The following is a 57,671-nucleotide window of genomic DNA, read 5'->3' as shown; positions in this document are numbered from 1 at the left end:
ACATTCGTTTCTTGCAACAATTCCATCGTGTATAAAAGGGAGGTTTGATCGATGTTTGTTTCCTATAAATGGCTGCAAGAATATGTTGATTTAACAGGCATCACCGCAAAAGAACTAGCCGACCGCATTACAAAAAGCGGCATTGAAGTCGAAAGCGTGGAAGTATTAAATAAAGGGGCAAAAGGCGTTGTCGTCGGGCATGTGCTTGAGCGCGAGCAGCATCCAAACGCGGATAAATTAAGCAAATGCCTCGTCGATATTGGCGAAGAGGAGCCGGTACAAATTATTTGCGGCGCCCCGAACGTCGCCAAAGGGCAAAAAGTAGCAGTTGCGAAAGTCGGTGCCGTCTTACCAGGAAATTTGAAAATTAAACGGGCAAAACTGCGCGGCGAAGAATCGAACGGCATGATTTGCTCCTTGCAAGAGCTCGGTATTGAATCGAAATTAGTACCGAAAGAATACGCTGATGGCATTTTCGTTTTTCCGAGCGACGCTCCGGTTGGCGCCGATGCATTGAAATTACTAAATCTAGATGATGAAGTATTAGAGCTCGGACTTACGCCAAACCGCGCCGATTGCTTAAGCATGATTGGCGTCGCGTATGAAGTGGCGGCGATTTTAGGCCGGGACGTGAAGCTGCCAACCATTGAGCTTCAAGAAAATGACGAAAATGTTCATGATTATATTTCTGTGCGCGTCGATGCGCCGGAAGACAATCCGTTATACGCAGGGCGCATTGTGAAAAACGTGAAAATCGGTCCGTCGCCGCTTTGGATGCAAACGCGATTAATGGCGGCAGGAATCCGTCCACATAACAACGTGGTCGATATTACGAACTACATTTTGCTTGAGTACGGCCAGCCGCTTCATGCGTTTGACTATGACCGCCTCGGTTCGAAAGAAATTGTTGTGCGTCGCGCAAAAGCAGGCGAAACAATTGTCACGTTGGATGATACGAAGCGCACGTTAACGGAAGATCATCTTGTCATTACCAACGGTACGGAGCCAGTGGCGCTTGCCGGTGTCATGGGCGGCGCGAATTCCGAAGTGCGAAACGACACGACAACGGTGTTTATTGAATCGGCCTATTTCACGAGCCCTGTCATTCGCAAAGCGTCGAAAGACCACGGTTTGCGCAGTGAAGCAAGCACGCGCTTTGAAAAAGGCATTGACCCGGCGCGGACGAAAGAAGCGCTTGACCGCGCGGCCGCGTTAATGGCCGAGTACGCTGGCGGCGAAGTGGTTGGCGGCATTGTCGAGGTCAATACGCTAAAAGAGCAAGAAGTGACGGTCACCATTACGCTAGACCGCATTAACCGTGTGCTTGGCACGACGATTACGAAAGACGAAGTTGCCACGATTTTAACGAACTTGCAATTTGCGTTTATGGAAGATAACGGAACGTTTACGATTACCGTTCCATCACGACGCCGGGATATTTCGATTGAAGAAGATATTATCGAAGAAGTGGCGAGATTGTACGGCTATGACCGCTTGCCGGCGACATTGCCAGTCGCGGAAGCGAAGCCGGGCAAACTGACAGCATATCAAGCAAAACGCCGGCAAGTACGCCGTTATTTAGAAGATGTCGGCCTGTTCCAAGCGATTACGTATTCTCTTACAAGCGAGGAAAAAGCGACAATGTTCGCGTTAGAAACGGCGGAACCGATCCGCTTGGCGCTTCCGATGAGCGAAGAGCGCAGCGTCCTTCGCCAAAGCTTGCTGCCGCACCTTTTGGAAGTAGCGAGCTACAACCGCGCGCGCCAAGTCGAAAATGTCGCTGTCTATGAAACAGGTGCGGTGTATCTGGCGAATGGCGACAACGAACTGCCAAGCGAAAAAGAACGCCTCGCCGGAGTCGTAACAGGCGTATGGCACGCCCACTTATGGCAAGGCGAGAAAAAAGCGGTCGATTTCTATGTGGTCAAAGGTATTTTAGACGGATTGTTCGAGTTGCTAGGCTTAACGAATCGCATTGAATATAAGCAGGCAAAACGCAAACATATGCATCCGGGGCGCACCGCTGATATTTTGCTAGATGGAAAGACGATCGGCTTTGTCGGCCAGCTCCATCCGGCTGTGCAAAAAGAGTACGATTTAAAAGAAACATATGTCTTTGAACTTGCCTTGACCGATTTGTTAAACGCCAAAGTGGAAGATATCCGCTATTCGCCGATTCCGCGCTTCCCGTCGATTACGCGCGACATCGCCCTTGTTGTCGATGAAAACGTCATCGCTGGCGAACTGCAAAAAACGATTATCGAAGCGGGCGGCAAATTGTTGAAAGAAGTATCGATTTTCGACGTATATAAAGGAGACCGCCTTCCAGACGGCAAAAAATCGATTGCCTTTTCGCTTCGTTACTACGATCCGGAACGTACATTAACAGATGAAGAAGTGACCGCCGTTCACGAAAAAGTCATTCAGGCGGTGGAACAGCAATTCGGCGCAACATTGCGCGGATAAAACAAATCCCCCATTTTATGCGAAAGCATAAGGTGGGGGATTTGTTGATTTTAGGAAAATTTAAATAAAACGATTGAAAAAATTTTTTTAAGAAAAATTATGTCGAAAAACAAACGTTTATGTCAGAAAAACACTAAACATTCGTACTTAACATCTGACATTTCTTTCTTTTACAATAGTAAATGGCTAAATAAATGCTGAATTCATTAAGATTTTGTCATGTAAAGGAAGGTGTGAATATGTTCCTCGACATTGTAAAAAACGTCCTATTAAATTTATTTTTTATTTTGATCCCAGTTTTCATTCTTGCATTATGGCTTGAGGAAAGAAACGCACCTGAAAAAATAAGGAAGTACATTTTAACACTCGCTTCCGCCATTATCATCATTCTTTGCATGACATTTCCTATCAATTCCAACATCGATACAGAATACATTTACGATTTACATCAAGTGCCTCTTTGGTTGGGCAGTTTGTATAAAGGGCCGATCGCCAGCCTTTTTCTTTGTATGGTGACGATTGGCTACCGTTCTTTTTTTTGGCGGAAAAGAATTCATGCTGACCGCTGTTACATCGATCACCATTATGATCGCCAGCATTGCTTTATCGAAAAAATTTTTGGCCTTGTCTTCCAAACAGCGCATTTTACTTGCTTTTCTATTATCGGCTGTTTCCGAGATGCTCATGGTCGTTTGGATCCAATCCTTTCATCACACATTGCCGGCTTCTTCAGCGCTTTGGCTCTACCTGCCTGTTCAGCCAATCAGTATGATTTTCACCTGCTATCTTAAGGAGGTTTTATATAAAAACAGCGCGTTAAGAAAACGAATTATCCGCGCGGAAAAAATGGAGGTGGTCAGCCACTTGGCTGCTTCCATTTCCCATGAAGTGCGCAACCCCCTAACGACCGCGCGAGGGTTTATACAATTGCTGGAGCAAAGCCATTTATCGCAAGAAAAGCGGAAACAATACATTCGCATTGCCATCGAAGAATTAGATCGCGCTGAAGCGATTATCACGGATTATCTTACATTCGCCAAACCTGCTCCGGAAAGCGTAGAAAATCTAAATGTGAAAACAGAAATGGAACGCGTCATCGATATTGTGCGTCCGCTGGCAAACATGAATAGTGTTGAAGTCCAAACGTCGCTCATTCCTTGTAACGTCAAAGGGGAACGCCAAAAACTTCAACAATGCTTGCTCAATATTATCAAGAACGCTATTGAAGCAATGCCGAATGGCGGCACACTCGAAGTTTACATTTCTATCGAAAAAGATCAAGTGCTTATCCGCATCTCGGATACAGGGGTCGGAATGACAAAAGAACAAATCGAACGCCTTGGAGAACCATATTTTACAACAAAAGGAAGAAGAGGTACCGGACTTGGAATGATGGTCGTCTATCGAATTATCGAATCGATGGGTGGAACGATCCAAATTGCAAGCGAAGTCAACAAGGGGACGCAAGTATCCTTATATCTTCCACTCACGCAGTCTCTGCATACCCCTTCTGTGGAGCAAAAACGTGACGCCTTTGTCGCTTTATGAGACAAATCACGAATCGGAAAATTGTCTTTCCAGCAGTGATTCCAAGCATAAAAATCACGGAAAAGCTGGTTTTAATGCAAAGATGCTGAACATAAATTGTACGGGTTTAACCAAAGTAAATAAAAATTAGATAATTGTTCATTTTTGTTGTGTCTCAAGAAGATTAAGTCAATTGTAAAATTAGACTTTATCTCATTTTCAATGGAGTGCTAAAAACTCTTTTTCAGTGATTTTAACATGATTAAACTCATTTTCATTAAGGTTAATCAATATCTAGGATCTAAGAAATTTTGTCAATATTTAGAACGTGGTAAAAAACGCATAATCGATTCATGAAAATCCACCACCTTGGAAATTATATACAGAGGTCCAACTACCATCCCAAGGGGTGGATATTAACATGATTTCTAATTGAGTTGCGGAACATGCAATGGATGATGAAATCGCTCCTCTTTTTGCAATCTTTGTTGCGATGCATCGGCCGACGTTTTTTTACTGAAACGCCATACGCGGCAGGACGACCGCGAATTTCCAGAAAATCTTTGCTGAGATATTTCAAAATGTAAATAGTGTGGAACAAAGGATGTCGATCAAGCAATTTTACGACATCTTTTTTATTTGCCTCGTTTCCTTTGTTTAAGCATACGACGATTTTCGGTCGTTTATGTGTATGAAGAAAAGAAGAGTGACAAATTGACATTATTTTGAATATTAGTGTACTATATTACTAGTACACTAATCCACTATTGCTGGAGGGGAAAAAATGAGTTCGTGGATTGGCTTATTAAAAAAAGAATGGCGCATCTCTAAGATGTGGATAATAACTACGGTTGGAATCGTGATCGCCGTTAATATCGTGGCATATTTATTGGCTCTAAAATACGATGAACCGATAACGATGTTCGTTCCATCATTGATTGTCACATGCCTGCATGCTTTTTATATGTTGATCTTTATGGCTCTCGGCTTGCAAACGGAAGCGAAGCGGCTTCATTTATGGCTTCACACCCCACAGCCGGCATTTCGATTGGTAAGCGCCAAACTGCTTATCGCGTTTGGCAGCCTGCTTGTTTCCCTGTTTGTTTCAGCGCTATTTACCTACATTGCGTCGCTTGAAATAAAAGAGAGGTATTTCCATGAGGAAATGTGGAATCATGAGCTTTTTATCCAAAGCGGTGTGCTGGCGGTTTTGTCTATTATGCTGCTATCTATCCATATGGCGGTCTGGTGTTTATTTTATTGGGTGATTTACCGCATCTGTAAACAAATGTTTGCGAAACTATCGGGGCTGATTGTTGCGCTTATTTATTTTCTGTTAGGCTGGCTATTTTCGTTGTTTATGAAAACAAACGTATACGAATGGCTAACGGGATGGGGAAAAATAGCGATGCCGGGGGTTATGTTCAAGTACAATACAACTGAAGAATGGATAATGATTGAAAAGATTGAAACGATGTCAATAGGAGCAGTCGTTTTTTACGGTATTATGGCTGTCCTCGTATTTTGCGCTTCTATTTGGTTAATTGACAGAAAAGTTGAGGTGTAAAGACGTGGCCGGTGAGTTTGATACAACGAAGCCGATCTATATGCAAATAATGGAGAAAATTAATAAGAAAATTGTGCGCAACGAATGGAAAGCGGGAGATAAATTGCCGTCTGTGCGGGAGATGGCCGTACAAACAGGAGTAAACCCGAATACGATCCAGCGCACATATAGCGAGCTCGAAAGGATGGGGATTGTGGAAACACGGCGCGGTCAAGGAACGTTTGTCACGGAAAATGTGGAAGCCATCGAACGGTTGCGTGAACAGCTGAAACGAGATATTGTGGCTGATTTTATACGGAACATGACAGAGCTTGGATTTACGATGAATGACATGATAGCTTCGCTAAAAGATTTCAGTAAGGGAGAGGATGGAAAGAAACAATGATTGAGTTCGAGCGCGTCACAAAAAAGTACGGTAATGTCATCGCATTAGATGATGTATCGCTAAGTTTAGAAAAAGGAAAAATCATCGGCGTCCTTGGCGCAAACGGCAGCGGCAAATCAACTTTTTTGAAATTGATTGCCGGACTCGTTTTTCCTACGAAAGGAAAAGTGCTAGTCGATGGAATGGAAGTAACGAAAAAAATCAGCGGCAAAGTCGCGTATTTATCGGAGCTGGACGCCTATTATGACAGCTTTACGGTTCAGGATATGCTGGAGTTTTACGCTTCGCAATTTAGCGATTTCCACAAAGAAAAAGCGCATGACATTTTAGAGTTTATGGAAATCCAGCCTGATAAAAAAATAAGACAGCTGTCCAAAGGCGGAAGGGGCCGTGCGAAAATCGCTTTTACGTTAGCGCGGGAAGCGCCGATTTTATTGATGGATGAACCGCTGTCCGGCCTTGACCCGATGGTGCGCGAATCTATCGTCAAGGGACTGATTTCATTTGTCGATCTAGAACGGCAGACGATTGTGATGACGACACATGAAATCGATGAAGTGGAACCATTGCTGGATGAGGCGATTTTCCTCCGTGATGGAAAAGTGGCGGAGCGCGTCCACGTCGATGAATTAAGAGAAACAAGCCGCGATAGTGTAGTAAACCGGCTGAAAAAAATTTATAAGGGAGAGGAATAACCATGAATCCGCTTTTGCAGTTGAAAAATGTCAGGAAAGATATTGGCAAGAAAACGATTATCCATGATTTGTCGCTCGAGGTATTTCCAGGGGAGGTGTTTGGGTTTCTGGGGCCGAACGGCGCCGGGAAAACGACAACGATTCGCATGATTGTAGGGCTGATGGGAATTACTAGTGGCGATGTGCTGATTAATGGAATCAGTATTCAAAAAGACTTTGAAAAAGCGATACAGCATGTCGGCGCCATTGTCGAAAACCCGGAGATGTATAAATTTTTAACGGGTTATCAAAATTTATTGCACTATGCGCGAATGACAAAAGGAGTAACAAAGGAGCGAATCGATGAGGTTGTCAAACTAGTGGGGTTGGAAAAACGAATTCATGACAAAGTGAAAACATATTCGCTCGGCATGCGGCAGAGGCTAGGACTGGCGCAGGCATTGCTTCATCGCCCTTCTTTGCTTATTTTGGATGAACCGACAAACGGGCTCGATCCCGCCGGCATCCGCGAAATCCGCGACTATTTGCGCAAGCTGGCGAAAGAAGAAGGGCTGGGGATCATCGTTTCAAGCCATCTTCTGTCGGAAATGGAAATGATGTGCGACCGCTTTGCGATTATTCAACATGGAAGATTAGTAGGAATTGAATCGGTTCAAGAGCTGTCAAAACAAGCTCAAAAGGTGCTGCTTACAGTAAAGCCGGTGGAACAGGCACTAACCGTGATCAAAAACATCTATCCTCATATGAACATCACATCGGCAAAGCAAGGAATTGAAGTTTCCATCGATTATGAGGAAATACCAAGCTTGAATGCCGCCTTAGTGTCAGAAAATATCAAAGTATATGGCATTCAAGTTCTTACGAAATCGTTGGAAGAAAGATTTTTAGAAATGACGGGAGGTAATGAAATTGCCTAGCATTCTTTCATTAATTCAAAACGAAAATATGAAAATTTACCGCCGTATTGGCACATGGTTTATGATCGCTCTTCTTGCCTTGTCGACATTAGCGGGAGCGCTGATTACAAAAGCAACGCATAAAGAGCCGAAAAATTGGAAGGCGGAGGTTGCTTCGGAGATAAAGGAAATGGAAGCACAGCTTTCTGAGGAAAAGGTGCCGAAAATGTATAAAAATCATCTCGAACAGCAGCTGAAAATCAATGAGTATCGTCTAGAGCATAATATAAAACCTGTGGCGTCCAATACGTTCTGGGGATATTTGGTGAGTTCTGCAGACATTATTGCGCTGATCACGCTGTTTACGATTATTGTGGCGGCAGGAAGCGTAGCCAATGAATTTTCGTGGGGAACTATCAAGCTGCTTCTCATTCGTTCCGCCAGCCGCACGAAAATTTTGCTTTCGAAATACATTGCCGCTCTGTTGTTTGCGCTTTGCATGCTGCTATTGCTATTTGTTTTCTCGTCCGTCGTCGGCGCGATTGTTTTTGGAATCGAAAACATCCGCGAACCATATTTAGCGTACCAAAACGGAACGGTTGTTGAGAAAAGCATGCTTCTCCATGTCATGCAAGTATACGCACTCAATTGCGTTGATCTTGTCATGATGACGACCTTTGCGTTTATGATATCCGCGGTGTTTCGCAATCACTCGCTTGCGGTTGGACTGGCGACTTTTGCCCTGTTTGCAGGGCCGCAGATTACGACGCTTCTTGCCATGAAATTTGACTGGGCAAAATATTTATTATTTGCCAATACAGACTTAACGCAATATATTGATGGAACGCCGCTTGTCGAAGGAATGACAATGCCGTTTTCCATGATGATGCTGCTTATTTACTTTGTTATATTTAACGCACTTACATGGTTTATTTTCCGGAAGCGCGATATTGCGGCGTAATCGGTCCTATTCGCTTATGGAAACGATCCATCCCTTGGCCCTTGTTTTTTATCACGGTATGTGACTGCCAAGGAGATGGATTTTTTTATTAAATGTCCAAGCATTGTTTAGTGCAACGGAGAATGAGGTATATAACCAATTATTGTCCATTCTCATTATGTATTTGTTATGCTCAAACGAGCAAACGCCGCTCGTTTACGAATCTATCGTTTCTTGTAATTTTATCTTGTAAAATGAAAAAGAATGTACGGAGGTGTTTTCAAATGGGAAATCTTATTGTAGAATGTCCAGGATGCAAACTGAAACTTCCTAGTAAAAATTTAGAGCCTTGCGACCGTTATCACGCATCCGGCGAGTGCTGGCAGTTTTACGGAGAATTAGCCGCATATAACATGTCAAAAAATGATCCCGCCTTCATCCACCAACTAGCCGTCGACGCCTACGGCGCGCAACATTCAGGAGGAGTGACGCGCAACATTACAACGGCATTTGCGCTCATCGGCTTATATTTATCCATTGAATGCGGATACACGGGAAGGCAAGTACAGAAAGCACACATGGAATTAGCCAAGCGGCGGCACGATTGGCCTCGCTTCGAACCACCTCATCAAACATATTCGCTGACGGTATTCGATGTGTTGCGTGTGGAACCAGGCAAGAAAAGAGACGAGATGCTTAAATCCTGGGCAGAAGATGTCTGGAAGAGCTGGGAACACTACCATGATTGGGTCAGAACAATCTGCCATCAATGGCTCAATAGGTGAAGCCTGTTTGCGTTTTCGGCATTATCGAAAAAGTCACATGGCTGCGGTTTGTTAAGTTTTTTGCATAAAAATAACGGTTGTCCTTTCTCAATACTTCTCTTTTGACTTTTTTTCTAGGAGATTGTTACATTGTTTAATAGTTAAATAATTAAACTATTTTTTACAAAAAGGGGCGATAGCTTGCAGAAGAGAAACATTGATGATCTCATTGAACGGTATTTGTCTGTTTCGTTTATGGTAATGAAAAAAGCAGCGGCGCTCGTCAAGTGCGAGCTTGATGAGGATATGACAAACGACCAGTATTACCTGCTTCGCTGCATCAAAAAGAAAGCGAAATGCACATCCACCGAGCTTGCGTCCTTGTTTGGCGTAAACAAAAGCGCGATTACGGCGATGACGAACCGCCTTGTCGAAAAAGGCCTGCTTCAGCGCACGCGAGATCAAAACGACCGCAGGGTTGTTTATTTGACGCTGACGGAACGAGGAGACAAATGGATTACGGAAACGGAAGAAAAAATTCATAAATTGGTCGAATCGTTCATAACCAAATTTTCGGAAGAGGAAATTGAAGCATTTATTCAAACATATGAAAAACTTGTCCGCATTTTTCAGGAGATGGAGGGAACATCGTGAGAGGAATCATTAAAGGAAAATGGTTCGTGCTCTTGGTATGGGTCATCGCCGCTGCCGTGCTGATGGTGACGGCGCCGAACATGGCCGATCTTGTCCGCGAGAAAGGGCAGCTTAGCGTGCCGAAAGGATATTCGTCATCGTTAGCGATGGAGATTTTAAAGGAAGTGCAGCAGCGGGAAAACAAGGGGAGCGAACTGTCAACGGCGCTTGTGTTTTATCGTAAAGGCGGCCTGACGAATCACGATTGGAAGGAAGCGGAGCACGCCGTCAGCGAGCTGGAGAAAAACAAAAAAAGGTTGGGAATCACCGAGACTGTTTCTCCGTTTAAAGAAAAAGAATTGAAAGACCAGCTCGTCTCTAAAGATGGAACGACGATGCTGATATTGGTCAAAGTCGAACGAAACGGCCGAAGCGCGCAAGAAATGACAAAAGCGCTATACAAAGCGATCGATGACGTTTCTGTCGAGCATTATTATACAGGAAGCTGGATGATTGACGAAGATGTCGTTATCAGCTCCCAACGCGGGTTGAAAAAGACAGAAGGCATTACGGTTGTGTTTATTTTAGTGGTGCTGCTTGTCGTGTTCCGTTCGTTTGTCGCGCCGCTCATTCCGCTTGTGACGGTCGGGATAACCTATTTAGTGTCGCAGTCAATCGTTGCTTTTCTTGTGGATCAAGTGAATTTTCCGCTGTCGACGTTTACGCAAATCTTTTTAGTTGCTGTGTTGTTTGGAATTGGGACGGACTATTGTATTTTGCTGTTAAGCCGGTTTAAGGAAGAACTTTCACAGCATGAAAACCGCACGGATGCCATTGTCGCCACATACCGTACCGCCGGAAAAACGGTATTGTTCAGTGGAATCGCGGTGATGATCGGGTTTGCCGCAATTGGGCTGTCGACGTTTAAGTTGTATCAATCGGCTGCCGCGGTCGCGGTTGGTGTCGCGGTGCTGCTCGTTGCGCTGATGACGTTGGTGCCGTTTTTTATGGCGGCGCTTGGCCCAAAGCTGTTTTGGCCGGTGAAAGGAAATTTGGAACATAAACAAAGCCGATTGTGGGATGCCGCAGGCCGGTTTGCGTTTGCCAGACCGTTAATTGCGTTAGGCATCGTTGCGGTCATTACCGTTCCCGTGTTGGTGACATATGAAGGGAATTTGTCGTTTGATTCCCTTGAAGAAATTGGTGACGACTATGCGTCCGTCAAAGCGTTTAACGTTATTGCCAAAAGCTTTAATCCTGGCGAAGCGATGCCGACGCAAATCGTCATGAAAAACGATGAAGCGATGAACTCGCAGGAGTATTTCGCATTAATCGAAAAAATTAGCCGTGAAGTCGAAAAAATCGATGGGGTGGACAAAGTACGTTCTGTCACGCGTCCGACAGGAAAACCGATTGAACAATTGTTTGTCACCGAGCAAGCGAAAAACTTAAAAAACGGTCTTGGACAAGGAAAAGAAGGGATTGAGAAAATCAGCTCCGGACTAAGTCAAGCGAGCAAACAGCTCTCTGTGTCCGCGCCAAAATTAAAACAAGCGACAAACGTTATGGAAAAGATTGTATCAGGGACGGAGCGGCTCAAAATGGGGGTCGGCGATCTGCAAAAAGGGCTGGCGCAAATTGAGCAAGGCATTCGCAGCGGTTCGATGGGAGCTGGCGAAATCAAAAAAGGATTGACAACAATCCAGGACAATGCGAAAAAGTTAAAGCGAGGCGCTGAACAGTTGCTCCAAGGCTATGAAAAGGCGGGCGCCGGTCTCTCTTCGCTTGTCAGCCAGTATGAACAGCTGCAAGAAGGCATGAACGTCTTATCGGGGCAATTATCCTCGGTAAGCGCATCGTTGAACCGTATTGAGCAAATACATCCAGAGTTGCAGCAAGACCGCGAATACCAGCAGGCAAAAATGGTTGCTGCAGAATTGGCAAAACAATCACAGCAAATGACTGCTGGTTTTGTACAATTAAATACTGCGCTCAAACAGGCAAGCGATGGGGTACGCCAAGCGAATGGCTCGTTTACGCAGCTTATCAGCGGCCAAAAAGCATGGATCGATGGCATGACCAAGCTGATTGCCGGGCTTGACGAGCTGCAAAAAGGGATGGATAAAGCAGCAAACGGACAGCGCCAAGTCATCGAGCGCCTGCCACAATTGGCGAATGGATTAAGCCAGGTAAATAACGGGCAAGAACAGCTGCTGCAAGGATTTTCGCAGTTAGACGGGCAAATGAATCAATTAATTACAGGACTGGATCAAAGCGCGAACGGTCTTCGGCAAGTATCGAAAGGCCTCGGTTCCGCAGAAAGCTATTTATCCGAGCTTTCGTCTTCGCCAAACGAAGAAATGACGGGATGGTATTTGCCGAAACAAGTGCTTGAGAGCAAAGAGTTTGCCCAAGCACAAGATGCATATATGTCCAAAGATAGAAAAGTAGTGACGTTTGATGTGATTTTTGATGAAAATCCGTATTCGACGTCAGCGTTAAATAAAATCGATGATATTAAGCATGCGGTCGCGCGCGCGGTCAAAGATACGAAACTCGAAAACGCAAAAGTTGCCGTTGGCGGAGTGACAAGCATTTATTCTGATTTGCGCACCATCTCGTCGAATGACTATTCCCGCACTGTCGTGTTGATGCTTGCCGGCATTGCGCTTATTTTAATCATTTTGCTTCGTTCGCTGATCATGCCAATGTATTTAATTTTATCGCTTATTTTGACATACTACACATCGATGGCGGTAACAGAGCTTATTTTCGTCCATGGACTTGGATATGCCGGCCTAAACTGGGCGGTATCGTTTTTCGCGTTTGTCATCTTGATCGCGCTTGGCATCGACTACAGCATTTTCTTGATGGACCGCTTCAACGAATACCGCGACAAGACGGTGCAGGAAGCGATGCTTCTGGCGATGCGCAACATGGGAACGGTCATTATTTCCGCTGCTGTCATTTTAGGCGGGACGTTTGCGGCGATGTATCCGTCCGGCGTCTTGTCGCTTTTGCAAATCGCGACGATCGTCCTTACGGGATTAATTTTATACGCGCTTGTTGTGCTGCCGCTCTTTGTCCCTGTGATGGTGAAAACATTCGGCAAAGCAAACTGGTGGCCGTTTATGAAGTAAAGGTAGGGCTCTGGCAAGGAGCCCGTTTTTTTTTTTTTGAGCATATTTATTGTTGCTTTTGTAAAAGGTAATCTATGATAAAAGTACAAATTCGATAAAAGGGGGAATAGCCAATGACCAAGCGCGTGCTGATGGTGGTTACCAACCATACGACCATTACCGACGACCATAAAACAGGGCTTTGGCTCGAAGAATTCGCTGTTCCGTATCTGGTGTTTAAGGAAAAAGGATATGACGTAAAAGTAGCAAGCATTCAAGGCGGGGAAGTACCGCTTGATCCGCGCAGCATTGAAGAAAAAGATCCAGCTTGGGCAGAAGCTGAAAAAGAGTTGAAAAACACTGCCCGTTTGAGCAAAGACGATGCAACTGGGTTTGATGCGATTTTCCTTCCTGGCGGCCACGGGACGATGTTTGATTTTCCAGATAATGAAACATTGCAATACGTTTTGCAGCAATTCGCTGAAGATGGAAGAATCATTGGCGCCGTTTGCCATGGCCCATCTGGTCTTGTCAATGTAACATATAAGGACGGGACGCCGCTTGTCAAAGGAAAGACGGTAACGTCGTTTACGGATGAAGAAGAGAGAGAGGTGCAGTTAGACCAATATATGCCGTTTTTACTTGAATCGACGTTGCGCTTAAGAGGCGCCAATTTCGTCCACGGTGAAAAATGGAAGGACTTCTCCGTGCGTGACGGCAATTTGATTACCGGGCAAAATCCGCAATCCAGTAGAAGCACGGCGGAAAAAGTTGTTGAGGCGCTGGAGGAGAAAGAAAAGTAAAGATGATAAACGGCAGCGGGAGCCCAACTTACTCGCCTATGTATGAACGAAGAGAGGCTGACTCAAAAGGCCGCTAACAACGGTCTTTTCGAGCCATCCTCTTTTTATGTTTACTGTTTAGCAATCCGCACTGCTTTTTCTGTATTAGCGAAATGAAGCTTTGCGCACGTTTCGAGAATTGCAGGCCCGTGCATTTGGATAAGCTTTGCAGCAGCTTGATCGACTTGTGCTCCCGCCCCTTTTGGCAATGTCATGCCGACTTGCTTGCTTAGCCGCTCTATTTCCTGCAAAAATACGTAGCGGGCGATCGTCGAAGCAGCGGCCACTGCAATATGAATCGTTTCCGCCTTCGGGTAGCAATACACACGATCGCGGACGACATTTGTTTCGCTTTCGAGGTAGCGAAAATATAAGTCCCGCTCAATAAATTGGTCAATAATGATCGCTTCTGGCTCAAGCGGCGAAAGTTGTTCCACGAGCTTTCTAATTGCTTCATTATGTAATAACGCCTTTATTTTCGTTTGCGGCATTCCGCTTCGTTGCCAGTCATTATACATTGGATTGGACAGTATCACCGTTTGGTGCGGGATCATGCTCATAAGCGATGGGGCGAGCCGGCGGATGGCTTCATCGGTTAATAGTTTCGAATCTTTTACTCCCGTTGCTGTGATCACATCCATTTGGTCTTTGGCGACATATGCGGCGGCAACGACAACTGGCCCAAAATAATCTCCGGTTCCGACTTCATCGGAGCCGACTGCCGATGCAGCAGCCAAACGAGGTTGGAAAGCCGCCGTTTCTTTTTGACCCGATTGTTTCATCCATTTCGCTGCTTCCTGTTCTGCCTCTTTTCCTTGAAACAGCACCTTTCCCGAACGGTAAGCGGTAATTGTGCAGCCTGATCGTTTGGCAACGAACAAAGCACCTGCAGGAAGATGCCCCGTTATATCGGAAGCGTAATGATTCCGCATCTTTTCCAGCATCGCTGCTGTTGCCGTGATGACGTGATTTGCCATGGCCATTCACTCCTAATTGCAATTGTTTTTTCTTTTGCATATCATAGTCGTATCTTTTCATTATATCAGCATTCATGTTATGATAAACAATAGGATTTTGCAGAATGGGGGAAATCATTTGGCGGAGCAACAAAAAACGCGGGTGACAGTCGATATATACGGGCAGCAATATACGATCGTCGGCACAGAAAGCTCAAGCCATATCCGATTAGTCGCATCGATTGTCGACGACAAAATGCGGGAGATTAGCGAGAAAAATCCGACATTGGATATTAATAAACTAGCGGTACTAACAGCAATTAATATCGTTCATGATTATATAAAATTAAAAGAAGAATATGATCGGCTTTTACAAAAACTACATAAGGAAAAGGATGAGTAACGGAATGGTCGATCTTCTTTTACTTTTTATCCTTTTAATGGGGTTTATGATCGGGCTAAAGCGAGGCTTTATTCTCCAATTTATTCATATGACCGGCTTTATCATCGCTTTTGTTGTCGCTTATCTTTATTATGAAAAATTAGTGCCGCCGCTGCGTCTGTGGATTCCGTATCCGACGTTTGGCGATCCGGAAACGGTCAAACTGCTGTTTGAAAGCACGCATTTGGATGACGCATATTATCGGGCGATCGCGTTTGCGATTTTATTCTTCGCTACGAAAATTGTGATGCAAATTATTGGTTCAATGCTGGATTTCGTGGCGCAATTGCCGCTCCTTCGCAGCATCAACCGCTGGGCTGGCGGAGCGTTAGGATTTGTCGAAGTATATTTAATTGTGTTTCTTATCCTATACATTGGTGCACTAGTTCCCATTCAAAGCTGGCAGGCAAAGCTTCAAGGTTCTTTTCTTGCTACTGCCATTGTCAAGCATACCCCATTTTTATCGGAAATGTTGAAACAAATGTGGATGCGTTACATGGTGTAATCACTTCTCTATGACTCATAGGGAAGTTTTTTTGTACTTTTTCGTAAAAACTTGTATTATGTTTCGTAGCGGATGGTACAGATAGGTGGGGGATAAAATGAAAGGAAACAAAAAAGATGTCATTCGTCTGTTGGAGACGATTGCGTTATATATGGAAATAAAAGGGGAAAATCCGTTTAAAATTGCAGCGTTTCGCAAGGCGGCAAGCGCATTGGAAACCGATGAACGAAGCATTGCGGAAATAGACGATTTCACCGCCATCCCGGGAATTGGAAAGGGGACATCAAGCGTCATCAACGAATTTTTGGAAACGGGTACATCGAGGGTTCTTGAACAATTAAAGGAGGAAATTCCTGAAACCCTGCTTACGCTGCTTCGGCTTCCCGGGCTTGGCGGAAAGAAAATTGCCAAATTATACCAGGAGCTAGGGGTTGTCGATATGGCCACCTTAAAAGAAGCTTGCCTCGCTCAGAAAGTGCAGAAACTGCCGGGCTTTGGAAAAAAAACAGAAGAAAAACTATTAGCGGCGATCGAAGAAAGCGGAGCCCGTCCGGAGCGGCTGCCGCTGGCAGCGGTGCTGCCGATTGCCACGGAAATTGAAGAGCAGTTGAAGACGATGAAAGGAATCATCCGTTTTTCGCGTGCCGGCAGTTTGCGGCGCATGAAAGAGACAGTAAAAGATCTGGATTTCATTATTGCCACGAATGACCCGCAGCTGGTGCGGGAACAGCTGCTGCAGCTAAATCACATTTCCAATGTGATCGCCAGCGGGGATACGAAAGTATCGTTGCAGCTTTCTTATGAGTACGACATTGCCGTTGATTTTCGGTTAGTGACAGAAGAACAGTTTTCCACAACGCTTCATCATTTTACAGGGTCGAAAGAGCATAATGTCCGCATGCGGCAGCTGGCGAAAGAACGAGGGGAAAAAATTAGCGAATATGGCGTAGAAAATGGAAAAACGGGAGAAATAAAAACGTTTCCGAGTGAACAAGCGTTTTTTGCTTATTTTCAATTGCCGTTTATTCCGCCGGAGTTAAGAGAAGACGGCACAGAAGTCGACCGTTACCGCGACGATTATCCGCTTCTTCATCTTTCCCATATCCAGGGGGATTTGCATATGCATTCGGCTTGGAGCGACGGGGCGTGTTCGATTGAAGAGATGGCGGAGGCATGTCGGAAGCGAGGCTACCGCTATATGGCGATTACTGACCATTCTCAATATTTAAAGGTTGCCAACGGGCTGACAGTCGAACGATTAAAGCGGCAGCGCGAAGAAATTGAACGATTAAACGCGAAATACGATGATTTTACGATTTTGGCTGGCGTGGAAATGGATATTTTGCCGGACGGGACGCTCGATTACGATGATGAGGTGTTGGCGGAATTGGACTTTGTCATTGCTGCGATTCACTCGAGCTTCTCGCAGCCGCGCGATGTCATTATGAAGCGGCTTACGGCTGCGCTTCGCAATCGCTATGTTGATGTCATCGCCCATCCGACAGGACGGCTGATCGGCAGACGGGACGGATATGACGTCGATATCGATATGCTCATAGAGCTGGCACGGGAGACGGATACCGTGTTGGAATTAAACGCGAATCCGAACCGCCTTGATTTATCGTATGTTTATTTGAAAAAAGCGCAAGACGCCGGTGTGAAAATTGCTATTAATACCGACGCCCATCATTTGGACATGCTTGAGGATATGGAAATTGGAGTGGCGGCGGCGCGCAAAGGCTGGATTCGCAAAGATACGGTCATCAACACATGGACGCTGGAGGAATTACGGCATTTTTTACGGCGAAAACGTTCCACTAAATAAAATGGGCATGGAGGTTTTGCATCAGTGCAGACAAAAGTTCTTCACGTATTGGAATTTGATAAAGTAAAAGAACAATTGTTAAAGCATGCGGCATCGTCGTTAGGAAAAGAAAAAATTGAAACATTGCTTCCGTCTTCTGACTTTGCCGAAGTAGTGGATTGGCTTGAGGAAACGGATGAAGCGGCGGCGGTGCTTCGTTTGCGCGGACATGTGCCGCTTGGCGGCATTTTCGATATTCGCGCAAGTCTGAAGAGGGCGAAAATCGGCGGCACGCTTAGCCCGCAAGAACTGCTGGACATTGCCAGCACTGTTTCCGCCAGCCGGCAGTTAAAGCAGTTTATCGAATCGCTGCACGAGGAACATGGAAACTTCCCGCGTTTGGCTGGCTATGCACAAAGCCTTGCTTTGCTTCCAGAAGTGGAGCAGGAGATTGAACGATGCATCGATGATCATGGAGAAGTGCTTGATCACGCGAGCGAACGATTGCGCTCGCTCCGTCAGCAGCTGCGCACGACAGAGGCACGCATTAGGGAAAAGCTAGAAAGCATCATCCGCTCGCCATCGGCGCAAAAAATGCTGTCTGATGCGATTATTACGATCCGCAACGAACGCTACGTCATTCCGGTGAAACAGGAATACCGCGGTGCTTACGGCGGCATCGTCCACGATCAATCGGCTTCCGGAGCGACGTTGTTTATCGAGCCGCAAGCGGTAGTGGAACTAAACAACCAGCTGCGAGAAGCGCGGGTGAAAGAAAAACAGGAAATCGAGCGGATTTTAATCGAACTGACAAAGGTAGTCGCTAACCACGCAGAAGCATTGCTAGAAACGGTTCATATATTGGCACAGCTCGATTTTATTTTTGCTAAAGCCAAATACGCCAACCAGCTGAAAGCGACAAAGCCGGCGATGAACGACCGTGGCTATATTCGCATGCTGCAGGCGCGCCACCCGCTCATTGATCAGGGCGTTGTCGTTCCTAATGATATTGAACTCGGCAAAGAATATAAAACCATCGTCATCACCGGTCCGAACACCGGTGGGAAGACCGTTACCTTAAAAACGATTGGACTATTGACATTAATGGCGCAGGCCGGCTTATTTGTCCCGGCCCTCGATGGCTCGGAGCTGGCTGTATTTCGCGCGGTTTATGCCGATATCGGCGATGAACAGTCGATTGAACAAAGCTTAAGCACGTTTTCCTCGCATATGGTCAATATTGTCGATATTTTGCGCCGCGTTGACGAAAAAAGCCTTGTTTTATTTGACGAGCTAGGAGCAGGAACTGATCCGCAAGAAGGAGCTGCGCTTGCAATCGCTATTTTAGATGAGGTGCATGGACGCGGAGCGCGGACAGTAGCCACCACCCACTATCCGGAATTAAAAGCGTACGGATACAATCGGGATGGCGTCATTAATGCCAGTGTTGAATTTGACACCGAAACGCTTCGTCCGACGTATAAATTATTGATTGGTGTCCCAGGTCGGAGCAATGCTTTTGAAATTTCGAGGCGGCTTGGCCTTGACGAGCGCATTATTGAGCGGGCAAAATCGCATATTAGCACCGAAAGTAATAAAGTGGAAAACATGATCGCCTCGCTAGAACAAAGCAAAAAGCAAGCAGAAGAGGAAGAAAAGCGGGCAAAAGAAGCACGGATGGAAGCGGAAAAACTGCGCGACGAATGGAGACAAAAATGGGAAGCGCTTGAAGAAAAGCAGGATGAGATCATCGATGAGGCAAAACGGAAAGCAGCCGATATCATCCGCGCCTCGCAGCAAGAAGCGGAGCGGATTATTCAGGAGCTTCGCCGCATGCAAAAAGAAAAACAAGCGGAAATAAAAGAACATGAGCTGATTGAGGCGAAAAAGCGCCTTGCCGAAGCGATGCCGACTTTGGCGAAGAAGAAAAAGGAACGCAAAAAAGAGAAGCGTCATGTCTTTCAGCCGGGCGACGAGGTGAAAGTGACAAGCTTAAATCAAAAAGGCTATCTTGTCGAAAAAGTATCGGATGAGGAATGGCAAGTCCAGCTCGGCATTTTGAAAATGAAAATCCATGAACGAGACTTGGAATATATCGGCAGCGCTCCGAAAACAGAGACAAAGCCGATCGCGACCGTCAAAGGAAAAGACTATCACGTCGGCTTGGAATTGGACTTGCGCGGCGAACGGTACGAAGATGCGCTTGCCCGTTTGGAAAAATATATCGATGATGCGCTATTGGCTGGGTACCCGCGCGTTTCCATTATTCACGGAAAAGGGACGGGTGCGCTTCGCAAAGGAGTGCAGGAGTTTTTGAAAAAGCACCGCGCCGTGAAAAGCTTCCATTTTGGCGAAGCCAGTGAAGGAGGAACAGGGGTAACGGTTGTCGAATTGAAATGACGGGGAGAGAGCGGGATGAAGACGTTTTGGGAAAATGAAATTGTAAAAATTGCCGCCAATTTCAGCGTAGCCGTTTTATGCATGGTCATCTTTTTGGCGGTGTTTGAATTAGTGACGAAATATAAAAATTGGGAAGAGATTCGAAAAGGAAATGTTGCAGTAGCGATGGCGACCGGCGGGAAAATTTTGGGTATTACCAATATTTTCCGTTATGCCCTTCGCCATCATGATTCATTGCTGGCGATGATCGGCTGGGGCGTATATGGCTTTTTGTTGCTGCTGATCGCGTATTTCATTTACGAATTTCTTACCCCGAAGTTTAACATCGACGAAGAAATTGCCAAAGACAATCGGGCTGTCGGCTTGATTTCCATGGTTATTTCCGTTGGTTTGTCTTTTGTCATTGGCGAAGGAATTCACTAAAGGGAGATAAAGAAGCATGGAGACATTGGCGAGAACATTGCTTATTTTTGCCGGAATTTTCCTCATTGGCGGCATCGTATATTTAGCGTGGAAAAATAAAACGATGGAAACATTGTCTAAAATATTGTTTATTTTATGCGCCTTTTTTGTATTTATCGGTCTTCTTTATTTATTTTTATAGAAAAGGGGTCCCAAAAGGTAACTTTTGGGATTCCTTTTTTTGGATGTAAAATTCAAAAAAGTATAATAAAATAAAAATAAACCATCTGAAATTTTTGAATATGGGGGGGTACGATGGAAAAGCCATGGCTTACTCATTATCCACGGGAAATTCCGCATCACCTTAACTATCCTGATAAAACGTTGCCCGATTACTTACGGGAAACGGCGGCACATTTTGGCGGCCATGAAGCGATTTATTTTCTCGGGAAAACGCTTACGTTCCGTGAAGTATATGAACAGGCGCTCATATTAGCCAATTATTTACAACAAATCGGCCTGCAAAAAGGTGACCGGGTATCGATCATGCTGCCAAATTGTCCACAGGCGGTCATCAGCTATTATGGTGTGCTGTTCGCAGGCGGCATTGTAGTGCAGACAAATCCGCTTTATACGGAGCATGAATTGGAATATCAGCTGAACGACAGCGGCGCGACGATGCTGATTACGCTTGACATGCTTTATCCGAAAGCGGCCAAAGCGAAAGCGAAGACAAACGTGAAACATCTCATTATTACAAGTATGAAAGATTATTTGCCAACAGTGAAAAAATGGCTGTATCCTCTCATGCAGCGGAAGCAGCAACCTGTGATGGTCAAAGTGGAAGAGCGGAGCGACCAGCATTTGTTTTCGAAAATTATGGCCCAACCGAACGCAACAGAGCCCAGCGTGGAAATAAACTCAGCGGAAGATATCGCCCTGCTGCAATATACCGGCGGAACGACAGGCGTGCCGAAAGCGGCGATGCTGACGCACCGAAATTTAATCGCTAATACGTTAATGTGCGCCCATTGGATGTACCGCTGTGATAAAGGAACAGAATCGATTTTAGGCATTTTGCCGTTTTTCCATGTATACGGCATGACAACCGTGATGAATTTGGCGATTGTGCAAGCGTATAAAATGATTCTTTTGCCCAAGTTTGACGTGGAAGCGACATTAAAAACGATTGAGAAATTAAGGCCGACAATGTTTCCGGGAGCGCCGACCATGTATATTGCGCTGCTCAATCATCCGGATTTGGCGCGTTATGACTTGTCGTCCATTAAAGTATGTATTAGTGGATCAGCGCCGCTGCCAGTCGAAGTGCAAGAGAAGTTCGAAAAAGTGACGAGCGGCAAACTGATTGAAGGATACGGATTGACGGAAGCTTCCCCTGTCACTCACAGCAATTTCGTCTGGGACGGAGAGCGGGTAAAAGGAAGCATCGGCGTGCCATGGCCGGATACGGAAGCAAAAATTATTTCTTTAGAAACAGGGGAAGAAGCGAAAGCCAATGAAATTGGCGAGCTTGTTGTCCGCGGTCCGCAAGTGATGAAAGGCTACTGGAATCAGCCGCATGAAACGGAAAACGTGTTGCGCGATGGCTGGCTGTATACGGGCGATGTCGGTTATATGGACGAACGCGGCTATTTTTACATCGTTGATCGGAAAAAAGATATGATTATTGCGAGCGGATACAATATTTATCCGCGGGAGGTAGAAGAGGTATTATATCAGCACCCGAAAGTGCAGGAAGTGGTAGTCGTTGGCGTTCCAGATGAATACCGGGGGGAAACGGTAAAAGCATTCGTTGTTTTAAAACAAGGGCAGCAGTGTACGGCAGAAGAATTGGATCAATTTATGCGAAGCCGTTTGGCGGCATACAAAGTACCGAGAATTTACGAATTCCGCACAGAGATTCCCAAAACAGCGGTAGGGAAAATTTTGCGCCGCGCCTTGCTCGGAGAAGAAAGAAAAAAAGAATGACTTCTTTTTGTCCAACTTAGGCTTGACAAAATAAATAAACAGTTCGTAAAATGAAAACATGAATGAATAATCATTCATATTTTCGTAAAGGAGAATGAGTATTGCGGAGGGATAAACCGAAATTTAAACAAATTATCGATGCTGCGGTAGTCGTCATTGCCGAACATGGCTACCATCAGGCGCAAGTATCAAAAATCGCGAAACAAGCAGGGGTCGCGGACGGCACGATCTATCTCTATTTTAAAAATAAAGAAGATATTCTCATATCGCTGTTTCAAGAAAAGATGGGCTCTTTTATTGAGAAAATCGAACAAGAAATAGCAGGAATTTCGAGCCCTTTAGAGAAATTATACGTATTAGTGGAAAAACATTTTGAATCACTGGCCGCGGATCATCATTTAGCCGTCGTTACTCAATTAGAATTGCGTCAATCGAATAAAGAACTGCGGCACCGAATTAATGAGGTGTTGAAAGGATATTTACGAATTATTGATGGGATTGTAAAAGAAGGGATTGAAAAGGGAGAATTTCGTCCCGATTTAGATATCCGACTAACGAGACAAATGATTTTTGGAACGATTGACGAGACGATAACGACATGGGTAATGAACGAGCAAAAATATGATCTCGTCGCTTTGGCCAAACCTGTCTATGAATTGTTAACGAAAGGATGCGCAGTTTCTCGCTAAAACGCAATCTGTTGGAAGGGGGAGAGGATAGATGGAATATTTTCACATCCATAAAGAGGAGTTTGTCGCGGACGTCACCTTTTCTCGTCCTCCGGCAAACGCTCTTTCATCCGCTGTATTGAAAGAGCTTTCATCCGTGCTTGATGAGCTGGAAGCGGATGATCAAGTCCGTGTTGTGCTTCTTCACGGCGAGGGAAGATTTTTCTCGGCAGGTGCCGATATTAAAGAGTTTACTTCTGTAAAATCCAGCGATGAAGCGACAGCGCTGTCGCAAAATGGCCAGCAAGTGCTGGAACGTATCGAACGTTTTCCAAAACCAGTGATTGCTGCCATCCATGGCGCAGCGCTAGGCGGCGGATTGGAGCTGGCGATGAGCTGCCATATCCGCATTGTTTCTGAAAACGCCAAACTCGGCCTGCCAGAGCTGCAGCTTGGCATTATACCTGGCTTTGCCGGAACGCAGCGGCTTCCTCGCTACGTCGGCTTTGGCAAAGCGGCCGAGATGATGTGGACGAGCGAGCCGATTACCGGAACAGAAGCGGTGCAGTGGGGCTTGGCAAACAAGGCGGTTCCGGAAGAGCAATTGCTGGAGGAAGCAAAGAAACTGGCGCAAAAAATTGCGCAAAAAAGCCCAATTTCGATTCGCGCTACCTTGCAGCTTTTAAATTCTTTTAAAGAAAAACCGTTCCGGGAAGCGGTGCATGAGGAAGCAATGCTGTTTGGAAGCGTGTTTACAACAGAAGATGCGAAAGAAGGCGTGCAAGCGTTCATTGAAAAGCGCCCGCCAGTCTTTCGTGGCAAATAATGTTTCTAATTGACAGAATCTTTGAAACTGAAGTAATGTTTGATCAAAATGAGGAGGGGCTCACATGAATATTTTCGTCTTAATGAAACGCACATTTGACACAGAAGAGAAAATTACGATTGTGGATGGCAAAGTAAGCGAAGAAGGAGCAGAATTTATTATTAACCCGTACGATGAATATGCTATCGAAGAAGCGATCCAAGTACGCGACAAACATGGCGGCGAAGTAACGGTTGTGACGGTAGGTAATGAGGATGCGGAAAAAGAATTGCGCACGGCGTTAGCGATGGGCTGCGATAAGGCGGTGCTCATTAATATTGAAGACGATGTTGAAGAGCAAGACCAATACACGACGGCGAAAGTGCTTGCCGAATATTTAAAAGATAAAAACCCGGATTTGATCTTGGCTGGAAATGTGGCCATTGACGGCGGTTCGGGGCAAGTTGGTCCGCGTGTTGCCGAGTTGCTTGGCATTCCGTATGTCACAACGATTACGAAATTAGATATTGACGGCAATAAAGTAACCGTCATTCGCGATGTGGAAGGCGACGAAGAAATTATCGAAACGTCGCTGCCATTGCTGGTTACTGCACAGCAAGGATTAAACGAGCCACGCTATCCGTCGCTTCCAGGCATTATGAAAGCGAAAAAGAAACCGCTTGAAGAATTGGAATTGGATGACTTAGATCTGGAGGAAGAAGATGTCGAAGCAAAAACAAAAACGATCGAAGTATTCTTGCCGCCGAAACGGGAAGCTGGAAAAATTCTCGAAGGCGAAATTGCAGATCAAGTGAAAGAACTTGTCCGGCTGTTACGTTCTGAAGCAAAAGTAGTTTGATTTTATCAATAAAGTAGGGGGACTGAAAAATGGCACGCAAAGTACTTACATTAGCAGAAGTTCGTGACGGATCATTAAGAAACGTATCGTTTGAGGCAATTGCGGCGGCAAAAACGATCGCCCAGGGCGGGGAGGTCGTTTCCGTCCTTGTTGGTGAAAGCGTCCAATCGTATGCCAATGAGTTATTCTTCTACGGCGCCGACCGTGTGGTTGTTGTAGAGCATCCGAACTTAAAAAATTATACATCTGACGGCTATTCTCAAGCGCTGAAAGCAGTGATTGACGAAGAAAAACCAGAAGGAATCGTATTCGGCCACACCGCTTTAGGAAAAGATTTGTCGCCGAAATTGGCGATTAAACTTAACTCCGGACTTGTTTCCGATGTGGTTGCGGTTGAAGAAGCAGGCGGAAACCTTATCTTTACGCGTCCGATTTATTCCGGAAAGGCGTTTGAAAAGAAAATCGTTACAGACGGCATTATTTTTGTGACGGTACGTCCAAATAACATTCAGCCGCTAGAGCGCGATGAATCCCGTTCTGGAGAAGTAAAAGCGGTTTCCGTTGACATTAAGGATTTGCGTGCAATCGTGAAAGAAATCGTCCGTAAAACAGCCGAAGGCGTCGATTTAACCGAAGCAAAAGTTATCGTTGCCGGCGGCCGCGGCGTGAAAAGCGCGGAAGGATTTAAACCGCTGCAAGAGCTTGCTGAAGTGCTAGGCGGCGCCGTCGGTGCGTCCCGCGGCGCGTGCGATGCCGGGTATTGCGATTATTCGTTGCAAATCGGGCAAACAGGAAAAGTCGTCACGCCAGATCTTTATATCGCCTGCGGTATTTCGGGCGCCATCCAGCATTTAGCAGGGATGTCCAACTCAAAAGTCATCGTAGCGATTAACAAAGATCCGGAAGCAAACATTTTCAAAGTAGCTGACTACGGCATTGTCGGAGACTTGTTCGAAGTCGTTCCGTTGCTGACAGAGGAATTTAAAAAATTAAAAGTGCATTCATAATTATGACAGAAACGGGCAAGGCAAGCCGGCTTTGCTCGTTTTCTGCTGTCTGCCAGACGGCATAATTCCTGCCAGAAAGCGAATATTAGAAACGAAGCAAAACATTCGCGCCAAACTTCATTACATGGTATACTTTGCTTACAGCATTACTAGCGAAATAGGAGGAATGCAAAATGGCAATTGTGAATGCGACAGATCAAACGTTTGCGGCAGAAACGAAAGACGGCGTAACTTTAGTCGATTTCTGGGCGCCTTGGTGCGGACCTTGCCGCATGATCGCACCGGTTCTTGAAGAATTGGATCAAGAAATGGGCGATAAAGTAAAAATCGTTAAAGTGAATGTCGACGAAAACCAAGAAACGGCTTCGAAATTCGGGGTAATGAGCATTCCAACATTGCTCGTTTTCAAAAATGGAGAGCTTGTTGACAAAACGGTAGGCTATCAACCGAAAGAAGCGCTTGTTCAACTGCTGGAAAAACACGTATAATTCCTTTTTCTTCAAGGGGATTCAGGCGATATATTGCCTGAATCTCTTTTTTATTTTTTATTTATGATAACGAAAAATGTAAAAAAACAATTGACCGAATTTACAAAATTGTTTATATTTATAATCAATAAATCTTATAGGTTAACTATGAATTAAAAACTGCTATTGGTACAACGCTTTGTTTTTTTGCGTTCATAAACATAGTTAACCTATAGGAATTATATATTTTATAAAGAACAACTAAGATCATTTTTCTTCATTCAGATCGATTCAAAGAGGAGGCGGTTTTATGAGAATAGTGATTACAGCATTTTTCTTCTAACATTCGCAGAAAGGAGGAGGACGAAGTGAGTATACAGATTGATGTGAAAAGTAAAAGTTTTTTCCAAGGAAAACAAGGAGTTCATGTGCTTCAAGATGTTCACCTAGAAATAAAAAATGGTGAATTCATTACGATCATTGGCCCAAGTGGATGTGGGAAAAGTACATTGCTAAAAATTGTAGCAGGGTTGGATACCGATTATAAAGGTACGGTAGAAATAGATGGTGTTCAAATTGATGGTCCAGGGTTAGAGCAAGGCTTTATTTTTCAGGAACATCGTTTATTCCCATGGTTAACCGTGGAAGAAAATATTGCAGCCAATCAATCGCTGAAAGACGTAAATGTCCGGAAAAAAGTGGATGAGTTAATAGAGCTTGTCCGGCTAAAAGGCTTTGAAAAAGCCTACCCGAAAGAATTATCAGGGGGAATGGCACAACGCGTGGCAATTGCGAGAGCATTGCTGCGGGAACCAAAAATATTATTGCTCGATGAACCGTTTAGTGCACTTGATGCCTTTACAAGAAAGCATTTGCAAGATGTTTTACTGGATATATGGCAAAATAAACAAATTACGATGATTCTTGTCACTCATGACTTAGATGAAGCGGTTTATTTAGGAACGAAAGTAATGGTGATGAAAGCAAAGCCAGGACAAATTCGTAAAATTGTTTCCGTTTCATTGCCATTTCCACGACAGCGCGCTCATCCATCTTTCCAAGAAATGAGGCAACGCATATTGCGTGAATTTGAAACAGCGGAAAACTCTCCTTTACTGGAGGGACTAGGAATTTAAGAGAGGAGGAACCTCTTATGAGGAAACATATATTCATTCTGTTTATAAGCCTGTTTATCGTGTTGATGTCTGGCTGCGGACAGGAATCAATGACAAGTACAACAGCGAAAGGAAAAGAAAAAAACGTAACGATTCGCATCGGCATTCAGCAAAGTCTTGGACCGCTTTTACTGGCAAAAGAAAAAGGATGGTTTGAAAAAGAATTGGAAAAAGAAGGAGTCCGCGTCAAATGGATTGAGTTCCAAAGCGGACCTCCACATTTTGAAGCGATGGCATCCAATAATCTTGATTTCGGCGTCGTTGGAAACTCTCCGGTAATTGCTGCCCAAGCCGCCAACATTGAATTTAAGGAGATCAGTAAAGCAGCAGAAGGATTAAAAGGAGATGCCATCATTGTACCGCAAGGAAGTAAAATTAACAGTCTGAAGGATTTAAAAGGGAAAAAAATCGCCGTTGCCAAAGGAAGCAGTGGATTTAACTTCTTATATGAAGCCCTCCAGCACGCTGGCTTGAAAGCGTCAGAGGTTGAAATGATTCAATTGCAACCGGATGAAGCGCAAGCAGCGTTTGATACACATAAAGTGGATGCTTGGGCGATTTGGGAGCCGTTTATTTCCTACGAGGTGATCAAAAATAAAGCACGTATCGTAGCGGATGGAGAAGATCTTCAAGCATATTCACCATCATTTATCGTGGCACGAACGGGGTTTATCAAAGAACATCCTGATTTAACGGTCCAATTTTTAAAAATTTATGAGAAAGCTCGGCGTTGGCAAAATGATCATTTTAACGAAGCGGCAGAGATTTATGCGAAAGTGAAAAAGTTAGACAAAGATGTCGTACTGCGAGCATTACGCAACAACCCATCATTAAACGAGCCAATTACGGATGATATTATTCAAGCACAGCAAAAAACCGCTGATTTCCAATATGCCCAACATATCATTAAAACAAAAATTAATACAAGCAAAGTAGTCGATAACCAATATATTAAACAGGTGTTTCAAGAATTAGAGAAGGAAGGTGAGAACAAACATGAATAAAACAACCATCACTGCCAGGCAGCCGCTTCTGCGAAAAGAGTGGGAAAGAAAGATTCCAGCTTTCGGCCGTAAGAAAATAAAAAAGTGGATGACACAAGCGGCATTGCCACTATCCGTTATATTCATATGGCAGCTTGTTGGGATGACAGGGACCGTTTCCAAAACCGTCTTGCCAACGCCGGCAGATATTATGAATGCTGCTTATCAATTAACTATTTCTGGGGAATTATTTACCCATTTGAAAGTTAGTATTTTTCGAGCGGCGACAGGATTTTTGCTTGGAGCCGGCATCGGGCTCCTTGCAGGCATTGCTGTAGGTTTTTCTACCAAAACGGAGGATGTCATCGACCCTACGGTACAAATGCTGCGAACGATTCCTCATTTGGCAGTGGCGCCACTTTTTATCTTATGGTTTGGGTTTGGAGAGACATCGAAAATTTTATTGATCGCTAAAGGCGCGTTCTTTCCTGTGTATGTGAATACATTTCTTGGCATACGAGGAGTCGATGCGAAGCTGTTTGATGTGGCACGTATTCTCCATTTTAGTAGATGGGAGAAAATTACGTTGCTCATCATCCCGTCTGCTCTTCCTACTATTTTATCTGGAATTCGTCTTTCTCTTGGAGCGGCCTGGCTCGGTCTTGTTGTTGCGGAGTTGATGGGTTCTACAGAAGGAATTGGATATATGATGATGGATGCAAGACAGTTTAGCAATACGGATATTGTTTTTGTCGGCATTATTCTTTTTGCGGTGGTAGGAAAACTTACAGATTCATTAGTCCGTGTATTGGAGAAACGGCTGCTTCGTTGGCAGGATACGTATAAAGGAACGATGTAAAAAAAGGGGGAGACATTAATGACGACAATCACTTTAATCTCGGGAAGTCCATCTAAACAATCCAAAACAGCGGAGATCGCTAACCGATTGCAAAAAGAATTGCTCAAAAGGGGGCATCATGTTCATTTAATCCATGTTCGGGATTTGCCGGCAGAAGATTTGCTGCATGCAAAATTCGATAGTGAAGCGATTGCTCAAACCCACGAATGGATTCGTGAGGCAGATGCGGTCATGGTGTTAAGTCCTGTCTACAAAGGCAGCTATACGGGTATTTTAAAAGCATTTCTCGACTTGTTACCGGAAAAGGCATTTTTAGGTAAGATTATTGCTCCGATCGTCACAGGCGGTACTATTGCCCATCTGTTATCGATTGAATATGCGCTAAAACCTATTTTCTCCATTATGGGAGCAAAAGAGATTTTACATGGAGTATTTATTTTAGACAAAACGATTCAACGTGATGAAACGGGAGAAATATTTTTTCCATCCGACATTGAAGAAAGGATAAAGGAAGTGTTGCAATCTATTTCAAACACTCAAACCCTCATTTAATGAATGATAGAAAGGAGAAAATGAAAATGGAATTATTATGGTTTATCCCTTCCCATGGCGATGGACGTTATCTTGGAACAACAAAAGGAGGCCGTACTGCGGAGTATAGTTATTTTCGGCAAATTGCCCAAGCTGCTGACCGGCTGGGCTATAAAGGGGTATTAATTCCAACGGGGAAATCATGCGAAGATCCATGGCTGCTTGCGTCGGCATTGGCAGCGGAAACCGAACAATTGCGTTTTCTTGTTGCCGTACGACCGGGATTAATGTCTCCTACACTCGCGGCGAGAATGGCTTCCACATTAGACCGAATTTCGGAAGGCCGGCTGCTTATTAATGTCGTAGCTGGCGGAGATCCCGTTGAACTCGCGGGTGATGGGCTATTTTTAAGCCATGACGAGCGCTATGAAGCAACGGATGAATTTTTAACAGTTTGGAGACGATTGTTAAGCGGCGAAGAAGTCACTTTAAAAGGAAAACATATCAACGTAACTGGGGCTAAGCTTCTGTTTCCGCCAATACAAAGACCGTATCCTCCGGTTTATTTTGGAGGGTCGTCGCTAGCAGGCCAACAGGTGGCAGCGAAACATGCAGATGTTTACTTAACATGGGGAGAACCGCCAGCACAGGTGGAAGAAAAAATTTCCCAAGTGAGAAAATTGGCTGAACAGCAAGGACGTACAATTGAATTTGGCATTCGGCTTCATATTATTGTGCGCGAAACAGAAAAGGAAGCGTGGAATGCTGCACAACAGCTCATTCGTTATGTGGACGACAAAACCATTCAGGAAGCACAACGAGTTTTTGCCCGGTATGATTCGGTCGGGCAGCAGCGTATGAAACAGTTGCACAATGGAAGCAGAGAATCGTTAGAAATTAGTCCAAATTTATGGGCGGGAGTTGGTCTTGTCAGAGGAGGAGCAGGAACCGCTTTAGTCGGGGATCCGGAAACAGTGGCAGAGCGGCTATTAGAGTACCATCAATTAGGTATCCGGTATTTTATTTTATCCGGTTACCCGCATTTAGAAGAAGCATATCGGGTAGCTGAACTGCTATTCCCGCTTCTGCCATTAAACCACAAAAAACGGACAAAACAGTCTATACAAGGAGAGATTATCGGACATGAATTTTTTCCTTCATTTATCAAAGTGTGATGATAGGGAAGAGCTTGCCCAAACGTTGGCAGGCTCTTTTCTTTGATAAAAATTCCATTGACGTTGATAATCATTATCTATTATAATCAACTTGTGTCAATGAAAATCATTATCAAATAAAAAGGTGTGAGGGGGATACATAATGTCAGTTAAATGGAAGCTGCTTGCTGTTTTTACAGCGTTTGCGATAATGATGGGAGCTTGCTCGAACAGCGAAGAAACAGCAACAACCAAAACGGAGAAAAAAGAGCAAACAGCCGCTGAACAAAGGGAAGAAAAAACAGTGGAAACAGAGAAGAAAGAAATCCATTATGCTGATGTATTTAAACAGGCGCTTGTCGAGATGGAAAAAGCAAAGCAAGGGCAAAAAGTTGACTTTGATAAAGTGACAAAACTATATGAAGAAAACTTACAGACGCTTGTGCAAAAGCGGGACGCCGAATTTCAAGATACGCTTGACCAACATATTACTACTGCGCTGGCGGCAGGGAAAGATGGTTCACTCGATCCAGTGGTCGTAAAACAAATCTTTGATAAGCTCATGCAAAAAGTATTTTATACCACAATCAAGCATGAATTTACCGAAGTAGAGGAAAATTGGGCTAATAAGGAAGAAGTGAAGAAGGAAATCGAAGAAGCAAAACAGTTTTACGCGATTTTACAGCCGACGGTCGAGAAGCGTGATGCCGCTTACGGAACGAAGTTGGTCGATGCGATAGACGGGGCGTTCGCACAAATCGAAGATGCGGCTGCAAAAGATGATTTGCTTGCCTTCTCCTTAGGAAAACAAGTCGTAGACAAAACGCTGATGAAAACCTTTTATTTAGCGACAGGTGCACTTCCGCACGGCTACGCTTCAAAGGCGGCAAATGCGGCAAAACAAGATGAAAAAGAAGCGAAAGTCGAACAAGCAGAAGGATGGGCGTTTTATCAATCCGTATATCCATATATGAAAAAGCATGCACCAGAAGAAGCGGACTACATTTTAAAACAATTTGATTTGCAAACAGATGTAAAAACGCTTGATCCGGCAGCGATCAATAAAGCGTTCGTCCGCGGCTGGGCAAAGGTGGCGCTTCATGAATATGAAGAAAGTAAAGAAAGCTGGGGACAAGATAAATCGGTAATTACTGCATTGGAAGGCGCTTTATTTATTAATATGATGGAAAGCGACTTAAAAGCGTTGTTAGGTGATCAAGCTTATGCGTCATTGAATGATCAGGCGCAGCGCTATCTTGAGGCGGCAAAAGCGAAAAATAAAGCGGAGGGGGAAAAACTTCTTTCCCAACTAGAAGCAACATTAAACACTGCTATGGAAAAGGCAAAATAACGATAAGGCAAAAAACCTTGTTCTTTAGCAAGGTTTTTTGCCTTCTTATGAAGGAAATCAAATTTTGGCGCTGCTGCTTTTCGATTTTCTTATGATAATATGCTAATAGGAATAAATCATTAATTTTGAGGTGAATCCATTGAAAATTCTCATTACAGGGGGAGCCGGGTTTATTGGAAGCCATCTTGTTGCCAAATTGCTCTCGCTTGGGCATGATGTGATGGTTATTGATAATTTTCATCCTTACTACCCGGCGGAACGAAAGCATCGGCAATTTCGTGCGTTGACGGGAGGAAATCTTCCTGTTTATCGCATTGACTTGCTAGATAGAGAAAAAACGGAAGAATTGTTTCGCCGCTATCAGCCGGATTGTGTGTATCATTTAGCGGCGCTGCCCGGTGTTCCAAATTCACTTCTTAAGCCGCTTGATTATGTCGATTATGATATCAAAGCGACGATTAATGTGCTAAAGGCAGCGGGGGAAGCCGGAGCCGGGCATGTGTTATTCGCATCTTCCTCGTCTGTCTACGGCAACCAGGGGAATGTGCCGCTGAAAGAAGAGATGGCGACGGGAGAAGTCGTTTCGCCATATGCCGCCGCAAAATACGGAGCGGAGTCGTTTTGCTATGCGTATGCCCATCTATTCGGCTATCAGGTGACGATTTTTCGCTATTTTACTGTATACGGTCCGTGGGGCCGACCGGATATGGCGATCAGCAAGTTTATCCGCCATCTGTTACGTGGTGAAGAGATTGTCGTGTACGGCACGAACACAGCAAGAGACTATACGTTTGTGGATGATGTCGTCAGCGGAATGGTAGCGGCGCTCGGCCGCCGCGGCGGAAATGATGTGTTTAATTTAGGATCAGGGCGGCCGATCGCGATGGAGCGATTGCTGCAAGAACTGAAAACGCATTTTCCAACGATGAAGGTGAGATATGCACCGGAGCGAAAGGGAGATGTAAAAGCGACATGGGCGGACATTACGAAAGCACAGCGGGCGTTCGGATACAAACCGAGCGTAACGTTCGAGGACGGGCTGGCGCGAACAGTCGCGTGGGCAAGGGCGTATGAAACGTAAACACGCAATGGCAGCGGTGCGGCTAGTCGGTGCCGGGCTTGTCCTTGTGTTCCTATGGCTGACATACCACTATTTCGATGGAGAGGTGCTTCTTGAGCAACTCCACTTGCTTTTTCGAAGACCGGACACGCTGGCATGGATGTTGATCATATACGTCGCTTCCTTTTGGCTAAGGACGCTGGCATGGAAGTCATACGTGGGAAAACCAATTTCTTTGATTGTATACGCCAAAGGTATTTTTTTAAGTTTGCTTATTAATCATATTTTTCCGTTAAAAGCAGGCGATATTGCCCGTGTTGCTGTTTTAGCAAAGCAGAAGGACGTGTCTGTCGATGAAGCGGTTCACTCGGTGGCGGTGATGCGGCTTTTGGACATGCTGGTTTTGTGTCTTTTGTCGGCATGGGGAATGTATGCATACGCCAATCGATTTCCTGCAATCAATGCAACGGTTATTGGTGTTATAGGAATAATCGGCGCAGCTGCAATTACTGTTTTGCTGTCACGCAAATCGGATGCAGAATGGATTCGTAAACACCATCGCATGATAAAAAGTGCATTAAGAGGAAAACGCGGCGTTTATATGGTGGGCATGATTGCGCTCAGCTGGTTGTGTGAGGCGGTTGTCGTTTATGAGATGACCCACATGCTTAGGTTGCCCTTGTCCTTTTGGGAATCCGTATGGGTCAACAGCATCACTGTATCCGGTCAAGTGTTTCAAATCGCTCCAGGCGGGCTGGGGACGTATGAAGCGGTAATGGCGTTTGCGGTTACGAGAATCGTCCCGGACTGGAACAGCGCGTATATGGCAGCGATGATGGCCCATGCGTTCAAATTTGTTTTTTCTTATTTAGTTGGCATTGCCATGCTGTTTATGTCTCCAAGAGATATTTCGTTCGTTGGGGCGGCTTGGAAAAAAGGAAGGGAGAGACAATGAAAGAAGCTTCAACATTTGAAAAAGTAGCGGCGCGATGTTGGAATTTGCTGAACGAGGGAAAACCGTTTACGCCGATTTTCGTTATCGGGACGATGGCGATCTACCATCTTGCCAGTTTCGGTACCATCGAGCATATGAAACACTGGTTCTTTGGTTTTCTAGCAGCGCTTCCGCTTTTTGTTATCTATTATATGTACGACTATCCGCTATTTTTGCGAAATTATTTATGGATTCCATACGTTGTGTTTTTAATCGTTTGGCAGTTTGCCGACATTAAGCTGCTAAGTTTAGCACTGGGGCTATATTTTTTCTTTACCGTCTTTTTTTGGGGTACGCTTTACTATCATTTGCGCATTGGTACATCATGGTGGAATTTTACCCGTTTTTGGAAATTAGTGCTGAAAAATAGCGATTCGACAAGCGGAAACGCGCAAGAACAGTTGCCGAAATTTTTGTTGCTTTTGTCGATTTGGCAGTATGTGTACGTACAGCTGGAGCGAGAAGCAGGCGATCTTTCTCTTGCGGGCTTTGCACTCTATTATGCAGGTGTCTTTTTATTTTCTTTCATTTTGCACAGCCAGTTATTTGATTGGAAGCCAAAAATCATTCCGACATACACCAATAATGCCAGCGTTCCAAAAGAGCCAATCAATGAGAAAGTCATTGTGATTGTCATCGACGGCATGCGGAAAGATCGGTTTGAACAAGCCAATGCCCCATTTTTAAAACGGCTGCGCCAGCAGGGGACGGAATTTACGCAAATGGAAACGGTTTATCCGGCACGTACTGTCGTTTGTTTTACCTCGATGTTCACCGGAACATATCCGTTTGAACACGGCATACGCTCCAATATGGTATGGAAGCTTGGCATCAAGGTAGAAAGCATTTTTGACTCACTAAGAAAAATAGGAAAAACGGGGCGGCTGCTTGGCATTGCCCATCTCGTCGATTCGTTTGGAGATGATGTCGAAACGGTAACGGCGGTCATGCATAATGACGTAGCTGACCGTAATATCATCGAACGCGCCAAACGCATTATGGAAGAGCAAGATCCTGATTTGCTCATTGTTCAATTAATTGCCACGGACCAAACGGGGCACAGCCGCGGCGTATTATACGAGGAATATCTTCAAAAAATAGAAGAAGCGGACGCGCTTATCAAGGAGTACGTCGAGTGGCTTGAACAGAAAGGAAAATTAAAAAATGCAACGTTAATCATTTGCGCCGATCACGGACAAGCAGACGGCATCGGCGGACACGGGCATTTGGATGAAGGAGAGCGGTTTGTGCCGTTTTTCTTGTACGGATCGGCGATTGAGCGAGGCAAACGGATCGATGAAAAGAAAAGTCTCGTATCCGTGGCGCCGACGATTGCTTATTTGTTGGGCGCACCGTACCCGAGCCATAGCCGCGGGCCCGTGTTAACGGAAGCGATTCGAAAGAGGGAAGCAGAAGATGAAGAAGCAAAAAGTGATCGTCTTCTTACCAGCGTATAACGAAGAGCAATCGATTGGCGAGGTCATTCGCAGAATTCCGCGTTCTTTCCATCCTTATGTGGATGTGAAAGTATTGGTCATTGATGACGGTTCGACCGATAACACCGTAGCAGCTGCAAGAGAAGCAGGCGCTGATTACATTTATCAAATGCCGGAAAACCGCGGGCTTGGTGCCGCTGTACGCCAAGGGCTGCAGGAATCTCTCCGCCTCGGTGCGGATATCGGCGTGATGATTGATGCGGATAATGAATATCCGGCGGAACAAATCCCGGAATTGCTCGCTCCGATTTTTGCGGGAGAAGCGGACTATACGATGGGCTCGCGCTTTCTTGGCACGATTCGCGGGATGAAATGGCATCGCCGTCTGGGCAATTACTTCTTTACGTTTCTGCAATCGCTTCTTCTGCGAACATGGATTTACGACGGGCAATCGGGGATGCGGGCTTTTTCGCGGCAAGCGATGGAACATGCGGAGATCATCCATGATTATAACTACGCCCAAGTGCTTACTTTAAATTTAGTTCGCAAAGGGTTTCGCATCAAAGAAGTACCGATTCGCTATCAAGTGCGGACAACGGGACAGTCATTTATTAAATTTCGCGCGTATGTCACGGCCGTTCTTCCAGCAATTTGGAGGGAGATGCGGCGGCCGGTGAAAAAAGTAGTGATTGATGAAGACGCCCATCGCCTCCCAAGCATAGCGGACAAACAATGTTCGTAGCCCTTTCCTTTTCGCGAACAGGAAAGGGAATTTTTTTCATTAATATATTGACATAGAAGATGATAATCATTATCATTGGTGGTGTAGGAGGAGATCGATAATGAGGCGATTTTATTTATTTTTTTCTCTAGCGATGATATTCATTCTCAATAGTATTCCGATTTCTGCTTTTGCGTACTCCTATGGCGACCCGAATGAAGAAAAAGTAGCGGAAGTTTATAAACAAATGGCTGAAAAGTTAAACGAGCAGCCGCCAAACTTTACGGAGGCGCGCAAAATTTTCGAAACGGTAAAAGAAGAAATCGATATGCATATGGGAACGGAGCCTTCGCAAGCAGTGTTATCGGCGCTCGACAAAAAGGATAAAGAAGCAGTTTTGGAAACTATGGAAAAAATTCTTGTTTTAAATATCGCACGCCGGTTGGAAAATATCGAGAAAAATTTTGAGCAGTATGATACGAGCAAACGGTTATTAGCAAAGGCATTTGCTACATACGAAGCGCTTTCCCCGATGGTGCAAGGCAAAGATGCAGCCCTTGATAAACGGTTAAGAGATGAATTCAATAAAGCGCTGCAGTCATTAGGAAACCCAGGATTGTTTGGTGTCGGCGAGAAGAAAGCGGATATTGAGCAATTTAAGAAAAGCAAGGAAACGATTTTAACGTCGTTGCAAAAGCAATTTGGATTGAAAAGTTTGAAAGTGGGACATTTTTCGGAAAGTGCAACGGAAAAGCCGCAAGAAGTGCAGAAAAAAGAATGGACGGACTTATCCAAATTAAAAAACTGGATTCCGATTGCGATTCTTATTGTTGTGATTGCCGGGGTTGCCGTGTATTCATGGCGTCGCAAGCGGACATGACGGATGGAAACAAAGGGGGACACATGCGATGGAAGTTCAAGCGCTGTTAATTACGTTCCGTGAAGCACTCGAGGCGCTGCTGATTGTCGGAATTATTACGTCTTATTTAAAGCGAGTCGGCCATCAAGAATATACAAAGTACGTTTGGCTTGGGGCAGGATTGGCGATTTTAGCGAGCGTTGGGGTCGCAATTCTTTTCCAAGTCGTGTTCACTGGATTTGCCGCGATGGGAAGCGAAACGTACTTAAAGATCGGCATTATGTTTGTTTCGGCGATTTTGCTGACACAAATGGTCTTTTGGATGGCCGAGCATAGCCGCGATATGAAAAAAAGCGTTGAAGGAAAGATGGATCAATTTATTACGGCAGGCAATGTCATTGGAATGGTCATCCATTCGTTTTTAGTCGTTCTCCGCGAAGGTGTCGAAACGGTCTTTTTCTTTGCCGCGATTACCCATGGCAACATCGGTGCGGCGATGCAAGGATGGGGAGCGACGACAGGAATTGCGATTGCGGCGGTTGTCAGCTACCTTTTCTTCAAAGGAACGATGCGCATCCCGCTAAAGACGTTCTTTAAAGTAACCGGAGCGTTCATCGTCTTGATTGCTGCGGGCTTGCTTGTCCAAGGCATTTCCATGCTTCAGGATTTAAATATCATCGGCAGCGTAATGCCTCACGTTTATGATTTAACATGGCTGCTTCCGGAACATCCGATTGATTATGAACATTATCTCCGCGATCACGGCGTCGCGCCTGTCTTTTCAGGAGAGGTCGGCGTGTTTCTGAAAGCGCTCTTCGGCTATTCATCCATGCCATCGCTGGAAGAAGTCATTGCCTATATTGGATATTTTGTCGTGATTTATTTATTAGTTGCGAACCGTAATACAAAGAAAAATATGGAGCAAACAAAAACGGTCGTTCAAGCGCTTGAACCAAAAACGAAAAAGGTGATGTAAAAAGTGCAAGACATGATTGTCTTGTGCTTTTTCTTATTTTTTATAAATGATTAAGGTGAGAAAGGCGATGAAACATTTTCTAGGAAATAATCGATTTTTGTCATATTTTAGTTTCGTTATATTAGCAAGTTTGTTCTTGCTGGAAATATATTATGCGAGCCCTTATGCGGCGACATGGGATCAGGTCGATTTTGCCTTGGCGTTAGACCGTTATGATTTATTGGCGATGCAGCCGCATTTTCCGGGATACCCGTATTTCATTCTTGGCGGCATGTTCGTTCATGCATTCGTTGACAACCCGGCGAAGGCGCTATCCATCTTCAGTGTCGTTGCCATGTTTTCCGCAACCGTTCCAATTGTTCTTCTTGCAAAAAAATATCTCTCGACCGCGGCTGCGTTGTTCATTAGTGCTCTCATTCAGTCAGCCAGCTATGTTATGGTCATTGCTGGACAGCCGATGTCGGACGGTGCGGCATTAGCGGCGCTATGGTGGTACTGGTGGTCCGTTGAGTGGGCAAGAGAGCGCGATGGATGGCAACGGCAGCTTCTTCCGCTTGCTTTTTTTAGCCTATTAACGGGAATCCGCTTGTCGTATGCTCCATTTGCGGTGGCAATCTTGTTTTTATGGTACGAAGATTGGAAAAAACATCGCAGTGTCCGCCGAATCGTTTGCTTTTTGACGGCAGCTGCCTTTTTCCAATTTATTTGGATCACAGCGGTTGCGGCGACAGAAGGAAGTTTCCAATCCTTTTTCAAACTGGCTCTTTCATTTACAAGCGGCCATTTTGAGGAATGGGGAGGAACAGCGGCAAATGACGGGCAGCCGTTATGGGAACGAGTGATTCATTTTTTCTTTTATAATATTTTATGGACAGGGATAGCAAGCCAAAACGTTATCCTGCTTTTTTTGTATATGGTTGTATGGATAGCGATATGGCGGTCAAGGAAGTTCTTGTTTCCGCGCTGGCTTCTCGTTTCTGGATTTGTTTATTTTCTTTGGGCGTTATTTGCGCAAAATATTGAGAAACCGCGTCACATTCTCCCGCTTGTTCATCTTGTTTTGTTGTACGGATGGACCTGCTATGTCCGCCATCATCTGTCTATGTATCGATGGAGCATAGCGCTGGCTGTGTTAGCCGTGCAATTCGTAACGGGGACATGGCATCTGCGCGAACAAGCATTGCAGTTGCCAGCAACCTATCAGTTGGCGTATGATTTACGCGACAGCAGAGAAAATTTCGTCCTATATACATGGGAGGAAACGCGAGTATTGCAGTATCTTGATGTCGATTTTCCACACAAAGACGTATTGCACTTTTCATTTTTTTTACAAGACAAGGAGAACTATAGACATGTTAAAATTTATATGACCGATCATGTGGTCAAGGGCTTTCAAGCACAGGGGATTTCCCTTTCCCGCCATGTGCGGAAAGTGAAAATATATCGTTCCAGCACACTGGCAGATCCGGTGTACGGAAACATTACGTTGTATGAATGGATGAATTAATTTGATGGAGTGATTATGATGCATGATCACTTAAAAGAAAAATTAGCCATACTCCCGGAGCAGCCGGGATGTTATTTGATGAAAGATAAAAACGGTACGGTCATATACGTCGGTAAAGCAAAAGTGCTGAAAAACCGCGTGCGCTCGTATTTTACCGGCACGCATGATGGAAAAACGCAGCGACTTGTCAATGAGATTGCCGATTTTGAATATATCGTCACTTCGTCCAACGCCGAGGCGCTTATTTTAGAGATGAATTTAATTAAAAAGTATGATCCGAAATATAACGTCATGCTGAAAGATGACAAAAGCTATCCGTTTATTAAAATTACGGCGGAAAAACATCCGCGCTTGCTCATTACGAGAAAAGTGAAAAAAGACGGCGGCAAATACTTCGGACCATATCCGAACGTGCAGGCGGCCAATGAGACGAAAAAGCTGTTAGACCGCCTCTATCCGCTGCGCAAATGCTCGACCATGCCGAACCGTGTTTGTTTATATTACCATATGGGGCAATGTCTTGCCCCATGTGTATATCCGGTGTCTGAACAACAAAATAAAGAGATGGTTGAGCAAATCGTTCGTTTCCTCAACGGTGGATATCAGGAAGTGAAAAAAGAATTGGCAGAGAAGATGATGAAAGCAGCGGAAGCGCTCGAATTTGAGCGGGCGAAAGAATACCGCGACCAAATTGCCCATATTGAAGCGACAATGGAAAAGCAGAAGATGACCTTGAATGACTTTATCGACCGCGATGTGTTCGGCTATGCGTATGACAAAGGCTGGATGTGCGTGCAAGTCTTTTTCATTCGCCAAGGGAAGCTGATCGAGCGCGATGTATCAATTTTCCCAATGTATCAAGATCCGGACGAAGAGCTGCTGACTTTTTTAGGACAGTTTTATACCAAGGCCAATCATTTAAAGCCAAAAGAGGTGATTTTGCCTGCCGAAGTCGACGGAGAGCTTGCCGGTCAGCTGCTAGAAGTCACGATTGTGCAGCCAAAAAAGGGAAAGAAAAAAGAATTGGTCGAGCTGGCCAGCAAAAATGCGGCAATTGCCTTGAAGGAAAAGTTTTATCTAATCGAGCGGGACGAAAAGCGGACGATCAAGGCGGTGGAAAACCTAGGAAAAATATTAGAAATACCTGTTCCCCACCGTATTGAAGCGTTTGACAATTCCAATATTTACGGAGCCGACCCAGTATCGGCGATGGTCGTATTCATTGATGGAAAGCCGGAGAAAAAAGAATACCGCAAATATAAAGTGAAAACAGTCGAAGGGCCCGATGACTATGAATCGATGCGTGAAGTGGTGCGGAGGCGCTATACGCGCGTGCTAAAAGAAAAGCTTCCGCTTCCCGATTTGATTATTATTGACGGTGGGAAGGGACATTTGGCAGCGGTACGCGATGTGCTGGAAAATGAATTAGGTCTGAATATTCCGCTTGCCGGCCTCGCCAAGGATGAGAAGCATCGCACATCGGAGTTAATCATGGGGGATCCGCCGAAAATCGTGCCGCTTGAGAGAAACAGCCAAGAGTTTTATTTGCTGCAGCGCATTCAAGACGAGGTGCACCGGTTTGCGGTTACATTCCATCGGCAGACGCGGGAAAAAACGATGTTTCGCTCCGTGTTAGACGATATTCCTGGCGTCGGCGAAAAAAGAAAAAAAGCGCTATTCAAGCATTTCGGTTCATTGAAAAACATGAAAGAAGCAACGGTCGAAGAGCTGCAACAAGCGAACATTCCGCGCACGGTGGCTGAAAAAATTTATAAGAAATTACGAGAGTAGTATTGTCAATAGCATAAAAATTTGATATTATTGCTCTAAATTGCATATTCATACACTTCCGATCGCTGAAGTGAAGATAGAGGTGCGAACTTCAAGAGTACACATTCGGAGGAAAATGAGTTCCGATGATGAGTGTGGAAAGGGGAGCGTCGCCGAAGTGGGAAAAGTCTCATTGCTTTTTCCGCTGGTCCTGCGTTTAAGAAATGTAGGACTGTCAAGATGTTATTCATCTTGGAGAGCTATCTCACTGTGCGAGGCGAATTCGCTTGTTTCCGTTTTCGTGATGCACAGCAATGAGATTTCTCTCATTGCTTTTTTTATTTTATAAACAGGCAAAAGGGTGAGACTAAATGGGAATTATTGTACAAAAATTTGGCGGAACATCCGTCGGTTCGATCGAAAGAATTCGACACGTGGCCACTCGGGTGATAGAGGAGGCAGACAAGGGGAATCAAGTTGTCGTTGTTGTTTCCGCAATGGGCAAGACAACGGATGAACTTGTTGATTTGGCAAAACAAATTTCCTTACAGCCAAGCAAGCGGGAAATGGATATGCTCCTTTCGACAGGGGAACAAGTAAGCATAGCCCTGCTCGCCATGGCATTGCAGGAAAAGGGATATAAAGCCATTTCCTTAACGGGATGGCAGGCGGGGATTACAACGGAAGAAATGCACGGCAATGCCCGCATTATGAACATTGATACAGTCAGAATCCGCCGTTATCTTGATGAAGGGGCAATTGTGATCGTTGCCGGGTTTCAAGGCGTGACGGAAACAGGGGAGATCACCACGCTCGGCCGCGGCGGTTCCGATACGACAGCGGTGGCGCTGGCGGCGGCGTTAAAAGCAGATAAGTGCGATATTTATACGGATGTAACTGGCGTGTTTACGACCGACCCGCGCTATGTAAAGACAGCAAGAAAAATAAAAGAGATTTCCTATGATGAAATGCTTGAGCTAGCCAATTTAGGAGCGGGGGTGCTGCACCCGCGCGCGGTGGAATTTGCGAAAAACTATGAAGTGCTGCTTGAGGTGCGCTCAAGCATGGAAAAAGAAAGCGGTACAATCGTGAAGGGGGAAGTTTCGATGGAACAGCATTTAATCGTACGCGGCATCGCTTTTGAAGATCAAGTAACGAGAGTGACAGTGTCTGGAATCAAAAACAGTTTATATGCATTGCCGACTATTTTTACGGCGCTCGCAAAGCGAGGCATTAATGTGGACATTATTATTCAAAGCGCGGGGAATGCGGACATTACGTCTGTTTCTTTTTCGATCCGTACGGAGGATTTGCCGGAAACGCTTCAAGTATTGCAATCGCTTGAAGAGGCAAACGTACAATATGAAAGCGGCTTGGCGAAAGTGTCGATCGTTGGCTCTGGCATGATTTCAAACCCTGGGGTGGCGGCGCGCATGTTTGAAGTGCTGGCAGGCGAGAACATTGAAATCAAAATGGTCAGCACGTCAGAAATTAAAATTTCTACTGTCATTGATGAGAAAAACATGGTTCGAGCAGTTGAAGCGCTCCATGAAGCGTTTGGACTTGCCGAAGAAGCGGCGGCAGTGCGCGCATAAAATGAAAGAAGCCTGCACCGGACAGGCTTCTTTCTATTATTCTATCTGCTGTTTGCGGTCCCATTTAATGATAATGAGTGCTTTATTTTCCCGCCTTTTTTGTTGTTCAAATGCTTCGGTGACGAGGCGCTTTTGTTGTTCGATTTGCTGGGCGAGAAATCCCGCTTCGAGCTGGAAGGTGCAATGCTCATGAAGGGTAAACCGCGCGGCAATAATGTCGCCGGACAGTTCTACGTGAAGTTCGTCTTTGCGCTCTTCAACAATGGACAGTGTCCCCCAGCCGGCTTTTTCAAAAAAAGTAATGATATCGGATACTGTTTCGAGCGGGTAGCGGCGCGCTAAACTTTTTCCAGCCCAGTATAAAATGCTGGCCGCTTCTTTTCCCAGCAATTCCGGAAGGACAATTTGCCGGAGAAGTTCCGCGCCGAATGCGGAAATAGAGATGTCTTCTAATGACTTGTATTGTTCTTCTAGTGTTGGCAGTTTCACATGATTCCCCTCTTTCTATCCATTCATCATTATAGCGAAATAGAGGGGGACGTGCATTATCTTTCTTTCTATTTTTCTCTATCGTTTTCGTATGCAAATGTTTGAACATTTTATGACTTTGTTTTCTTGACGCTTGTACAATGTGGGGGTACAATGAATGTGACACAATGATTAATGGAAATGGAAGCCGTTACATTTCACTCATTGTGGATGGGGAGCACACGATTTTTTCACTGTTTATTTATTAAAGGGGGTTTACATATGGCAGGAAATCGCGAATTTTATTACCGTCGGCTCCATTCACTGTTAGGAGTCATTCCAGTAGGGATCTTTTTAGTACAACATTTGGTCGTAAACCATTTTGCGACAAGAGGACCAGAGGCGTTTAACCGGGCGGCTTCTTTTATGGAGAATTTACCGTTTCGTTATTTTTTAGAAATATTTGTCATTTTTCTTCCACTGCTGTTCCATGCCATTTATGGTCTTTATATTGCTTTTACGGCGAAATTTAATGTCGGAAATTACGGATATTTCCGTAACTGGATGTTTATGCTGCAGCGGATTACGGGAATTATCACGTTAATTTTTGTGACATGGCATGTGTATGAAACGCGCGTTCAAGCCGCGTTTGGAGCGGAAGTAAACTATGAAATGATGGCCAATATCGTGGACAATCCGGTTATGCTTGGCTTTTATATTGTCGGAATTTTGTCAACGGTGTTTCACTTTGCCAACGGTTTATGGTCTTTCTGTGTAAGCTGGGGTTTAACGGTGTCTCCTCGTTCACAACAAGTTTTCACTTATTTAACGATGATTATTTTTGTTGCGCTTTCCATTGTCGGCATTCGTGCCATTTTAGCATTTGCCTGATTGACAACTAGCAATCTTTTAGGGAGTGAGTAGCAATGAAAAAAGGAAAAATCATAGTAGTTGGCGGCGGTCTAGCTGGTCTAATGGCAACCATTAAAATCGCGGAAGCAGGGGTACCTGTAGAATTGTTCTCGCTCGTGCCTGTAAAACGGTCTCACTCTGTCTGTGCGCAAGGCGGGATTAACGGTGCGGTAAATACAAAAGGGGAAGGCGATTCTCCTTGGGAACATTTTGACGATACCGTATATGGCGGCGACTTTTTAGCGAACCAGCCTCCGGTCAAAGCGATGTGTGAGGCAGCGCCGAGCATCATTTATATGCTTGACCGCATGGGAGTCATGTTCAACCGTACTCCTGAAGGGTTGCTTGATTTCCGTCGTTTCGGCGGCACACAGCACCACCGTACTGCCTACGCAGGAGCAACGACAGGCCAACAAATTTTGTATGCCCTTGATGAACAAGTACGTCGTCATGAAGTAGCCGGGCTTGTAACGAAATATGAAGGATGGGAATTTTTGGGTGTTGTCTTAGATGATGAACAAATTTGCCGCGGCATTGTCGCACAAGACTTAAAGTCAATGGAAATTAAAGCGTTTCCTGCGGACGCAGTCATTATGGCGACAGGCGGACCAGGAGTCATTTTCGGCAAATCGACGAACTCCATCATCAATACTGGTTCGGCCGCATCGATCGTCTATCAGCAAGGTGCTTATTATGCAAACGGGGAGTTTATCCAAATTCACCCGACGGCGATCCCTGGGGACGATAAATTGCGTTTGATGAGTGAATCTGCCCGCGGGGAAGGCGGAAGAGTCTGGACATATAAAGATGGGAAACCATGGTACTTCCTTGAAGAAAAATATCCGGCTTACGGGAACCTTGTTCCTCGTGATATTGCAGCACGGGAAATTTTCCACGTCTGCGTCGACTTGAAGCTCGGCATCAACGGCGAAAACATGGTATATCTCGATCTTTCCCATAAAGATCCGAAAGAGCTTGATGTAAAACTCGGCGGAATTATCGAAATTTATGAGAAATTTATGGGAGAAGACCCTCGCAAAGTGCCGATGAAAGTATTCCCGGCTGTGCACTATTCGATGGGCGGTTTATGGGTCGATTATGATCAAATGACAAACATTAAAGGCTTGTTTGCCGCTGGCGAGTGCGATTATTCGATCCACGGCGCGAACCGTCTTGGAGCTAACTCCTTATTGTCAGCGATTTACGGAGGTATGGTCGCTGGTCCAAACGCAGTCCGCTACATTCGCGGTTTGGAAAAATCGGCAGACGCAATGCCGTCATCGTTGTACGATCGCTACGTCAAACAAGAAGAAGAACGCTGGAACAACATTTTATCGATGGATGGAACAGAGAACGCATACGTGCTGCATAAAGAGCTTGGGGAATGGATGACAGCAAACGTGACGATCGTTCGTTACAATGACAAGCTGCTGAAAACAGATGAAAAAATTCAAGAATTGCTTGAGCGCTATAAAAATATCAGCGTAACCGATACATCCAAATGGAGCAACCAAGGAGCGACATTTATTCGCCAGCTGTACAATATGCTTCAACTTGCTCGCGTTATTACATTGGGGGCATACAACCGCAATGAAAGCCGCGGTGCGCACTATAAACCAGAATTTCCAGAGCGAAATGACGAAGAATGGCTCAAAACAACGATGGCTCGCTACACTCCGGATGGCCCAGCGTTCCATTATGAAGATGTCGATGTATCGCTGATTAAGCCACGCAAACGCGACTACACGAAAAAGAAAGAGGAAGTGAAATAAACTATGAGCGAGAAAAAAACGATTCGACTCATTGTAACACGTCAAGACCGTCCTGATTCTGCGCCATACGAAGAAGAATTTGAAATTCCATATCGTCCGAATATGAACGTCATTTCTGCGCTGATGGAAATTCGCCGTAATCCGGTGAACGCGAAAGGTCAAAAAACGACCCCAGTTGTATGGGAAATGAACTGCCTTGAGGAAGTATGCGGCGCTTGTTCGATGGTCATTAACGGCAAGCCGCGGCAAGCATGTACGGCGTTAATTGATCAATTAGAGCAGCCGATCCGTTTGGAACCAATGCGCACATTCCCAGTTGTGCGGGACTTGCAAGTCGACCGCAGCCGCATGTTTGACTCGCTGAAAAAAGTAAAAGCATGGATTCCTATTGACGGAACATACGACTTAGGTCCTGGTCCACGCATGCCGGAACGGAAACGGCAATGGGCATACGAACTGTCGAAATGTATGACATGCGGCGTATGTTTGGAAGCATGTCCAAACGTCAACAGCAGATCCAACTTTATTGGTCCTGCGCCGCTTTCGCAAGTTCGCTTGTTCAATGCCCACCCAACTGGGGCGATGCATAAAGCTGAGAGACTGCACGCAATTATGGGGGAAGGCGGCCTTGAGGGCTGTGGTAATTCGCAAAACTGCGTACAATCTTGTCCAAAAGGCATTCCGCTAACGACGTCCATTGCCGCGCTAAACCGCGAAGCGACGATTCAAATGTTCCGCGACTTCTTTGGAAGCGACGAAGTGTAATGACGAGAGAGGCTGGCGCAAAAGGTTGCTGAACCGACCTTTTGAAGTCAGCCTCTCCTTTTCTTTTTTCTCTTTTTGGTTGTTATTGGATGTTTGTCAAGAAAAATTGCTTCAGCCTCTTTCTTTTTTCCCTATTCAAACTTTTGTTTTCGAGTCAACAGGTCTTTTTTCAGCTGTCGCTTCGCCTTGTTCCACGTTCGATTCTTTGGAACCTGTTTCAAACGCTGTTCGACTTTTTGAATCATTTCTTCGATGACTTCGGAAGTGATCGGGGATGCCTCTAACTTTTCTGGAAAGTCCTTTTCTTGTTCCGCTTCTTCATCCTCTTTCATCATCTGTTCAATCGCATGGAAGAACTAGTTGATGTGGTGATAATGAATGTACATAAGAAAATCGTTCCTTTCTTTTGCGGCGGTGAGTTATGGTGACTGACTCTATTATACCAAGAGAGGAACGGCTTTCTTATTTTTTTGTCAAACAAAAGTAAAGGTGTCCCAAAAGCAGTCACTTTTGAGACACCCTCTTTCTATTAGGAGGCACAGGGGATGAAGCAAATCGATTACATCAACAAAATAAGTATGCCGGGAAAAGTGTCCTATGGGGTGATGGGATGAGACAAATGCTTCAACAGTTCCAGGCGGCGCTTGTATAGAAAAAACACCTATTTTTCTATTAGATAAGCGAAATTCCGTCACCGTAACCCTCGTTTTCACATAGTATATGGTGAGTAAATACCCATCCGGTAGTTCAGGTCTAGTGAAGCAAGGAGGGTTACAACACTTGAAGGATAAATCATTTCAACCAAAGCCGCTGCTGACAAAAAGAGAGAAAGAGGTATTCGAATTATTAGTGCAGGATAAGACGACAAAGGAAATTGCGCAAGAATTGTTTATTAGCGAAAAAACGGTTCGCAACCACATTTCGAACGCAATGCAGAAGCTTGGAGTAAAGGGGCGCTCGCAAGCTGTTATCGAGTTGCTTCGAATGGGGGAGCTTGAACTATAAACAATGCCGGCTTACCTTATTTTTAAGGTGGCCGGTTTGTTATCTTTTTTGGTCCATGATCGAAAAGTCGTTTATCGTATAATATGCTGATGAATGGATAAGATGAATTTTTATATTGATTATAGAAAAAAGTGGTGTAAAATGAAATATATCGAATCATGTCGAACAACGTAAAGGGATTCGGTTGTCTGACATCATTCTTGCATTTTTTAAAAAAAACGTTAAAAATAATAAATGTAGTTTTGTAGGGGAGATCGTATGCCGCTTTCGATGGATGAAAAGACCGTCGCTGAGTTGGAAAAGCTGCTTCGGTATATTGCTGCGAATTTAAAGCAGCGCGGCCGTGAAATTTTAACGCAATATCCAATCACGCCGCCGCAATTCGTCGCGTTGCAATGGCTGTTGGAAGAAGGGGACTTGACGATCGGCGAATTATCGAACAAAATGTATTTGGCATGCAGCACAACAACTGATTTAGTGGACAGAATGGAACGGAACGGCCTTGTTGCTAGAGTAAAAGATAAGCATGATCGACGGGTCGTTCGCATCCATCTCCTTGAAAAAGGGGAACGAATTATTGAAGAAGTGATTCAAAAGCGCCAACATGATTTGGCGCAAGTACTGCAACATTTTTCTGGTGACGAAATTGTTTTTTTAGAAAAATGCTTGCGTAAACTACATCAAGAAATCAAGAAAGAATGAGGCGATCACTTGGAAAGACCAATCGGAGTTATTGATTCAGGAGTTGGCGGATTAACAGTTGCAAAAGAAATTATGCGGCAATTGCCAAAAGAACAGATTATTTATCTTGGGGATACAGCGCGTTGTCCATATGGACCGCGTCCTGAACAGGAAATTCGTCAATTCACATGGGAAATGACGAATTATTTATTGCAGTATAATATTAAAATGCTGGTGATTGCTTGTAATACAGCAACAGCTGTTGTATTAGACGAAATTCGGGAACAGCTCGATATCCCGGTATTAGGCGTGGTACATCCCGGAGCGCGTGCGGCGCTAAAAGTGACGAAAAACGGGCATATTGGTGTGATTGGTACAATTGGTACGGTAAAAAGCGGCGCGTATGAAAAGGCGCTGAAGTCCATTAACCATCGAGTTCATGTTGAAAGTTTAGCATGTCCGAAGTTTGTTCCGCTTGTAGAGAGTGGAAACTTCGAAGGAGAAGAAGCAAGAAAAATAGTTGCTGAATCACTTGAACCGTTTAAATCAAGCAATATTGATGTCCTTATTTTAGGATGCACTCACTACCCTTTGTTAAGTCCTCTTATTCAAGAATATATGGGAAAACGTGTAAAACTGATTTGCTCCGGTGGTGAAACAGCACGCGAAGTGAGCGCAATTTTGCACCACAGCCATCTGCTTTATACAGGGCAGCGTGAGGTGGAACATTTATTTTTCACAACCGGGTCGAAGGAGCTGTTCGAAAAAATTGCATCGAAATGGTTTGGAAGACCAGTCGAACACGTACAAACGATCGAATTATAAAAAAATCCTTTAGCGTCAAAGCTAAAGGATTTTTTTATTCTATTTTTCTAAAAGGCTCGTATACATAGTAGTACAAACTATGAGTAGGAGGGAACTTTCATGTTCAATCGGAGATCATGGAAATTAGCCGCATCCGTCGTGACATCGCTGTTATTGCTTAGCGGCTGTGGGTTATTTCAAAAGGATGATGCCGTAAAAGAAATTGATCCGCCGCAAGATGTCAGTTACTTGAAAGATGGTCAATCGCTGCAGGAAGTAACGAAAGAGAACGAGGGAAAACAGGAGAAAGAAAAAGCAACAGAAACCGTTAAACGCGAACTTTACTTAATTGATAAAAATGGCTTTGTCGTGCCGCAAACGGTAGAATTGCCAAAAACAAAGGCAGTAGCGAAGCAAGTGTTGGAATATTTAGTCGAAGACGGCCCTGTTTCTGAAATATTACCAAATGGGTTTCGTGCTGTCTTGCCGGCAGGTACAACAGTGTTAGGGACCAAGTTGGAGAAGGATGGGACGCTTATTGCCGATTTTTCTCCAGAATTTGCCCATTATAAACCAGAAGACGAGAAAAAAATTTTACAAGCCATTACGTGGACGCTGACTCAGTTTGATAATGTAAAAAGAGTCAAAATTCGTATTAACGGTTATGACCAAGATGTGATGCCAGTCAACAAAACCCCTATCCAAGGCGGGGTCAGCCGTGCGGATGGAATTAATATCGAAGCTAACGGCGTCAATGATATTACAAACACTCACCCAGTTACCGTCTATTTTGTCGCACAGCAAGGAAATGAAACGTACTACGTTCCAGTAACACGGCGCGTATCCAATAAAGAAAAAGACAATATTACCGCTGCGGTGAATGAGTTAATTAAAGGTCCGGACTACGGCAGCGGACTTGTCAGCAGTTTTCAGCCAGATACTAAACTATTGGAAAAACCAAAATACGAAGACGGAAAAGTGACATTAAACTTTAACGAAGCGATTTACGGCAGCAATAAGAAAAATGTCATTTCCGATCTTGTGCTAAACTCCCTTGTCCTGTCGTTGACGGAGCAACAAGGAATTGAAAGCGTCTCTATTACGGTAAATGGGAAAGCCAATCTGGTAAGAGAAGACGGCAAACCGTTAGCCAAACCTGTAACAAGGCCAACAAATGTGAACACAGGCAGCTTCTAAGCAATACAAAGTTTTATATTATGTCAGAAAAATAAGGTGTAAACGTAATGGAGCCGCTGGCGGTTAGATGCAATATTATGATATAAAAAAGAGGTAGACGGTGTTCTACCTCTTTCTTTTTATGGCAAAGGAGGTTTTTTGATGAGGATTGATGGCAGAGACAACAAGCAATTACGCCCTGTACATATGGAAAAACATTTCATTAAACATGCAGAAGGATCTGTACTGATTACCGTTGGCGATACGAAAGTCATTTGTACGGCGAGCATCGATGATAAAGTGCCGCCGTTTATGCGCGGCGGCGGCAAAGGATGGATTACGGCGGAATATGCGATGCTGCCGAGGGCGACGGAGCAGAGGAATGTTAGGGAGTCCAGCAAAGGAAAAGTGTCAGGGCGCACGATGGAAATCCAGCGCCTGATCGGAAGAGCGCTTCGTTCTGTCGTGCAATTGGACAAGTTGGGTGAAAAAACAGTATGGATTGACTGCGACGTCATTCAAGCAGATGGGGGAACGCGGACCGCATCGATTACAGGAGCATACGTAGCAATGGTATTGGCGTTTGCCAAATTAGTCGAGGAAAAGAAACTAGATGAACTTCCCGTCCATGATTTTCTTGCGGCAACATCCGTCGGAATCGATCCGGAACACGGGATTATTCTTGATTTAAACTACAGCGAAGACGCGCGTGCCAAGGTTGACATGAACGTGGTAATGACAGGAGCGGGACGCTTTGTTGAAATTCAAGGGACAGGAGAAGAAGCGACATTTTCCCGCGAGCAATTAAATGAGCTGTTAGATACGGCGCAATTCGGAATTCAGCAGCTGATTGAAATTCAGCGGAGTACGTTAGGAGAGCTTGCCGCGCAAATTGACATGAAACGAAGCGAAGAAAGTGGGAATGCATCATGAAACAAGTCATTATCGCGACAAAAAACGCTGGAAAAGCACGAGAGTTTCAAGCACTTCTTGGAAAAAGAGGAGTTGAAGTAAAATCGCTTCTTGACTTTCCCAATTGCCCTGATGTAGAAGAAACAGGAAACACGTTTGCCGAAAATGCGATACTAAAAGCGGAAGCGATGGCCCGCTATTTCAACACGACGGTCATTGCCGACGATTCTGGTCTGTCGATTGACGCGTTAGGCGGAAGGCCGGGAGTGTATTCCGCCCGCTACGCCGGTGAAGAAAAGAATGATCAAAAAAACATCGCCAAAGTGTTATCAGAATTAGAAGGGGTTCCTTTCGCAAAGCGAACCGCCCGTTTCCATTGCGCGCTTGCCGTCGCCGCTCCAGGGCGGCGCACCGCGGTCGTCGAGGGAACGTGTGAAGGATACATTGCCGAAAAGCCGCAAGGAGAAAACGGGTTTGGCTATGATCCGATTTTTTACATCCCGCAAAAGGGAAAAACAATGGCGCAATTGTCGGCGGAAGAGAAAAATCAAATCAGCCATAGGGCCAAGGCGTTGGAAAAATTAGATAAACAATGGGATGAAATCATAAACGGCAAGGAGTAAGGGAATGATGAAAGCATTAATTGTCAGCGATAGCCATGGATTAACAAAAGAACTGGAGGAAATTGCCGAGCGCCACCGGCATCAAGCAAACGTGTTCATTCATTGCGGAGATTCGGAATTGTCTCCTGATCACAAAGAAATCGCCCATTTCTTCATCGTGCGCGGAAATTGTGATTTTACCGCTGCATTTCCAAACGAACGAATCGAAGAGGTGGAAGGCATCCGCTTTTTCATCACTCACGGCCATCTTTATAACGTCAAAATGTCATTGCTGAACTTGTACTATCGAGCCAAAGAGACAAAGGCCAACGTCGTATGTTTCGGCCATTCCCATATCGCAGGAGCCGAAAAAATCGATGATATCTTGTTTATCAATCCGGGCAGCATCTTATTGCCAAGAGGGCGGAAAGAAAAGACATACGCACTATTGCAAATCGAAAACGGAAAAGCAACTGTGCAATTTTACGACCTTGATGGAAAGGAAATACCGTCGCTTGCAAAAACATTTACCATGTGAGCGGGGCATTCCCCCGCTCTCCTTATCTTGACTTTACTAAAAAACTTTTTTATAATATATAATGTCTTTGACAAATAATAATTTTTATTCATGTCCCAGTAGTGACGAGCATTACATCCATGAATTCACTACGAGTTGTCTCGACGCATCCAGCTTCTCTGAGTCAGCTAGTAGAGGAAGAGGCAGCTAATTAAAAAATAGGAGTGTAATAATACTATGTCCCAGTAGCTCAGCTGGATAGAGCAGCGGCCTTCTAAGCCGTCGGTCGGGAGTTCGAATCTCTCCTGGGACGCTGAACAAAAACCTCCTTTTCGGTTTACCGAAAAGGAGGTTTTTACTTTTATACGGACAAAAAATTTTTTTAACGATGGAAAACCATTGATTTCATCGATATGTAAGCGCATACAAATAGTCTAACGAATCAAAATATTCAAAAAAATGCTATTGACTCCCTCTTATTTTCGGATTATTATAATTTTCAAATAAATCAAATGATCCATCATCATCAAGGTGCTGGATGAATGGAAGCGTCGCACTTATCAAGGAAGAGGGGAACAAAATTGAGTGAACAATGGATCTTTTTAAACGGCGAATTTGTAACAAAAGAGAACGCAAAAATTTCCGTATATGATCACGGCTTCTTGTATGGCGACGGTGTATTTGAGGGTATTCGCGTCTATAGCGGCAACGTATTTCGATTGCGTGAGCATATAGATCGCCTATACAATTCCGCTAAATCGATTTTACTCACCATTCCTTATACGAAAGAAGAAATGATCCATTATGTTGTCGAAACGATACGAAAAAACCAATATCAAGATGCCTACATTCGCCTTGTTGTTTCGCGTGGAGTCGGCGATTTAGGGCTTGATCCGTATAATTGCCAAAAGCCGCAAGTAGTGATTATTGCTGAACCGTTAACATTGTTCCCTAAACATTTATATGAAACAGGGATTGAAGTGGTGACGGTAGCAACGCGAAGAAATCGCTCGGATGTGCTCAGTCCGAAAGTAAAATCGCTGAACTATTTGAATAACGTCCTTGTCAAAATCGAAGCCCATCTTGCGAATGTAAGCGAGGCGTTAATTTTAAACGATCAAGGGTATGTCGCCGAAGGCTCAGGAGACAACGTTTTTATCATTAAAGACAATGTCGTGTATACACCGCCTGGATATGTCGGGGCACTTGAAGGAATTACGCGCCAAGCGATTATCGAGATTGCCCAAGACCTTGGCTATGTTGTAAAAGAAGAGCCGTTTACCCGCCATGATGTTTATGTGGCCGATGAAGTCTTTTTAACCGGAACGGCCGCAGAAGTGATCGCCGTGGTGAAGGTCGATGGACGTGTCATCGGTGAAGGGGTTCCAGGGCCGCATACAAAACGGCTTCTAGAAGAATTTAGACGCCGTGTCGTTTCCGAAGGGGTAAAAGTATATCCGACGAATGTAAATGTCGGGTAATGAACCATGATAATTGGATAAGAAAAAGCGTTGAAGAGGATAAGTAGTCAGCGGGGACAACATCCACAGAGAGCCGGGGGAGCTGGAAACCGGTGATGTTGCCGCTTGATGAACTCACCTCTGAGTGCCAGCCTGAACGTCATGCGACTAGTAGGGTTGGACGGGTGGGGCAGCATTTGCTTCACTCGTTATTAAAAAGAGCAATTGGATGCTTTCCAATTGCTCCTGAGGTGGTCGGTATGACCACGAAGAAGGGTGGTACCGCGGAAAGGAAACCTTTTCGCCCCTTTGGCCGAAACAAAGTAGGCCATCGTGGGCGAAAAGGTTTTTTTCATATGTGATGAAAAAGACAGGGGAGGATCGAGCATGACGAGGATGAAAGTGGAGGAAAAGGCAAAAGAAAAAATGAAAATGAGCGGAGCGCTGATGCTCATCGAAGCATTAAAGGCGGAAAAGGTAGAAGTGATTTTCGGATATCCGGGCGGCGCCGTGCTTCCGCTTTATGACCAGTTATATCGATCGGGAGTGTTCCATGTATTAACGAGACATGAACAAGGTGCGATTCATGCGGCCGAAGGATATGCACGCATTTCCGGAAAGCCAGGGGTGGTCATCGCTACATCAGGCCCGGGAGCAACAAACATTGTGACAGGTTTAACAGATGCAATGATGGATTCGCTGCCGCTTGTTGTATTTACCGGCCAAGTGGCAACCAGTGTCATTGGATCGGATGCGTTTCAAGAAGCGGATGTCGTCGGGATTACGATGCCAATCACGAAACATAATTATCAAGTCCGCGATATTAGCGAGCTGCCAAAAATTATTAAAGAGGCGTTCCACATTGCTACAACAGGAAGACCTGGCCCGGTGCTCATCGATATTCCGAAAGACATTACGACAGCAGAGGGAGAGTTTGATTACGAACAAGAAGTTCATTTGCCGGGCTATCAGCCGACCACCCAGCCGAACCACTTGCAAATCCGTCGTCTTGTCGAAGCGGTAAGCCAATCGAAAAGACCAGTTATTTTAGCAGGGGCAGGAGTATTGCATGCCAATGCTTCCAATGAATTGCGGCAATATGCGGAACAACAAAACATCCCGGTTATTCATACATTGCTAGGATTGGGCGGATTTCCAGCCGATCATCCATTGTTTTTAGGCATGGCTGGCATGCACGGCACATACACAGCGAACATGGCGCTTTATGAATGCGATTTGCTTATTAATATCGGAGCAAGATTCGACGATCGCGTAACAGGAAACTTAAAATATTTCGCGCCAAAGGCGACGGTGGCCCACATTGATATTGATCCGGCAGAAATCGGGAAAAACGTGCCGACAAAAATTCCGATTGTCAGCGATGCAAAAGCAGCCTTGCAAGAATTAATTCATCAGCAAGGAAAGCCGGCGGACACAAGCGCATGGCTGCGTCAGCTAAATGAATGGAAACGGAGATTTCCGCTTTATTACGAAGAAGATGCGCAAACGATTAAACCGCAAAAACTAGTGGAAATGATTTATGAATTAACGAACGGGGAAGCCATTATTACTACCGACGTTGGCCAGCATCAAATGTGGGCGGCGCAATACTACAAGTTTAATAAACCACACCGCTGGGTGACTTCCGGCGGGCTCGGAACGATGGGATTTGGCCTTCCGGCGGCGATTGGCGCACAGCTGGCGGACCGAAATGCTACGGTTGTTTCCATTGTGGGTGATGGCGGTTTTCAAATGACATTCCAAGAGCTATCGGTTATTCAAGAGCTGCAGTTGCCAATTAAAGTGGTCATCATCAATAATCAAGCACTCGGCATGGTTCGCCAATGGCAAGAACTTTTTTACGAAAAACGATATTCCCATTCTCTCATTCCGAATCAGCCGGATTTTGTAAAACTAGCAGAAGCATACAATATGCCGGGCTTCCGGGCGAAAACGGAGGCGGAAGCAATAGAGGTACTGAAGAAAGCATTTGCGATCGACGGTCCGGTTTTACTTGATTTCCATGTTAAAGCGGATGAAAACGTCTATCCAATGGTTGCGCCTGGAAAAGGATTGCATGAAATGGTGGGGGTGAAAGCGTGCGGAGAATTATCACAATGACTGTCAATAACCGTCCTGGTGTTCTCAACCGCATTACCGGGTTATTTACAAAGCGGCATTATAACATTGAAAGCATTACCGTCGGCCATACAGAAATCGAAGGAATTTCCCGCATGACTTTTGTCGTCAATGTCGAAGACGAGCGGACGGCCGAACAAATTATTAAGCAGTTAAACAAGCAAATTGATGTGCTTAAAGTCAGCGATATTACCGAGCAAGCGATCGTCGCGCGCGAGCTGGCGCTCGTGAAAGTATCCGTAACTCCTGCGCTTCGCCAAGAGATTTATACGCTTATTGAACCATTCCGCGCTTCGATTGTCGATGTAAGCAAAGATAGCCTTGTTATTCAAGTAACAGGCGAATCCGAAAAAGTAGAAGCTCTTATTGAGTTATTGCGGCCTTACGGAATTAAAGAAGTGGCAAGAACAGGTACAACAGCGTTTACACGCGGCTCTCAAAAAACAGCCGCTACGTATAAAACTGCTTTCATTATCTAAAAAACAATGAAAAAAGGAGAGAGGAACAGTGGTAAAAGTTTACTATAACGGAGATGCAAATGAGAAATACTTACAATCAAAAACGGTGGCGATTATCGGCTATGGTTCGCAGGGACATGCGCATGCGCAAAATCTTCGCGACAGTGGAGTGAACGTGATCGTCGGCCTTCGCCAAGGGAAGTCATGGGAACAAGCGGAAAAAGACGGTTTTCCGGTATATAGCGTTCGCGAAGCAGCAAAACGAGCTGATATCGTGATGGTGTTGCTGCCGGATGAAAAGCAGCCAAGTGTATACAAAGAAGAGATCGAGCCAGAGCTTCAGCCGGGAAATGCGCTGGTCTTTGCGCACGGATTTAACATTCACTTTAACCAAATTGTTCCTCCTGAATATGTCGATGTCTTTTTAGTCGCGCCGAAAGGCCCGGGACATTTAGTGCGCCGCACCTATACAGAAGGAGCAGGCGTGCCGGCATTAATTGCGGTGCATCAAGATGTATCAGGAGAAGCAAAAGAAACAGCGCTTGCCTACGCGAAAGCAATCGGCGCGACAAGAGCGGGAGTGTTGGAAACAACGTTTAAAGAAGAAACAGAAACGGATTTATTTGGCGAACAAGCGGTATTGTGCGGAGGATTAACATCGCTCATTAAAGCAGGATTTGAAACGCTCGTCGAAGCAGGGTATCAGCCGGAATTAGCCTACTTTGAATGTCTGCACGAAATGAAATTAATCGTCGATTTGCTTTACGAAGGCGGCCTTGCGTGGATGCGCCATTCGATTTCCGATACGGCGCAATGGGGAGATTTCATTTCTGGGCCGCGCATTATCAACGATGCAGTGAAAGCGGAAATGAAAAAGGTTCTTCATGACAT

General features: G+C 44.9%; 55 protein-coding genes, 1 tRNA gene, 1 pseudogene, 1 riboswitch and 1 other annotated feature (2 of these 59 cut by a window edge). Of the genes and pseudogenes, 54 read left to right on the top strand and 3 right to left on the bottom strand.

Going from position 1 to position 57,671, the window contains the following annotated elements; genetic code table 11:
* From pheS to GCA01S_RS01275, 12 genes and pseudogenes are all read left to right on the top strand, one after another.
* On the top strand, positions 1–35 hold the 3' end of the coding sequence (gene pheS, locus GCA01S_RS01330; protein WP_026078643.1) for a phenylalanine--tRNA ligase subunit alpha. Its footprint begins 1,000 nt before the window's first position; the window shows 35 of its 1,035 coding nt (coding positions 1,001–1,035); its start codon lies beyond the left edge, outside the window; the stop codon is at positions 33–35.
* Between the two features lie 16 nt (positions 36–51).
* Positions 52–2,466 carry a phenylalanine--tRNA ligase subunit beta gene (gene pheT, locus GCA01S_RS01325; protein WP_042406586.1) on the top strand — a complete coding sequence of 805 codons (2,415 nt, stop codon included), beginning with the start codon at positions 52–54 and terminating at the stop codon, positions 2,464–2,466.
* A 239-nt stretch (positions 2,467–2,705) separates the two neighbouring features.
* A pseudogene (locus GCA01S_RS01320) lies at positions 2,706–4,014 on the top strand (ATP-binding protein).
* A 763-nt stretch (positions 4,015–4,777) separates the two neighbouring features.
* The gene (locus tag GCA01S_RS01315; RefSeq protein ID WP_042406583.1) at positions 4,778–5,560 is read left to right on the top strand and encodes a hypothetical protein; all 783 of its coding nucleotides are present in this window, start codon (positions 4,778–4,780) and stop codon (positions 5,558–5,560) included.
* Positions 5,561–5,564: 4 nt separating this feature from the next.
* Positions 5,565–5,945, top strand: a complete 381-nt coding sequence (locus GCA01S_RS01310; RefSeq protein ID WP_017434544.1) for a GntR family transcriptional regulator — start codon at positions 5,565–5,567, stop codon at positions 5,943–5,945.
* Positions 5,942–6,640, top strand: a complete 699-nt coding sequence (locus tag GCA01S_RS01305) for an ABC transporter ATP-binding protein (RefSeq protein ID WP_042406581.1) — start codon at positions 5,942–5,944, stop codon at positions 6,638–6,640. Before GCA01S_RS01310 ends, GCA01S_RS01305 begins: the two co-directional genes overlap by 4 nt.
* A gap of 2 nt (positions 6,641–6,642) precedes the next feature.
* Positions 6,643–7,557 (top strand): ABC transporter ATP-binding protein, encoded by a 915-nt coding sequence (locus tag GCA01S_RS01300; RefSeq protein WP_042406578.1) that lies wholly within the window; start codon positions 6,643–6,645, stop codon positions 7,555–7,557.
* Complete coding sequence (locus GCA01S_RS01295; RefSeq protein WP_052510006.1) at positions 7,550–8,497, top strand: ABC transporter permease; 948 nt, start codon at positions 7,550–7,552, stop codon at positions 8,495–8,497. Before GCA01S_RS01300 ends, GCA01S_RS01295 begins: the two co-directional genes overlap by 8 nt.
* A gap of 263 nt (positions 8,498–8,760) precedes the next feature.
* The gene (locus tag GCA01S_RS01290; protein WP_042406576.1) at positions 8,761–9,261 is read left to right on the top strand and encodes a DUF5946 family protein; all 501 of its coding nucleotides are present in this window, start codon (positions 8,761–8,763) and stop codon (positions 9,259–9,261) included.
* 180 nt (positions 9,262–9,441) lie between these two features.
* Positions 9,442–9,894, top strand: a complete 453-nt coding sequence (locus GCA01S_RS01285) for a MarR family winged helix-turn-helix transcriptional regulator (RefSeq protein ID WP_017435427.1) — start codon at positions 9,442–9,444, stop codon at positions 9,892–9,894.
* Positions 9,891–13,013 carry an MMPL family transporter gene (locus tag GCA01S_RS01280; protein WP_042406574.1) on the top strand — a complete coding sequence of 1,041 codons (3,123 nt, stop codon included), beginning with the start codon at positions 9,891–9,893 and terminating at the stop codon, positions 13,011–13,013. Before GCA01S_RS01285 ends, GCA01S_RS01280 begins: the two co-directional genes overlap by 4 nt.
* A 113-nt stretch (positions 13,014–13,126) precedes the next feature.
* The gene (locus tag GCA01S_RS01275; RefSeq protein WP_042406572.1) at positions 13,127–13,795 is read left to right on the top strand and encodes a type 1 glutamine amidotransferase domain-containing protein; all 669 of its coding nucleotides are present in this window, start codon (positions 13,127–13,129) and stop codon (positions 13,793–13,795) included.
* Positions 13,796–13,905: 110 nt separating this feature from the next.
* Here the strand turns inward: GCA01S_RS01275 and rnhC are convergent, their stop codons facing one another.
* Positions 13,906–14,811 carry a ribonuclease HIII gene (rnhC, locus tag GCA01S_RS01270; protein WP_042406570.1) on the bottom strand — a complete coding sequence of 302 codons (906 nt, stop codon included), beginning with the start codon at positions 14,809–14,811 and terminating at the stop codon, positions 13,906–13,908.
* 118 nt (positions 14,812–14,929) lie between these two features.
* Here rnhC and zapA point away from each other — a divergent pair, with 118 nt between their 5' ends.
* From zapA to GCA01S_RS01140, 27 genes are all read left to right on the top strand, one after another.
* Complete coding sequence (gene zapA / locus GCA01S_RS01265) at positions 14,930–15,193, top strand: cell division protein ZapA (RefSeq protein WP_017435431.1); 264 nt, start codon at positions 14,930–14,932, stop codon at positions 15,191–15,193.
* A gap of 4 nt (positions 15,194–15,197) precedes the next feature.
* Positions 15,198–15,737 carry a CvpA family protein gene (locus tag GCA01S_RS01260; protein WP_017435432.1) on the top strand — a complete coding sequence of 180 codons (540 nt, stop codon included), beginning with the start codon at positions 15,198–15,200 and terminating at the stop codon, positions 15,735–15,737.
* Between the two features lie 97 nt (positions 15,738–15,834).
* Positions 15,835–17,562 carry a DNA polymerase/3'-5' exonuclease PolX gene (gene polX, locus GCA01S_RS01255; RefSeq protein ID WP_042406567.1) on the top strand — a complete coding sequence of 576 codons (1,728 nt, stop codon included), beginning with the start codon at positions 15,835–15,837 and terminating at the stop codon, positions 17,560–17,562.
* Between the two features lie 24 nt (positions 17,563–17,586).
* A complete protein-coding gene (locus tag GCA01S_RS01250; RefSeq protein WP_042406566.1) occupies positions 17,587–19,941 on the top strand; it encodes an endonuclease MutS2 in 2,355 nt (784 codons plus the stop codon).
* Positions 19,942–19,956: 15 nt separating this feature from the next.
* The gene (locus tag GCA01S_RS01245) at positions 19,957–20,364 is read left to right on the top strand and encodes a DUF350 domain-containing protein (protein ID WP_017435435.1); all 408 of its coding nucleotides are present in this window, start codon (positions 19,957–19,959) and stop codon (positions 20,362–20,364) included.
* Positions 20,365–20,380: 16 nt separating this feature from the next.
* A complete protein-coding gene (locus GCA01S_RS20450) occupies positions 20,381–20,545 on the top strand; it encodes a hypothetical protein (RefSeq protein WP_169735600.1) in 165 nt (54 codons plus the stop codon).
* A gap of 113 nt (positions 20,546–20,658) precedes the next feature.
* Entirely contained in the window at positions 20,659–22,332 is a 1,674-nt protein-coding gene (locus tag GCA01S_RS01240; RefSeq protein ID WP_042406565.1) for a long-chain-fatty-acid--CoA ligase, read from the top strand.
* Positions 22,333–22,433: 101 nt separating this feature from the next.
* A complete protein-coding gene (locus GCA01S_RS01235) occupies positions 22,434–23,021 on the top strand; it encodes a TetR/AcrR family transcriptional regulator (protein WP_017435439.1) in 588 nt (195 codons plus the stop codon).
* 31 nt (positions 23,022–23,052) lie between these two features.
* Positions 23,053–23,826, top strand: a complete 774-nt coding sequence (locus tag GCA01S_RS01230; RefSeq protein ID WP_042406564.1) for an enoyl-CoA hydratase — start codon at positions 23,053–23,055, stop codon at positions 23,824–23,826.
* Between the two features lie 64 nt (positions 23,827–23,890).
* Positions 23,891–24,664, top strand: a complete 774-nt coding sequence (locus GCA01S_RS01225; RefSeq protein ID WP_017435441.1) for an electron transfer flavoprotein subunit beta/FixA family protein — start codon at positions 23,891–23,893, stop codon at positions 24,662–24,664.
* 29 nt (positions 24,665–24,693) lie between these two features.
* Positions 24,694–25,671 carry an electron transfer flavoprotein subunit alpha/FixB family protein gene (locus GCA01S_RS01220; protein ID WP_017435442.1) on the top strand — a complete coding sequence of 326 codons (978 nt, stop codon included), beginning with the start codon at positions 24,694–24,696 and terminating at the stop codon, positions 25,669–25,671.
* A gap of 173 nt (positions 25,672–25,844) precedes the next feature.
* Complete coding sequence (gene trxA, locus GCA01S_RS01215) at positions 25,845–26,159, top strand: thioredoxin (protein WP_017435443.1); 315 nt, start codon at positions 25,845–25,847, stop codon at positions 26,157–26,159.
* 347 nt (positions 26,160–26,506) lie between these two features.
* Positions 26,507–27,274 carry an ABC transporter ATP-binding protein gene (locus GCA01S_RS01210; protein ID WP_042406563.1) on the top strand — a complete coding sequence of 256 codons (768 nt, stop codon included), beginning with the start codon at positions 26,507–26,509 and terminating at the stop codon, positions 27,272–27,274.
* 17 nt (positions 27,275–27,291) lie between these two features.
* Positions 27,292–28,317 (top strand): aliphatic sulfonate ABC transporter substrate-binding protein, encoded by a 1,026-nt coding sequence (locus GCA01S_RS01205; RefSeq protein ID WP_042406562.1) that lies wholly within the window; start codon positions 27,292–27,294, stop codon positions 28,315–28,317.
* The gene (locus GCA01S_RS01200; protein WP_017435446.1) at positions 28,310–29,155 is read left to right on the top strand and encodes an ABC transporter permease; all 846 of its coding nucleotides are present in this window, start codon (positions 28,310–28,312) and stop codon (positions 29,153–29,155) included. The genes GCA01S_RS01205 and GCA01S_RS01200 overlap by 8 nt, the downstream gene beginning before the upstream one ends.
* An 18-nt stretch (positions 29,156–29,173) precedes the next feature.
* Complete coding sequence (gene ssuE, locus GCA01S_RS01195; RefSeq protein ID WP_017435447.1) at positions 29,174–29,707, top strand: NADPH-dependent FMN reductase; 534 nt, start codon at positions 29,174–29,176, stop codon at positions 29,705–29,707.
* A 26-nt stretch (positions 29,708–29,733) separates the two neighbouring features.
* Complete coding sequence (ssuD, locus tag GCA01S_RS01190; RefSeq protein ID WP_017435448.1) at positions 29,734–30,861, top strand: FMNH2-dependent alkanesulfonate monooxygenase; 1,128 nt, start codon at positions 29,734–29,736, stop codon at positions 30,859–30,861.
* Between the two features lie 142 nt (positions 30,862–31,003).
* Entirely contained in the window at positions 31,004–32,191 is a 1,188-nt protein-coding gene (locus GCA01S_RS01185) for a hypothetical protein (protein ID WP_042406560.1), read from the top strand.
* Between the two features lie 139 nt (positions 32,192–32,330).
* Positions 32,331–33,272 (top strand): NAD-dependent epimerase/dehydratase family protein, encoded by a 942-nt coding sequence (locus GCA01S_RS01180; RefSeq protein ID WP_042406554.1) that lies wholly within the window; start codon positions 32,331–32,333, stop codon positions 33,270–33,272.
* Positions 33,262–34,206 (top strand): lysylphosphatidylglycerol synthase transmembrane domain-containing protein, encoded by a 945-nt coding sequence (locus GCA01S_RS01175; RefSeq protein ID WP_042406552.1) that lies wholly within the window; start codon positions 33,262–33,264, stop codon positions 34,204–34,206. The genes GCA01S_RS01180 and GCA01S_RS01175 overlap by 11 nt, the downstream gene beginning before the upstream one ends.
* Positions 34,203–35,702, top strand: a complete 1,500-nt coding sequence (locus GCA01S_RS01170; RefSeq protein WP_042406547.1) for an alkaline phosphatase family protein — start codon at positions 34,203–34,205, stop codon at positions 35,700–35,702. The genes GCA01S_RS01175 and GCA01S_RS01170 overlap by 4 nt, the downstream gene beginning before the upstream one ends.
* Positions 35,662–36,423 (top strand): glycosyltransferase family 2 protein, encoded by a 762-nt coding sequence (locus tag GCA01S_RS01165; protein ID WP_017435453.1) that lies wholly within the window; start codon positions 35,662–35,664, stop codon positions 36,421–36,423. Before GCA01S_RS01170 ends, GCA01S_RS01165 begins: the two co-directional genes overlap by 41 nt.
* Before the next feature lie 100 nt (positions 36,424–36,523).
* Positions 36,524–37,282 carry a hypothetical protein gene (locus tag GCA01S_RS01160; protein WP_042406544.1) on the top strand — a complete coding sequence of 253 codons (759 nt, stop codon included), beginning with the start codon at positions 36,524–36,526 and terminating at the stop codon, positions 37,280–37,282.
* 28 nt (positions 37,283–37,310) lie between these two features.
* Positions 37,311–38,237, top strand: a complete 927-nt coding sequence (locus GCA01S_RS01155) for an FTR1 family iron permease (protein WP_017435455.1) — start codon at positions 37,311–37,313, stop codon at positions 38,235–38,237.
* Between the two features lie 67 nt (positions 38,238–38,304).
* Positions 38,305–39,744 (top strand): nucleoporin-interacting protein, encoded by a 1,440-nt coding sequence (locus tag GCA01S_RS01150; protein ID WP_042406541.1) that lies wholly within the window; start codon positions 38,305–38,307, stop codon positions 39,742–39,744.
* An 18-nt stretch (positions 39,745–39,762) separates the two neighbouring features.
* A complete protein-coding gene (gene uvrC / locus GCA01S_RS01145) occupies positions 39,763–41,535 on the top strand; it encodes an excinuclease ABC subunit UvrC (RefSeq protein WP_042406538.1) in 1,773 nt (590 codons plus the stop codon).
* Positions 41,536–41,604: 69 nt separating this feature from the next.
* A riboswitch (Lysine riboswitch) is annotated at positions 41,605–41,785 on the top strand.
* Between the two features lie 100 nt (positions 41,786–41,885).
* A complete protein-coding gene (locus tag GCA01S_RS01140; protein WP_042406535.1) occupies positions 41,886–43,109 on the top strand; it encodes an aspartate kinase in 1,224 nt (407 codons plus the stop codon).
* 36 nt (positions 43,110–43,145) lie between these two features.
* On the opposite strand, the gene GCA01S_RS01135 is transcribed toward GCA01S_RS01140, so the two are convergent.
* Positions 43,146–43,598, bottom strand: a complete 453-nt coding sequence (locus GCA01S_RS01135) for a YslB family protein (protein WP_017435459.1) — start codon at positions 43,596–43,598, stop codon at positions 43,146–43,148.
* A 261-nt stretch (positions 43,599–43,859) separates the two neighbouring features.
* Here GCA01S_RS01135 and GCA01S_RS01130 point away from each other — a divergent pair, with 261 nt between their 5' ends.
* The 3 genes from GCA01S_RS01130 to sdhB are packed head-to-tail and all read left to right on the top strand — an operon-like array spanning position 43,860 to position 47,026.
* The gene (locus GCA01S_RS01130) at positions 43,860–44,468 is read left to right on the top strand and encodes a succinate dehydrogenase cytochrome b558 subunit (RefSeq protein ID WP_017435460.1); all 609 of its coding nucleotides are present in this window, start codon (positions 43,860–43,862) and stop codon (positions 44,466–44,468) included.
* 35 nt (positions 44,469–44,503) lie between these two features.
* On the top strand, positions 44,504–46,261 hold the full coding sequence (gene sdhA / locus GCA01S_RS01125) for a succinate dehydrogenase flavoprotein subunit (RefSeq protein WP_017435461.1): 1,758 nt from the start codon (positions 44,504–44,506) through the stop codon (positions 46,259–46,261).
* Positions 46,262–46,264: 3 nt separating this feature from the next.
* Entirely contained in the window at positions 46,265–47,026 is a 762-nt protein-coding gene (gene sdhB / locus GCA01S_RS01120) for a succinate dehydrogenase iron-sulfur subunit (RefSeq protein WP_042406533.1), read from the top strand.
* Positions 47,027–47,157: 131 nt separating this feature from the next.
* On the opposite strand, the gene GCA01S_RS01115 is transcribed toward sdhB, so the two are convergent.
* On the bottom strand, positions 47,158–47,361 hold the full coding sequence (locus GCA01S_RS01115) for a hypothetical protein (protein WP_017435463.1): 204 nt from the start codon (positions 47,359–47,361) through the stop codon (positions 47,158–47,160).
* Positions 47,362–47,806: 445 nt separating this feature from the next.
* On the opposite strand from GCA01S_RS01115, the gene GCA01S_RS01110 reads away from it, so the two are divergent.
* The 12 genes from GCA01S_RS01110 to ilvC all read left to right on the top strand — a co-directional run.
* Complete coding sequence (locus GCA01S_RS01110; RefSeq protein WP_017435464.1) at positions 47,807–48,031, top strand: helix-turn-helix domain-containing protein; 225 nt, start codon at positions 47,807–47,809, stop codon at positions 48,029–48,031.
* Between the two features lie 258 nt (positions 48,032–48,289).
* Positions 48,290–48,733: a MarR family winged helix-turn-helix transcriptional regulator gene (locus tag GCA01S_RS01105; RefSeq protein WP_042406531.1), complete on the top strand. Its 444-nt coding sequence runs from the start codon at positions 48,290–48,292 to the stop codon at positions 48,731–48,733.
* A 9-nt stretch (positions 48,734–48,742) separates the two neighbouring features.
* Positions 48,743–49,537: a glutamate racemase gene (gene racE / locus GCA01S_RS01100; protein WP_017435466.1), complete on the top strand. Its 795-nt coding sequence runs from the start codon at positions 48,743–48,745 to the stop codon at positions 49,535–49,537.
* Between the two features lie 99 nt (positions 49,538–49,636).
* Positions 49,637–50,713 (top strand): GerMN domain-containing protein, encoded by a 1,077-nt coding sequence (locus tag GCA01S_RS01095; RefSeq protein ID WP_017435467.1) that lies wholly within the window; start codon positions 49,637–49,639, stop codon positions 50,711–50,713.
* A 141-nt stretch (positions 50,714–50,854) separates the two neighbouring features.
* Positions 50,855–51,625: a ribonuclease PH gene (gene rph / locus GCA01S_RS01090; RefSeq protein WP_017435468.1), complete on the top strand. Its 771-nt coding sequence runs from the start codon at positions 50,855–50,857 to the stop codon at positions 51,623–51,625.
* A complete protein-coding gene (locus GCA01S_RS01085; protein ID WP_042406526.1) occupies positions 51,622–52,227 on the top strand; it encodes an XTP/dITP diphosphatase in 606 nt (201 codons plus the stop codon). The genes rph and GCA01S_RS01085 overlap by 4 nt, the downstream gene beginning before the upstream one ends.
* A 7-nt stretch (positions 52,228–52,234) precedes the next feature.
* On the top strand, positions 52,235–52,744 hold the full coding sequence (locus tag GCA01S_RS01080; protein WP_026078486.1) for a metallophosphoesterase family protein: 510 nt from the start codon (positions 52,235–52,237) through the stop codon (positions 52,742–52,744).
* 218 nt (positions 52,745–52,962) lie between these two features.
* Positions 52,963–53,036: transfer RNA gene (locus tag GCA01S_RS01075), tRNA-Arg, on the top strand.
* 268 nt (positions 53,037–53,304) lie between these two features.
* Positions 53,305–54,204: a branched-chain-amino-acid transaminase gene (gene ilvE, locus GCA01S_RS01070; protein ID WP_042406522.1), complete on the top strand. Its 900-nt coding sequence runs from the start codon at positions 53,305–53,307 to the stop codon at positions 54,202–54,204.
* Positions 54,205–54,225: 21 nt separating this feature from the next.
* Positions 54,226–54,495: a binding site (T-box leader), on the top strand.
* A 75-nt stretch (positions 54,496–54,570) separates the two neighbouring features.
* Positions 54,571–56,304 carry an acetolactate synthase large subunit gene (ilvB, locus tag GCA01S_RS01060; protein ID WP_042406517.1) on the top strand — a complete coding sequence of 578 codons (1,734 nt, stop codon included), beginning with the start codon at positions 54,571–54,573 and terminating at the stop codon, positions 56,302–56,304.
* A complete protein-coding gene (gene ilvN / locus GCA01S_RS01055) occupies positions 56,283–56,801 on the top strand; it encodes an acetolactate synthase small subunit (protein ID WP_042406515.1) in 519 nt (172 codons plus the stop codon). Before ilvB ends, ilvN begins: the two co-directional genes overlap by 22 nt.
* Before the next feature lie 28 nt (positions 56,802–56,829).
* Positions 56,830–57,671 carry the 5' portion of a ketol-acid reductoisomerase gene (ilvC, locus tag GCA01S_RS01050; RefSeq protein WP_042406513.1) on the top strand. The gene runs 184 nt beyond the window's last position, so the window shows 842 of its 1,026 coding nt (coding positions 1–842); its start codon is at positions 56,830–56,832; the stop codon falls past the right edge of the window.

This window comes from Parageobacillus caldoxylosilyticus NBRC 107762 (assembly GCF_000632715.1).
Lineage (GTDB): Bacteria > Bacillota > Bacilli > Bacillales > Anoxybacillaceae > Saccharococcus > Saccharococcus caldoxylosilyticus.
This window is presented reverse-complemented; position numbering and strand designations above follow the sequence as displayed.

Coding starts and splice junctions, on each gene's coding strand:
- pheT (WP_042406586.1), top strand. CDS start 52: ATGTTTGTTTCCTATAAATGGCTGCAAGAATATGTTGATTTAACAGGC.
- GCA01S_RS01315 (WP_042406583.1), top strand. CDS start 4,778: ATGAGTTCGTGGATTGGCTTATTAAAAAAAGAATGGCGCATCTCTAAG.
- GCA01S_RS01305 (WP_042406581.1), top strand. CDS start 5,942: ATGATTGAGTTCGAGCGCGTCACAAAAAAGTACGGTAATGTCATCGCA.
- GCA01S_RS01300 (WP_042406578.1), top strand. CDS start 6,643: ATGAATCCGCTTTTGCAGTTGAAAAATGTCAGGAAAGATATTGGCAAG.
- GCA01S_RS01290 (WP_042406576.1), top strand. CDS start 8,761: ATGGGAAATCTTATTGTAGAATGTCCAGGATGCAAACTGAAACTTCCT.
- GCA01S_RS01275 (WP_042406572.1), top strand. CDS start 13,127: ATGACCAAGCGCGTGCTGATGGTGGTTACCAACCATACGACCATTACC.
- rnhC (WP_042406570.1), bottom strand. CDS start 14,811: ATGGCAAATCACGTCATCACGGCAACAGCAGCGATGCTGGAAAAGATG.
- GCA01S_RS01260 (WP_017435432.1), top strand. CDS start 15,198: ATGGTCGATCTTCTTTTACTTTTTATCCTTTTAATGGGGTTTATGATC.
- polX (WP_042406567.1), top strand. CDS start 15,835: ATGAAAGGAAACAAAAAAGATGTCATTCGTCTGTTGGAGACGATTGCG.
- GCA01S_RS01245 (WP_017435435.1), top strand. CDS start 19,957: ATGAAGACGTTTTGGGAAAATGAAATTGTAAAAATTGCCGCCAATTTC.
- GCA01S_RS20450 (WP_169735600.1), top strand. CDS start 20,381: ATGGAGACATTGGCGAGAACATTGCTTATTTTTGCCGGAATTTTCCTC.
- GCA01S_RS01240 (WP_042406565.1), top strand. CDS start 20,659: ATGGAAAAGCCATGGCTTACTCATTATCCACGGGAAATTCCGCATCAC.
- GCA01S_RS01230 (WP_042406564.1), top strand. CDS start 23,053: ATGGAATATTTTCACATCCATAAAGAGGAGTTTGTCGCGGACGTCACC.
- GCA01S_RS01225 (WP_017435441.1), top strand. CDS start 23,891: ATGAATATTTTCGTCTTAATGAAACGCACATTTGACACAGAAGAGAAA.
- GCA01S_RS01220 (WP_017435442.1), top strand. CDS start 24,694: ATGGCACGCAAAGTACTTACATTAGCAGAAGTTCGTGACGGATCATTA.
- trxA (WP_017435443.1), top strand. CDS start 25,845: ATGGCAATTGTGAATGCGACAGATCAAACGTTTGCGGCAGAAACGAAA.
- GCA01S_RS01205 (WP_042406562.1), top strand. CDS start 27,292: ATGAGGAAACATATATTCATTCTGTTTATAAGCCTGTTTATCGTGTTG.
- GCA01S_RS01200 (WP_017435446.1), top strand. CDS start 28,310: ATGAATAAAACAACCATCACTGCCAGGCAGCCGCTTCTGCGAAAAGAG.
- ssuE (WP_017435447.1), top strand. CDS start 29,174: ATGACGACAATCACTTTAATCTCGGGAAGTCCATCTAAACAATCCAAA.
- ssuD (WP_017435448.1), top strand. CDS start 29,734: ATGGAATTATTATGGTTTATCCCTTCCCATGGCGATGGACGTTATCTT.
- GCA01S_RS01185 (WP_042406560.1), top strand. CDS start 31,004: ATGTCAGTTAAATGGAAGCTGCTTGCTGTTTTTACAGCGTTTGCGATA.
- GCA01S_RS01175 (WP_042406552.1), top strand. CDS start 33,262: ATGAAACGTAAACACGCAATGGCAGCGGTGCGGCTAGTCGGTGCCGGG.
- GCA01S_RS01170 (WP_042406547.1), top strand. CDS start 34,203: ATGAAAGAAGCTTCAACATTTGAAAAAGTAGCGGCGCGATGTTGGAAT.
- GCA01S_RS01165 (WP_017435453.1), top strand. CDS start 35,662: ATGAAGAAGCAAAAAGTGATCGTCTTCTTACCAGCGTATAACGAAGAG.
- GCA01S_RS01160 (WP_042406544.1), top strand. CDS start 36,524: ATGAGGCGATTTTATTTATTTTTTTCTCTAGCGATGATATTCATTCTC.
- GCA01S_RS01155 (WP_017435455.1), top strand. CDS start 37,311: ATGGAAGTTCAAGCGCTGTTAATTACGTTCCGTGAAGCACTCGAGGCG.
- GCA01S_RS01150 (WP_042406541.1), top strand. CDS start 38,305: ATGAAACATTTTCTAGGAAATAATCGATTTTTGTCATATTTTAGTTTC.
- uvrC (WP_042406538.1), top strand. CDS start 39,763: ATGCATGATCACTTAAAAGAAAAATTAGCCATACTCCCGGAGCAGCCG.
- GCA01S_RS01140 (WP_042406535.1), top strand. CDS start 41,886: ATGGGAATTATTGTACAAAAATTTGGCGGAACATCCGTCGGTTCGATC.
- GCA01S_RS01130 (WP_017435460.1), top strand. CDS start 43,860: ATGGCAGGAAATCGCGAATTTTATTACCGTCGGCTCCATTCACTGTTA.
- sdhA (WP_017435461.1), top strand. CDS start 44,504: ATGAAAAAAGGAAAAATCATAGTAGTTGGCGGCGGTCTAGCTGGTCTA.
- sdhB (WP_042406533.1), top strand. CDS start 46,265: ATGAGCGAGAAAAAAACGATTCGACTCATTGTAACACGTCAAGACCGT.
- GCA01S_RS01115 (WP_017435463.1), bottom strand. CDS start 47,361: ATGATGAAAGAGGATGAAGAAGCGGAACAAGAAAAGGACTTTCCAGAA.
- GCA01S_RS01105 (WP_042406531.1), top strand. CDS start 48,290: ATGCCGCTTTCGATGGATGAAAAGACCGTCGCTGAGTTGGAAAAGCTG.
- GCA01S_RS01095 (WP_017435467.1), top strand. CDS start 49,637: ATGTTCAATCGGAGATCATGGAAATTAGCCGCATCCGTCGTGACATCG.
- rph (WP_017435468.1), top strand. CDS start 50,855: ATGAGGATTGATGGCAGAGACAACAAGCAATTACGCCCTGTACATATG.
- GCA01S_RS01085 (WP_042406526.1), top strand. CDS start 51,622: ATGAAACAAGTCATTATCGCGACAAAAAACGCTGGAAAAGCACGAGAG.
- GCA01S_RS01080 (WP_026078486.1), top strand. CDS start 52,235: ATGAAAGCATTAATTGTCAGCGATAGCCATGGATTAACAAAAGAACTG.
- ilvB (WP_042406517.1), top strand. CDS start 54,571: ATGACGAGGATGAAAGTGGAGGAAAAGGCAAAAGAAAAAATGAAAATG.